The 56,726-nt window shown below is 65.2% G+C and carries 49 protein-coding genes (1 of these 49 running past the window's edge); 36 read left to right on the forward strand and 13 right to left on the reverse strand.

What is annotated here, in order from left to right; all coding sequences use genetic code 11:
* Positions 1-63: 63 nt before the first annotated feature.
* The 10 genes from iolE to recD all read left to right on the forward strand — a co-directional run bounded on the left by iolE (position 64) and on the right by recD (position 18,287).
* Entirely contained in the window at positions 64-978 is a 915-nt protein-coding gene (gene iolE / locus ACP7B7_RS09690; RefSeq protein ID WP_426076533.1) for a myo-inosose-2 dehydratase, read from the forward strand.
* Complete coding sequence (gene iolB, locus ACP7B7_RS09695; RefSeq protein WP_426076534.1) at positions 975-1,772, forward strand: 5-deoxy-glucuronate isomerase; 798 nt, start codon at positions 975-977, stop codon at positions 1,770-1,772. Before iolE ends, iolB begins: the two co-directional genes overlap by 4 nt.
* 13 nt (positions 1,773-1,785) lie before the next feature.
* The gene (locus tag ACP7B7_RS09700) at positions 1,786-3,285 is read left to right on the forward strand and encodes a CoA-acylating methylmalonate-semialdehyde dehydrogenase (protein WP_426076535.1); all 1,500 of its coding nucleotides are present in this window, start codon (positions 1,786-1,788) and stop codon (positions 3,283-3,285) included.
* A 60-nt stretch (positions 3,286-3,345) separates the two neighbouring features.
* Positions 3,346-3,999, forward strand: coding sequence for an ANTAR domain-containing response regulator (locus ACP7B7_RS09705; RefSeq protein WP_426076536.1), 654 nt, complete (start codon positions 3,346-3,348; stop codon positions 3,997-3,999).
* 103 nt (positions 4,000-4,102) lie between these two features.
* A complete protein-coding gene (locus tag ACP7B7_RS09710) occupies positions 4,103-5,272 on the forward strand; it encodes a CmpA/NrtA family ABC transporter substrate-binding protein (RefSeq protein WP_426076537.1) in 1,170 nt (389 codons plus the stop codon).
* Between the two features lie 27 nt (positions 5,273-5,299).
* Positions 5,300-6,073, forward strand: coding sequence for a uroporphyrinogen-III C-methyltransferase (gene cobA, locus ACP7B7_RS09715; protein WP_426076538.1), 774 nt, complete (start codon positions 5,300-5,302; stop codon positions 6,071-6,073).
* Positions 6,074-6,182: 109 nt separating this feature from the next.
* The gene (locus tag ACP7B7_RS09720; protein ID WP_426076539.1) at positions 6,183-9,182 is read left to right on the forward strand and encodes a CHASE domain-containing protein; all 3,000 of its coding nucleotides are present in this window, start codon (positions 6,183-6,185) and stop codon (positions 9,180-9,182) included.
* Between the two features lie 48 nt (positions 9,183-9,230).
* Entirely contained in the window at positions 9,231-12,647 is a 3,417-nt protein-coding gene (gene recC / locus ACP7B7_RS09725; RefSeq protein WP_426076540.1) for an exodeoxyribonuclease V subunit gamma, read from the forward strand.
* Complete coding sequence (recB, locus tag ACP7B7_RS09730; protein WP_426076541.1) at positions 12,644-16,300, forward strand: exodeoxyribonuclease V subunit beta; 3,657 nt, start codon at positions 12,644-12,646, stop codon at positions 16,298-16,300. Before recC ends, recB begins: the two co-directional genes overlap by 4 nt.
* Positions 16,293-18,287 (forward strand): exodeoxyribonuclease V subunit alpha, encoded by a 1,995-nt coding sequence (gene recD / locus ACP7B7_RS09735; protein ID WP_426076542.1) that lies wholly within the window; start codon positions 16,293-16,295, stop codon positions 18,285-18,287. The genes recB and recD overlap by 8 nt, the downstream gene beginning before the upstream one ends.
* Position 18,288: 1 nt before the next feature.
* Here the strand turns inward: recD and ACP7B7_RS09740 are convergent, their stop codons facing one another.
* Together ACP7B7_RS09740 and ACP7B7_RS09745 are read right to left on the reverse strand one after the other, a co-directional pair.
* The gene (locus tag ACP7B7_RS09740) at positions 18,289-19,176 is read right to left on the reverse strand and encodes an oxygenase MpaB family protein (protein ID WP_426076543.1); all 888 of its coding nucleotides are present in this window, start codon (positions 19,174-19,176) and stop codon (positions 18,289-18,291) included.
* 137 nt (positions 19,177-19,313) lie between these two features.
* A complete protein-coding gene (locus tag ACP7B7_RS09745; RefSeq protein ID WP_426076544.1) occupies positions 19,314-20,234 on the reverse strand; it encodes a LysR family transcriptional regulator in 921 nt (306 codons plus the stop codon).
* 109 nt (positions 20,235-20,343) lie between these two features.
* Here ACP7B7_RS09745 and ACP7B7_RS09750 point away from each other — a divergent pair, with 109 nt between their 5' ends.
* Positions 20,344-21,267, forward strand: coding sequence for a DMT family transporter (locus ACP7B7_RS09750; RefSeq protein ID WP_426076545.1), 924 nt, complete (start codon positions 20,344-20,346; stop codon positions 21,265-21,267).
* On the opposite strand, the gene ACP7B7_RS09755 is transcribed toward ACP7B7_RS09750, so the two are convergent.
* The gene (locus ACP7B7_RS09755; RefSeq protein ID WP_426076546.1) at positions 21,268-22,194 is read right to left on the reverse strand and encodes a serine hydrolase; all 927 of its coding nucleotides are present in this window, start codon (positions 22,192-22,194) and stop codon (positions 21,268-21,270) included.
* Between the two features lie 403 nt (positions 22,195-22,597).
* Between ACP7B7_RS09755 and ACP7B7_RS09760 the strand changes: the two genes are divergently transcribed.
* A complete protein-coding gene (locus tag ACP7B7_RS09760; protein WP_426076547.1) occupies positions 22,598-23,857 on the forward strand; it encodes a sensor histidine kinase in 1,260 nt (419 codons plus the stop codon).
* A complete protein-coding gene (locus ACP7B7_RS09765) occupies positions 23,854-24,603 on the forward strand; it encodes a LytR/AlgR family response regulator transcription factor (protein ID WP_426076548.1) in 750 nt (249 codons plus the stop codon). The genes ACP7B7_RS09760 and ACP7B7_RS09765 overlap by 4 nt, the downstream gene beginning before the upstream one ends.
* Before the next feature lie 12 nt (positions 24,604-24,615).
* Here the strand turns inward: ACP7B7_RS09765 and ACP7B7_RS09770 are convergent, their stop codons facing one another.
* Positions 24,616-25,524 (reverse strand): LysR family transcriptional regulator, encoded by a 909-nt coding sequence (locus tag ACP7B7_RS09770; protein ID WP_426076549.1) that lies wholly within the window; start codon positions 25,522-25,524, stop codon positions 24,616-24,618.
* Positions 25,525-25,662: 138 nt separating this feature from the next.
* On the opposite strand from ACP7B7_RS09770, the gene ACP7B7_RS09775 reads away from it, so the two are divergent.
* A complete protein-coding gene (locus ACP7B7_RS09775; RefSeq protein ID WP_426076550.1) occupies positions 25,663-26,238 on the forward strand; it encodes an NADPH-dependent F420 reductase in 576 nt (191 codons plus the stop codon).
* A gap of 53 nt (positions 26,239-26,291) precedes the next feature.
* On the opposite strand, the gene ACP7B7_RS09780 is transcribed toward ACP7B7_RS09775, so the two are convergent.
* Complete coding sequence (locus ACP7B7_RS09780; protein WP_308920344.1) at positions 26,292-26,510, reverse strand: TOBE domain-containing protein; 219 nt, start codon at positions 26,508-26,510, stop codon at positions 26,292-26,294.
* A 155-nt stretch (positions 26,511-26,665) separates the two neighbouring features.
* Positions 26,666-27,643: a sulfate ABC transporter substrate-binding protein gene (locus ACP7B7_RS09785; protein WP_426076665.1), complete on the reverse strand. Its 978-nt coding sequence runs from the start codon at positions 27,641-27,643 to the stop codon at positions 26,666-26,668.
* A 382-nt stretch (positions 27,644-28,025) separates the two neighbouring features.
* Here ACP7B7_RS09785 and ACP7B7_RS09790 point away from each other — a divergent pair, with 382 nt between their 5' ends.
* The gene (locus tag ACP7B7_RS09790) at positions 28,026-28,568 is read left to right on the forward strand and encodes a GNAT family N-acetyltransferase (RefSeq protein ID WP_308920345.1); all 543 of its coding nucleotides are present in this window, start codon (positions 28,026-28,028) and stop codon (positions 28,566-28,568) included.
* A gap of 108 nt (positions 28,569-28,676) precedes the next feature.
* On the opposite strand, the gene ACP7B7_RS09795 is transcribed toward ACP7B7_RS09790, so the two are convergent.
* Entirely contained in the window at positions 28,677-29,486 is an 810-nt protein-coding gene (locus tag ACP7B7_RS09795) for a class II glutamine amidotransferase (protein WP_308920346.1), read from the reverse strand.
* 243 nt (positions 29,487-29,729) lie between these two features.
* Between ACP7B7_RS09795 and ACP7B7_RS09800 the strand changes: the two genes are divergently transcribed.
* The 9 genes from ACP7B7_RS09800 (at position 29,730) to ACP7B7_RS09840 (ending at position 39,202) form a co-directional block, all read left to right on the forward strand.
* Positions 29,730-30,575 (forward strand): EAL domain-containing protein, encoded by an 846-nt coding sequence (locus tag ACP7B7_RS09800; RefSeq protein WP_426076551.1) that lies wholly within the window; start codon positions 29,730-29,732, stop codon positions 30,573-30,575.
* Positions 30,576-30,852: 277 nt separating this feature from the next.
* Entirely contained in the window at positions 30,853-32,034 is a 1,182-nt protein-coding gene (locus ACP7B7_RS09805) for an ABC transporter substrate-binding protein (RefSeq protein ID WP_426076552.1), read from the forward strand.
* A 14-nt stretch (positions 32,035-32,048) separates the two neighbouring features.
* Positions 32,049-33,434: an aromatic ring-hydroxylating dioxygenase subunit alpha gene (locus ACP7B7_RS09810; RefSeq protein ID WP_426076553.1), complete on the forward strand. Its 1,386-nt coding sequence runs from the start codon at positions 32,049-32,051 to the stop codon at positions 33,432-33,434.
* Complete coding sequence (locus tag ACP7B7_RS09815) at positions 33,424-33,957, forward strand: aromatic-ring-hydroxylating dioxygenase subunit beta (protein ID WP_426076554.1); 534 nt, start codon at positions 33,424-33,426, stop codon at positions 33,955-33,957. Before ACP7B7_RS09810 ends, ACP7B7_RS09815 begins: the two co-directional genes overlap by 11 nt.
* Complete coding sequence (locus tag ACP7B7_RS09820; RefSeq protein WP_426076555.1) at positions 33,957-34,583, forward strand: cysteine hydrolase family protein; 627 nt, start codon at positions 33,957-33,959, stop codon at positions 34,581-34,583. Before ACP7B7_RS09815 ends, ACP7B7_RS09820 begins: the two co-directional genes overlap by 1 nt.
* 5 nt (positions 34,584-34,588) lie before the next feature.
* Positions 34,589-35,419, forward strand: a complete 831-nt coding sequence (locus tag ACP7B7_RS09825) for an SDR family oxidoreductase (protein WP_426076556.1) — start codon at positions 34,589-34,591, stop codon at positions 35,417-35,419.
* Positions 35,416-36,396 carry a PDR/VanB family oxidoreductase gene (locus tag ACP7B7_RS09830; RefSeq protein ID WP_426076557.1) on the forward strand — a complete coding sequence of 327 codons (981 nt, stop codon included), beginning with the start codon at positions 35,416-35,418 and terminating at the stop codon, positions 36,394-36,396. The genes ACP7B7_RS09825 and ACP7B7_RS09830 overlap by 4 nt, the downstream gene beginning before the upstream one ends.
* A 196-nt stretch (positions 36,397-36,592) precedes the next feature.
* On the forward strand, positions 36,593-37,699 hold the full coding sequence (locus ACP7B7_RS09835) for a porin (RefSeq protein WP_426076558.1): 1,107 nt from the start codon (positions 36,593-36,595) through the stop codon (positions 37,697-37,699).
* Between the two features lie 87 nt (positions 37,700-37,786).
* Positions 37,787-39,202, forward strand: a complete 1,416-nt coding sequence (locus tag ACP7B7_RS09840) for a purine-cytosine permease family protein (RefSeq protein ID WP_426076559.1) — start codon at positions 37,787-37,789, stop codon at positions 39,200-39,202.
* Positions 39,203-39,364: 162 nt separating this feature from the next.
* Here ACP7B7_RS09840 and ACP7B7_RS09845 read toward each other — a convergent pair whose 3' ends face one another.
* Positions 39,365-40,396 (reverse strand): AraC family transcriptional regulator, encoded by a 1,032-nt coding sequence (locus ACP7B7_RS09845; RefSeq protein ID WP_426076560.1) that lies wholly within the window; start codon positions 40,394-40,396, stop codon positions 39,365-39,367.
* A 525-nt stretch (positions 40,397-40,921) separates the two neighbouring features.
* Between ACP7B7_RS09845 and ACP7B7_RS09850 the strand changes: the two genes are divergently transcribed.
* The 11 genes from ACP7B7_RS09850 to ACP7B7_RS09900 all read left to right on the forward strand — a co-directional run bounded on the left by ACP7B7_RS09850 (position 40,922) and on the right by ACP7B7_RS09900 (position 51,578).
* Positions 40,922-42,124 (forward strand): ABC transporter substrate-binding protein, encoded by a 1,203-nt coding sequence (locus tag ACP7B7_RS09850; RefSeq protein ID WP_426076561.1) that lies wholly within the window; start codon positions 40,922-40,924, stop codon positions 42,122-42,124.
* The gene (locus ACP7B7_RS09855; RefSeq protein ID WP_308920357.1) at positions 42,124-43,047 is read left to right on the forward strand and encodes a branched-chain amino acid ABC transporter permease; all 924 of its coding nucleotides are present in this window, start codon (positions 42,124-42,126) and stop codon (positions 43,045-43,047) included. The genes ACP7B7_RS09850 and ACP7B7_RS09855 overlap by 1 nt, the downstream gene beginning before the upstream one ends.
* On the forward strand, positions 43,044-44,024 hold the full coding sequence (locus ACP7B7_RS09860) for a branched-chain amino acid ABC transporter permease (RefSeq protein ID WP_426076562.1): 981 nt from the start codon (positions 43,044-43,046) through the stop codon (positions 44,022-44,024). The genes ACP7B7_RS09855 and ACP7B7_RS09860 overlap by 4 nt, the downstream gene beginning before the upstream one ends.
* Positions 44,021-44,806 (forward strand): ABC transporter ATP-binding protein, encoded by a 786-nt coding sequence (locus ACP7B7_RS09865; RefSeq protein ID WP_426076563.1) that lies wholly within the window; start codon positions 44,021-44,023, stop codon positions 44,804-44,806. The genes ACP7B7_RS09860 and ACP7B7_RS09865 overlap by 4 nt, the downstream gene beginning before the upstream one ends.
* A complete protein-coding gene (locus ACP7B7_RS09870) occupies positions 44,803-45,522 on the forward strand; it encodes an ABC transporter ATP-binding protein (protein WP_426076564.1) in 720 nt (239 codons plus the stop codon). Before ACP7B7_RS09865 ends, ACP7B7_RS09870 begins: the two co-directional genes overlap by 4 nt.
* A gap of 147 nt (positions 45,523-45,669) precedes the next feature.
* Positions 45,670-46,932 (forward strand): anthranilate 1,2-dioxygenase large subunit AndAc, encoded by a 1,263-nt coding sequence (gene andAc, locus ACP7B7_RS09875; RefSeq protein WP_426076565.1) that lies wholly within the window; start codon positions 45,670-45,672, stop codon positions 46,930-46,932.
* An 11-nt stretch (positions 46,933-46,943) separates the two neighbouring features.
* Positions 46,944-47,417 (forward strand): anthranilate 1,2-dioxygenase small subunit AndAd, encoded by a 474-nt coding sequence (gene andAd / locus ACP7B7_RS09880; protein ID WP_308920362.1) that lies wholly within the window; start codon positions 46,944-46,946, stop codon positions 47,415-47,417.
* Between the two features lie 15 nt (positions 47,418-47,432).
* Positions 47,433-48,545, forward strand: coding sequence for an anthranilate 1,2-dioxygenase ferredoxin subunit AndAb (andAb, locus tag ACP7B7_RS09885; RefSeq protein ID WP_308920363.1), 1,113 nt, complete (start codon positions 47,433-47,435; stop codon positions 48,543-48,545).
* A gap of 40 nt (positions 48,546-48,585) precedes the next feature.
* Positions 48,586-49,821, forward strand: coding sequence for a dienelactone hydrolase family protein (locus ACP7B7_RS09890; protein WP_426076566.1), 1,236 nt, complete (start codon positions 48,586-48,588; stop codon positions 49,819-49,821).
* Positions 49,822-49,921: 100 nt separating this feature from the next.
* Positions 49,922-50,665, forward strand: coding sequence for a DUF882 domain-containing protein (locus ACP7B7_RS09895; protein ID WP_426076567.1), 744 nt, complete (start codon positions 49,922-49,924; stop codon positions 50,663-50,665).
* A 31-nt stretch (positions 50,666-50,696) separates the two neighbouring features.
* Positions 50,697-51,578 (forward strand): LysR family transcriptional regulator, encoded by an 882-nt coding sequence (locus ACP7B7_RS09900; RefSeq protein ID WP_426076568.1) that lies wholly within the window; start codon positions 50,697-50,699, stop codon positions 51,576-51,578.
* Here the strand turns inward: ACP7B7_RS09900 and ACP7B7_RS09905 are convergent.
* The gene (locus tag ACP7B7_RS09905; RefSeq protein ID WP_426076569.1) at positions 51,554-52,021 is read right to left on the reverse strand and encodes a PACE efflux transporter; all 468 of its coding nucleotides are present in this window, start codon (positions 52,019-52,021) and stop codon (positions 51,554-51,556) included. The genes ACP7B7_RS09900 and ACP7B7_RS09905 overlap by 25 nt on opposite strands.
* Before the next feature lie 165 nt (positions 52,022-52,186).
* Between ACP7B7_RS09905 and ACP7B7_RS09910 the strand changes: the two genes are divergently transcribed.
* Positions 52,187-52,669 carry a hypothetical protein gene (locus tag ACP7B7_RS09910; RefSeq protein WP_426076570.1) on the forward strand — a complete coding sequence of 161 codons (483 nt, stop codon included), beginning with the start codon at positions 52,187-52,189 and terminating at the stop codon, positions 52,667-52,669.
* Between the two features lie 39 nt (positions 52,670-52,708).
* Here ACP7B7_RS09910 and ACP7B7_RS09915 read toward each other — a convergent pair whose 3' ends face one another.
* From ACP7B7_RS09915 to flgK, 4 genes are all read right to left on the reverse strand, one after another.
* Positions 52,709-53,818 carry a glycosyltransferase family 2 protein gene (locus tag ACP7B7_RS09915; protein WP_308920368.1) on the reverse strand — a complete coding sequence of 370 codons (1,110 nt, stop codon included), beginning with the start codon at positions 53,816-53,818 and terminating at the stop codon, positions 52,709-52,711.
* A gap of 62 nt (positions 53,819-53,880) precedes the next feature.
* Positions 53,881-54,921, reverse strand: coding sequence for a hypothetical protein (locus ACP7B7_RS09920; protein ID WP_426076571.1), 1,041 nt, complete (start codon positions 54,919-54,921; stop codon positions 53,881-53,883).
* A 4-nt stretch (positions 54,922-54,925) separates the two neighbouring features.
* Positions 54,926-55,837, reverse strand: a complete 912-nt coding sequence (gene flgL, locus ACP7B7_RS09925; protein WP_426076572.1) for a flagellar hook-associated protein FlgL — start codon at positions 55,835-55,837, stop codon at positions 54,926-54,928.
* A gap of 12 nt (positions 55,838-55,849) precedes the next feature.
* Positions 55,850-56,726, reverse strand: partial view of a flagellar hook-associated protein FlgK gene (flgK, locus tag ACP7B7_RS09930; protein WP_426076573.1) — the 3' portion only. Its footprint extends 488 nt past the window's final position; the window shows 877 of its 1,365 coding nt (coding positions 489-1,365); its start codon lies off the right edge, out of view; it ends in the stop codon at positions 55,850-55,852.

Here is a 56,726-nt window from a genome sequence, read left to right on the forward strand (position 1 = left end):
GACCCAGCCCGGCGTGCAAGCGGCACGCGCCCGTTATGAACTTGATCGCCAAGGACAAGCAAAATGAACACATGGAACGTAAAAATCGGCATCAACCCGATCTCCTGGATGAACGACGACCTGCCGTCGCTGGGCGGCGAGACGCCGTTGGAAACCGCCTTGAAAGAGGGCGCCGAGATCGGCTATGCCGGCTTTGAGCTGGGCAACAAGTTTCCGAAAGAATCGTCGGCCTTGCGCGCCGTGCTCGGCAAATACGACCTGGCCTGCGTGTCGGGCTGGTATTCGGGCCGCCTGGCCAGCCGCTCGGCGGAAGAGGAAATCGCCGCCGTCGGTCCGCATTTGCGGCTGCTGGCCGACAGCGGCGCCACCGTGATGGTGTATGGCGAAGTGGCCGACGCGATCCAGGGTGAAGCACGGCCGCTCTATAAACGTCCGCGCTTCCAGTCGCAGCAAGCATGGCAGGATTACGCCGACAAATTGACGGTGTTTGCGAAACACCTGCTGGACCACGGCGTGCGCCTGGCCTACCACCACCATATGGGCGCCTATGTGGAGTCGCCGGCCGATGTCGACCAGCTGATGGCGCTCACGGGTGAGGAAGTGGGCTTGCTGTTCGATACCGGCCATATCACCTTTGGCGGCGGCGACGCCTTGACGGTTTTAACGAAGCACATAGCCCGCATCTGCCATGTGCACTGCAAGGATGTGCGGCCGAACGTGATCAAGCTGGCGAGGAATGGCCACTGGAGTTTCCTGCAGGCCGTGATCAATGGCGCTTTCAGCGTGCCCGGCGACGGCAGCATCGATTTTCCGGGCATTCTCACCGCCTTGTACCGCCATGGCTATCAGGGCTGGCTGGTGGTGGAGGCGGAGCAGGACCCGGCCGTGGCGCCCAGCTACCAGTACGCCAAGATGGGCCACGATTACCTGGCAAAGTTAGTGCACGAAATCCCCTTGTTGGGCCGGGAGGCCGCATGAACAGCTTGCTGGTCAAGGCCAATAAAGCCGCTGGAAAAATCGTCGAGGTGACGCCCGCATCGGCCGGTTGGACCCATGTCGGCTTTGCCGCGCACCGGCTGGCGGCGGGCGAACAGATCAGCCTGGAAACCGATGGCCGCGAGCTGTGCATCGTGGTCTTGACCGGCACGGTAACGGTCAAGGCGGGCGAGCAGCGCTGGGAAAACATCGGCGAACGGCAGAGCGTGTTCGAAGACCGCGCGCCGGCGGCCGTGTATGTGCCGCGCCGCATGCGGGTCAATATCATCGCCACCGGCAACGCGGAAATCGGCTTGTGCAGCGCGCCGGGCACGTCCGACCGTCCGGCCCGCCTGATTGATCCGCATACCATGACGCGCTCGGTGCGCGGCAGGGGCGCCAACACCCGCTATGTGTGCGACATCCTGCCGCAGACGGAAGAAGCCGATGGCTTGCTGGTGGTCGAGGTGGTGACACCATCGGGGCACTCGTCGAGCTATCCGCCGCACAAGCACGATAACGACAATATCCCCACAGAGAGTTCGCTGGAGGAAACCTATTACCACCGGCTGAATCCCGAGCAGGGCTTTGCCTACCAGCGCGTGTACACGGACGACCGCAGCATCGACCAGGCGCTGGCGGTGGAAAACCACGATGTGGTGATGGTGCCGCGCGGCTACCACCCGGTCACCGTGCCGTATGGCTACGATGGCTACTACCTGAATGTGATGGCCGGCCCGAAACGGGTCTGGCATTTTAAAAACGATCCGGCCCATGAATGGCTGATGACGAAATAACCAAGGAAAAACAATGACAACCCCGACAATTGGCCACTTTATCGGTGGCAGCGCGATGGCGTCGCGTTCCGAGCGCAGCAGCGACGTCTTCAATCCCGCCACCGGAGCAATCACCGCCAGGGTTGCGCTGGCAAACTCCAGCGAGCTGAACGCCGCCGTGGCGGCCGCCCACACCGCCTTTCCCGCTTGGTCGCAGACCTCGCCGCTGCGCCGCGCCCGGGTCATGTTCAAGTTCAAGGAATTGCTGGAAACCCATTCCGATGAACTGGCGGCCTTGATCACGGCCGAGCACGGCAAGGTGTTTACGGATGCCAAGGGCGAAGTGACGCGCGGTATCGAAGTGGTGGAATTTGCCTGCGGCATCCCGCAGATGATGAAGGGTGAATACAGTGAACAGGTCGCCGGCGGCATCGACGCCTGGTCGATCCGCCAGGCGCTCGGTGTGTGCGTGGGGATTACCCCGTTTAACTTCCCGGTGATGGTGCCGATGTGGATGTTCCCGATGGCGATTGCCTGCGGCAACACGTTTGTGCTGAAACCGTCGGAGCGCGATCCGTCGGCCAGTCTGCTGCTGGCAAAACTGCTCACGGAAGCGGGCCTGCCGGACGGCGTGTTCAATGTGGTGCAAGGCGACAAGGAAGCCGTCGATGGCCTGCTGCACCACCCGGACGTGCGCGCCGTCAGCTTTGTCGGTTCGACCCCGATCGCCGAATACATCTACGCCACCGGCTGTGCGCAGGGCAAGCGGGTGCAGGCGCTGGGCGGCGCGAAAAACCATATGGTGGTGATGCCCGACGCCGATCTTCCACAAACCGTGGACGCCTTGATGGGCGCGGCATTCGGTTCGGCCGGCGAGCGCTGCATGGCCATTTCGGTGGTGGTGGTGGTCGGCAATGTGGGCGACCAGCTGGTGGAAGCCTTGCTGCCGCGCATCGCCGAACTCAAAATCACGCAGGGCATGGACCTGGCGGCTGAAATGGGCCCGGTGGTCACGCAAGTGCACAAGGATAAGATCAGCGGCTATATCGCCACCGGTGTGCAAGAAGGCGCCAAGCTGGTCGCCGACGGCCGCGGGTTTGTCTTGCCCGGCCATGAAAACGGCTTTTTCCTGGGTGGCAGCCTGTTCGACCATGTGACGCCGGACATGACCATCTACAAGGAAGAGATCTTCGGCCCGGTCTTGTGCATCGTGCGCGTGCCCGATTTCGCCACCGCGCTGGACCTGGTCAACGCCCATGAATACGGCAACGGCACGGCCATCTACACGCGCGACGGCAATACGGCGCGCGAATACACGCACCGGGTGCAGGTCGGGATGGTGGGCGTCAATGTGCCGATTCCCGTGCCGATGGCCTTCCACAGTTTTGGCGGCTGGAAACGCAGCCTGTTTGGCGACCACCATGCGCACGGCCCGGAATCGGTGCGCTTCTATACCAAGCAGAAAGCCGTTACCCAGCGCTGGCCGGCATCGACCGCAGCGGGCGCCGAATTTGCCATGCCGACTCTGAAGTAAGCAGCTGGTTTGATTCTTGCTTACTGCTTTGGCTACTTGTCAGCCAAAGCAGAATAGCCCATGACGTCCAGCCGTACCCCTAGTCTTTCCGAGCGTCCTTTGCGCATCGTGGTCGTCAATACGATAGTCGACCACGCCGCGCACACGGATAGCGCGCTGGCCGCCCAGGCGCAGCGCGGCAATGCCCTGCGTATCGGCCTGCTGGAAGCGGGCTATGACATCATCGCCTCGCTGCCTGCCGACCTCTACCTCCCCGAGCGCATTGCGCAACTCCAGCCCGACCTGATCATTATCGACGCCGAATCGGACGCGCGCGACGTACTCGAGCATATCGTCATCGCCACCCGTGACGAGCGCCGCCCCATCGTGCTGTTCACCGAAGACGGCGCCACCGCCAGCATCGACGCGGCCATGGCGGCCGGGGTGTCGGCCTATATCGTGGCCGGCCTGCAGGCAGAACGCATCGCGCCGGTGCTGAACGTGGCGCTGTCGCGTTTTCGCCAGGAAGAAAAGCTGCGCGCCGAACTCGATGACACGCGCCACAAGCTGGCGGAGCGCAAAGTGATCGAGCGGGCCAAGGGCCTGTTGATGACGCATCACGGCCTGACGGAAGAGCAGGCCTACCAGCGCCTGCGCACCATGGCCATGAACAAGAAGCTGAAGCTGGCCGAGATTGCCCAGCGCATCCTGGATGTGGAGGACTTGCTGGGATGACAGGTCGATGCCGGCCGGCCAGCTCATTGTGGTGCGACGCACCAATACAGTGCATTATTTTTGAATGCCGCGCGACACGGCAGACTTTTCAGCAAGGAATGGTATGACTGAGCAAGCGGGTGGTCACATGCGATGGACGCAGCCTGAAAAACACGTGGTCAGGATAGGCTATCTGCCACTGACGGACTGCGCCTCGCTGATCATGGCGGCGGAACTGGGTTTTGACGAACAATACGGCATCAAGATCGAGCTGAGCCGCGAGACCTCGTGGGCCGGCGTGCGCGACAAGCTGGGCAATGGCGAGCTTGATGCCGCCCATGTGCTGTACGGCCTGGTGTTCGGCGTGCAGATGGGGATCGGCGGCCAGCAGCATGACATGGCCGTGCTGATGAATCTGAACCATAACGGGCAATCGGTGGCCTTGTCGGCGGACCTGGCGCGGGCCGGCGCGGTCGATGGCGCGTCGCTGGCGCGCCAGCTGGGCAGCGCCGGACGTCCTTATGTCTTTGCGCATACTTTCCCGACCGGCAACCATGCGATGCTGCTGCAATACTGGCTGGCCGCGCACGGCATCGATCCGGTGCGCGATGCGCGCGTGATGACGGTGCCGCCGTCGCAGATGGTGGCGGCCCTGCGCGCCGGCCAGCTGGACGGCTTTTGTGCCGGCGAGCCATGGGGCGGCAAGGCGATTGCCGACGGCGTCGGCGTGACGGCCACCACCAGCGGCGCCATCTGGCCCGATCACCCGGGCAAGGTACTGGGCACCAGTGCCGCGTTTGCGCGGCAGCATCCGAACACCTGCCGCGCGCTGATCGCCGCCGTGCTCGAAGCGGGGCGCTGGATCGATGCGAGTGACAGCAACCGGCTGCGGATGGCCGCCATCCTGGCCGGCCCCGCCTACCTGAATACGCCGCAGGAACTGCTGGCGCCGCGCATCCTCGGCCACTATTGCGATGGCCTGGGCAAGTGCTGGAACGAGCAACATGGCTTGCGCTTCCATGGCGACGGCGCCGTCAATTTTCCGTATCTGTCCGACGGCATGTGGTTCATGACCCAGCACCGGCGCTGGGGCCTGCTGCGCGACGAACCCGATTACCTGGCGGTCGCCGGCCACGTCACGCGCCTGGACTTGTACCGCCAGGCGGCGGAAATGACGGGCACGCCGGTACCAATCGGCCTGATGCGCAGCTCGACCCTGTGCGATGGCGTGCTGTGGGACGGCAGCAATCCCGAACAGTACGCGGCCTCGTTCGCGATCCGCCACTTTTTTTGAAGTTTGACTGAAAGCAGGAGATTTATCATGGCACAAGGCTACGTTACCCTGGTGGGCGCCGGTCCCGGCGACCCGGATCTGCTGACCATCAAGGCGGTCAAGGCCATCGCGTCGGCCGACGTGGTGCTGATCGACGACCTGGTCAACCCGGCCATCCTGGCCCATGCGGCGCCCGGCGTGCGGGTGGTGGAAGTGGGCAAGCGCGGCGGCTGCGCCTCGACGCCGCAGGCATTCATCGAAAGGCTGATGCTGGCGGAAGCACGTGCCGGCCTGCATGTGGTGCGCCTGAAAGGCGGCGACCCCTATCTGTTCGGGCGCGGCGGCGAAGAGCGCGCCTACCTGCGCGGCCATGGCGTGCGGGTCGAGGTGGTGCCCGGCATCAGCAGCGGCCTGGCCGCGCCGTCGGCCATCGGCGTGCCGCTGACGCACCGCGGCTGGAGCCAGGGCGCGATTTTTGTCACCGGCCACGGCAAGGATGCGGCCTCCGAACCGAACTGGGCGGCGCTGGCGCAAAGCGGGCTGACCCTGGTGATCTACATGGGCGTGGCGCGCGTGGCGGCGATCCAGGCGGGCCTGCTGGCCGGCGGCATGGCGCCCGGCACGCCGGTGGCCGTGGTGCAATCGGCCAGCCTGGACGCGCAGCGCCAGTTGCTGAGCACCTTGCAGGATTTGCCGCCAGCCCTGCAGGCCAGCGGCCTGGGCAGCCCCAGCATCATCGTGGTGGGCGAAGTGGTGCGCTGCGCCGACGCCTGGGACGCGCATGGTGGCGCCCATGCGCTGCCTGTGGCGGCGGCGCGATAAGCCGGCATTTTTTTCGCCGTGTGCGCATCGTCGGCAAGCTTTGATAGTATCCTCATGACGAGCGGGGCGTTATGCCCGCAGGCCGAGGAACCGGAACAAGCGATCGACAATGCATACTCTGAACAAGGGCTGGACGGTATCACAGGTCAGGATATGGGCCGGCGGCTTGCTGCTGGCGGTCGTTATCGGCGGCGCCCTGTATGCGGGGGCGCGGCGCACCATCAACGATGATGCGCGCCAGCGTTTCGACAACCTTGCCTACAGCGCCCAGCAGAGTCTTGCGGCGCGCGTGAAAAGTTATTCCGACCTGCTGCGCGGCATGGAGTCGCTGTTCCGCACCAACGAGAAGCTGACGCGCAAGCAGTTCCACGATTATGTGTCCGGGCTCGATATCGCGCGCCAGTTTCCCGCCGTCGAATCGCTCAACTATGCGGTGGCCGTCAGTGCCGCCCAGCGCGATGCCTTTGTCGCCGCCGTGCGCGCCGACGACAGCCTGGTGGCGGGCGGTTATCCCGCCTTCAATATCCGCCCGCCGGGCCAGCGCGCCGACTACACCGTGCTGACCTTCCTCGAGCCCGATTCGCTGGTGGCCGAGCGCCAGGGCGTCGATATCGGCGCCAATCCGGCCATTGCGCAGGCGCTGGCGCAGGCGCGCGACAGCGGCGAGATCAGCGCTTCGGGCCAGGTGATCCTGATCAAGGGGCCGCCGGCGCGCATCGGCCTGGGCATGCGCCTGCCGGTGTACCGCAACGGCATGCCGCGCGCCACCGTGGCCGAGCGCCGCGCCGCCTACAAGGGCTCGGTCGGGATCGGCTTCGGCGTGGCGCAACTGGTGCGCAGCGCGCTGGAAGGCAATGCCCTGCAGCCGCTGCACCTGACCCTGTACAGCGCGCCCGGGCCGTTTGCGACCACCGGCGAACTGCAGCTCACGCCCCACGACCGGTTGCTGTTCAACGATAACGGCGAACTGGCGGCAAGCCCTCCCCAACCTGGCCAGGACGCCGCGTATTTTGACCAGTTGCTGCCGATCGAATACCACGGCGGCTTGTGGAAAGCCCATTTCCGCGTGCGCAAGAGCGAGCTCTACAGCAGCTTCGACCGCTATCTGCCGGCGCTGGCGCTGGCCGTGGGCGTGGCCGGCACCTTGCTGGCCTATGGCTACATGCTGACCCTGTATCTGTCGCGGCGCAATGCCATGGCCCAGCGCGCCATGCTGGAATCAGTCCTCGACAGTGTCGATGCGTATGTCGTCGTGAAGGACGAAAACCTGCGCTTTCGTTATGTCAATGCGCGCATGCTGGAGATCCTCGAGCGGCCCATCGAGCAGGTCCTCGGGCGCCAGGCGGGCGAGCTGATCGGAGAGGAACTGGCGGCGACTTTCCATGCCCGCGAGCAGCAGATCTGCGCCACCGGCGTCAAGTTCGTCGGCGAGGAACGCTTTGTCGACCTGCACGGCAAGGTGCATCACCTGTGGAGCGTCAAAGTGCCGATGGGCCCGCCGGGCGCCGTGACCGGCCTGATCGGCCTGTCCACCGACGTGACCGAACTGCACCAGCTCAAGGAGCGCGCGGACGCGGCCAGCCAGGCCAAGAGCGACTTCCTGTCGAACATGAGCCATGAAATCCGCACGCCGATGAACAGCATTATCGGCATGGCCCACCTGGCCCTGAAATCGGTGGCCGATGCGCGCCAGCGCGACTACCTGCAGAAAATCTACCATTCAGGCCAGCACCTGCTGGGCCTGATCAACGATATCCTCGACTTTTCCAAGATCGAGGCGGGCAAGCTGGAACTGGAGGTCAAGCAGTTCCGGCTCGATACCCTGCTGGCGAATATCTCCAGCCAGCTCGGCGAGGCGGCCGCCGCCAAGCCACTGCATCTGCATTTCGACATTGCGCGCGACTTGCCGCAGCGCTGGTGCGGCGACGCCCTGCGGCTCGAACAGGTCTTGCTGAACCTGACCAACAACGCCATCAAGTTTTCCGACAGCGGCCATGTGTACGTGCGCGTGCGCATGGACGCGGAGGGCGGCCGCCAGGCCATGCTGCGCTTCGAGGTGCAGGACAGCGGCATCGGCATGAGCCCGGAAGAAGTGGCGCAGCTGTTCCGCTCCTTCCACCAGGCCGACGCGTCGACCACGCGCAAATATGGCGGCAGCGGCCTGGGGCTGGTGATCAGCAAGCAGCTGGCCGAGCTGATGGGCGGCGAGGTGGGCGTGCACAGCCAGCCGGGGCTGGGCAGCACCTTCTGGTTTACGGCCCGCCTGGACAAGTACGCGGGCGCGCCGGAAGACAGCGGCGGCGCGGGCGAGCCGCCGCTGCTGGACGTGATACGGGGCGCCTCCATCCTGCTGGTGGAAGACAATCTGTTCAGCCAGCAGGTGGGCTGCGAACTGCTGGAAGACGCGGGCGCCATCGTGCGCGTGGCCAATAACGGCCGCGAGGCGCTGGAACTGCTGGCCCGGCAAAGCTATGACTGCGTGCTGATGGACGTGCAGATGCCCGAGATGGATGGCTTCGAGGCGACCCGCCGCATCCGCGCCGATCCGCTGCTGGCGGGCCTCCTGGTGATCGCCATGACGGCCAATGCCGGCAGCGAAGACCGGGTGCGCTGCCTGGAGGCGGGCATGGATGAATTCCTCACCAAGCCGATCGCGCCCATGCTGCTGTTCCAGCTGCTGGCCAAATGGCTGCGCCGGCGTGGCGGCATCGTCGTGCAGGCGCCATCTGCCGTGACGCCGGCCGGTGGCGCGCGCGACGCCGCGGTGCTCGACGTGGCGGCGCTGTCGCTGACCTTCAGCAACGATCCCGTCAAGATGCGCAAGTACGCCCAGCTGTTCCTCGACACGGCGCGCGACGGCCTGGCCGAAATGGAGCAGGCGCTGGCGCTGGAAGACCTGAAGCGCCTGGCCGACCTGGGCCACCGCACCAAGTCGTCGGCGCTGGCTGTCGGCGCGAATGCATTCGCGGCCCTGTGCCTGGCGCTGGAAGGCTTGCGCCATGGCGGCGACCTGCCGCAGGCGCGCGCGCTGATGGCGGCCATGGGGCCGGCGCTGGCGCAGGTGGCCGAACAAATTTCCCTCGATTTTGCCAACAGCGACACCACCTGACGCAGGCAGCGGCGATAATAGGCGCTGGCCCACCCTGAACCTCATCGCATGCACACTCCCATCACGCCTGGCCTGTTGATTTTGCACGGCAACCAGCTGGAACACCTGCGCGCCGCCGTCTTCCAGTGGCTGCGCAATCATCCGCTGGCGCCGCTGGAAACCGATATCTTCCTGGTGCAGTCGAACGGCGTGGCCGAATGGCTGAAAATCGCGCTGGCCGAGGAAATGGGAGTCTGCGCCGCCACCCGCATCGCCCTGCCGGCGCGCCTGCTGTGGGAAAGCTACCGCGGCATGCTGGGCCGCGAGCGCGTGCCGCGCGTGTCGCCGTTCGATAAATCTCCGCTCACCTGGCGTCTGATGCGGCTGCTGCCGTCCCTGCTGGCCGACCCTGTTTTTGCGCCGCTGCGCTACTTCCTGGCCGATGGCGATTGCGAACGGCGGCTGCAGCTGGCCGAACGCCTGGCCGATCTGTTCGACCAGTACCAGGTGTACCGCGCCGACTGGCTGGCCGACTGGGCGGCCGGGCGCAATGTGCTGAAAACGGCGCGCGGCGAAGCGATCGAACTCAAGGAAGAGCAGTTGTGGCAGCCGCAGCTGTGGCGCGCCGTCAACGCCGACGTCGAGGCGTTCGAGCGCGACACGGGCCGCGCCGATATCCACGACGCCTTTCTGGCGGCGATCGCCGCCGGCGAACTGCCTGCCGGCAAGCTGCCGCGCCGCGTGGTGCTGTTCGGCGTGTCGGCCTTGCCGTATCAAACCCTGCAGGCGCTGGCGGCGCTGGCGCGCCACACGCAGGTGGTGCTGGCCGTGCCCAACCCCTGCCAGTACTACTGGGGTGACATTATCGAAGGGCGCGACCTGCTGCGCGCCAGCTACAAGCGCCAGCAGCAGCGCAACGGCCAGGATCTGGCGCAGCTGCCGCTGGAAGAACTGCATGCGCACAGCCATCCGCTGCTGGCCAGCTGGGGCCGGCAGGGGCGCGACTTTATCCGCATGCTCGACGAATTCGACGAACAGGCGCACGCCGAAGGGCGCGACCACAGCCTGCGCATCGACCTGTTCGGCGACGAACAGGGCGTCACGTTATTACAGCAGGTGCAGGTCGCCATCCGCGAACTGCGTCCCCTGGCCGAACATGAGCAAGTGCCGCCCGAGGAGGATGACCGCTCGATCGAATTCCACGTCACGCACAGCGTGCAGCGCGAAGTCGAGGTGCTGCACGACCAGCTGCTGGCCATGTTTGCGCACAGCGGCCAGACCGGCCTGCGCCCGCGCGACGTGGTGGTGATGGTGCCCGATATCGATGTGTTCACGGCGGCGATCCACGCCGTCTTCGGCCAGCACCGCCGCACGGACGCACGCTTTATTCCGTTCGAGATCGGCGACGTCAAGGACCGCAGCGTCAATCCGCTGCTGGTCGCCCTGGAATGGCTGCTGCAACTGCCGCTGCAGCGTTGCCGCCAGAGCGAGGTGCGCGACCTGCTCGACGTGCCGGCGCTGGCCGCGCGCTTCGGCCTGCAGGGCGACGATCTCGACACCCTGGGCGCGTGGATCGAAGGGGCCGGCGTGCGCTGGGGCCTGGACCGCGAACACCGCGCCGGCCTGGGCCTGGGCGCGGCCGGCGAGCAGAATGCCTGGATCTTCGGCGTGCGGCGCATGCTGCTCGGCTACGCCAGTGGCAGCGGCGCCAGTTTCGACGGCATCGAGCCGTATGCGGAAGTCGGCGGCCTGGACGCCGCGCTGGCGGGCTCGCTGGCGCAGCTGGTCGAAGCGCTGCTGCACTGGCGCGCCGTGCTGGCGCAATCGCGCACGCCGGCGCAATGGGGCGTGCAGGCGAGGGCGCTGCTGGCGAGCTTTTTCGAGGCCGGCGACGAGGGCGACCGCCTGACCCTGGCGCAGCTGGAAGGCGCGCTGCAGGGCTGGCTGGAAACCTGCGAGCATGCGGGCTTTGTCGAGACGGTGCCGCTGGACGTCTTGCGCGTGGCCTGGCTGGGCGCGCTCGACGAGCCGACCCTGAACCACCAGTTCGTTTCCGGTGGCGTCACCTTCTGCACCCTGATGCCGATGCGCGCCGTGCCGTTTCGCGTGGTATGCCTGCTGGGCATGAACGACGGCGACTTCCCGCGCCGCGCGCCGAAAGCCGATTTCGATTTGTTGGCGCTGCCCGGCATGGCGCGCCCGGGCGACCGCTCGCGCCGCGACGACGACCGCTACCTGATGCTCGAAGCCCTGCTGGCCGCGCGCGATAAATTGTATGTCAGCTGGGTCGGGCGCAATGTGCGCGACAATTCCGAGCAGCCGCCTTCGGTGCTGGTATCGCAGCTGCGCGACTACCTGGCCGCCGGCTGGTCGCTCGACCGTGACTTGACGACGCTGACCACCGCGCACGCGCTGCAGCCGTTCAGCCGGCGCTATTTTGAAGACGGCGGCTTGCTGACCTATGCCGGCGAATGGCGGATCGCCCATGCCGATGCGGGCCAGTCGCCCGAGCTGCTGGCGCTGGGGCCGTATGAACTCGACCCTGGCACCCGGCTGAGCCTGGGCGAGCTGGCCAGCTTCGTGCGCCAGCCCGTCAAGTATTTTTTCCGCCGCCGCCTCAGCGTGCACTTTGCCGACGCGGCCATGCTGGGCGAGGACGAAGAACCGTTCGGCCTGAATGCCCTGGAGCGTTATCTGCTGGAAGACACCATGCTCGATGATGGCGGCGCGCAGGAAGCGCTGGCGGACGTGCGCGCCGGTTTGCAGGCGCGCGCCGACAAGCTGGCGCGCGAAGGCGTGCTGCCGATCGGCCTGATCGGCCGGCAAGTGCAGGAGCAGCTGGTCGAGGCGCTGGTGCCGGTGCGCAGCGCCTGGCTGTCCTTGCGCGCCTCGTTTCCCGAGGCGGCCGCCAAGCGCGCCATCGCGCTGCCGTTCGGCGAGCTGCTGGTCGAGGACTGGCTCGACAAATTGCGCGGCAACGGCGGTGAAACGGCCTGGCTGGAGCAGATCTCGTCCAAGGTGATGGATAAGTCCGGCCTGGCGCGTGGCGACAAGCTGATGCTGATGTGGCTGCGCCAGCTGGCCGCCGCCGCGATCGGTTTCCCCGTCACCGGCTACCTGGTGGCGCGCGACGCCATCGTCAGCATGGCGCCGCTCGACCCGGCCGCCTCGCGCGCGGCGCTGGCCACCTTGCTGGCGCTGTGGCGCGAGGGCATGAACCACCCGCTGCCGACGGCCTGCAAGACGGGCCTGGCGCTGGTGCAGGAGGGCGATCCGCGCGCCGTGTATGACGGCGGCTTCGAGATTGGCGGCGAGCGCGAGGAACTGTGCCTGGCCCGCCTCTGGCCCGAGTTTTCCGCGCTGGCGGCCGAAGAGGCGTGGCAGGACTGCACGCGCGAGCTGTACGGCCCGCTGGCCGACTGGCTGCGCGAGCATGTCACCCTGGACCCGATAGGCGCGCCGGACGGCGCGGGAGAAGAACCATGACCAGCCATCTGCTCAACCCGCTGGCGTTTCCGCTGCACGGCTCGCGCCTGATCGAGGCGTCCGCCGGCACCGGCAAGACCTGGACCATCGCCGCGCTGTATGTGCGCCTGGTATTGGGCCACGGCGATGAAGACACGGCTTTTTCGCGCCCGCTGCTGCCGGCCGATATCCTGGTGATGACGTTTACCCGCGCCGCCACGCGCGAGCTGTCGAACCGGGTGCGCGAGCGCCTGATCGAGGCGGCCGCTTATTTCCGCAATGAGTCCGATGGCAGCGATCCTTTTCTCGACGCGCTGCTCGATTCCTACCCGGACGACAGCGCGCGGCAAAAGGCGGCGCACCGGCTGATGCTGGCCGCCGAGACCATGGACGAGGCGGCGATCTTCACCATCGACGCCTGGTGCCAGCGCATGCTGCGCGAACACGCGTTCGACAGCGGCAGCCTGTTCGACGAAGAACTGGTCAGCGACGAGCAGGCGCTGTTCGAGGATGCGGCCCACGATTACTGGCGCCAGCAGGTCTACCCCCTGCGCGAGCAGGCGCTGGCCGTGCTGCTCGACTGCTGGCCCGATGTGGCGGCGCTGAAAAAAGCCGTGCGCGAACTGGCGCGCCGGCCCGGCATGATGGGCCTCGGCGGCGAGGAAGCCTTGTCGTCGCTGATAGCCCGCGAACAGCAGGCCTTGGGGGCGCAGCTGGCCGGCCTGAAGCAGGGCTGGCTCGCGCGCGCCAACGCCATGGAAGCGTGGATTGCCGGCCACCGCGCCGCCAATCCCAAATGCTTCAACGGCGTCAAGATGAAGCCCGATAACCTGGCGAAATGGTTCGACGGCCTGCGCCGCTGGGCGCAAGATCCCTTGCTGCTGATGCCGGCGATTACCGCCAAGGCCTGGGAGCGTTTGACGCCCGCCGGCATCGAGGACGCGTTTGCCAAGAGCTTCACGGCCAGCGTGCCCGAATGTTTCGAGCATACCGAACAACTGGGGCGTGACCTGGCGGCCATCACGCCGCTGGCGCACACCCTGCACCTGCACGCGGCGGCAAGGATCGCGCGCCGCATGGACAAGCTCAAGCGCCAGTCGCGCCAGTTCGGCTTTGCCGACATGCTGCAGCGCCTGCACGACGCGCTGGCCGGCGAGAACGGCGCCGCGCTGCGCCAGCGCATCGTGGAACAATATCCGCTGGCGATGGTCGACGAATTCCAGGATACGGCGCCCGCCCAGTACCAGATTTTCAACCTGCTGTACCGGATTGCCGACAACGACCCGGCCCAGGGACTGTTCCTGATCGGCGACCCGAAACAGTCGATCTACGGCTTTCGCGGCGCCGATATTCAAAGCTACCTGGCGGCGCGCCGCGCTACCGAGGGGCGCCACTACCAGCTGGGCACCAACTACCGCTCGACGGCGCCGCTGGTGGCCGCCGTCAACCAGCTGTTTTTACATGCCGAGCGGCCCGAAGTGCCGTTGGGCGCCTTCCGCTACCGCACGCCGGACGCCAATCCGCTGCCGTTCGAGGCGGTCGCTGCCAAGGGGCGCGACGAACAACTGGTGAATACGGACGGCGCGCTGCCGGCCCTGCTGGCCGCCTGCGCCAGCGACGAGTCGCTGCGCGGCGATACTTACCGCGCGTATTTTGCCGACCACTGCGCCGAGCATATAGTCGCCATGCTGAACGACGCGCAAGCGGGTTTTGACGGCCCCGATGGCTTTGCGCGCCTGCAGCCGGCCGATATCGCGGTGCTGGTGCGCGACCGCAAGGAGGCCGGCGCGATCCGCCGCGCATTGGCGCGCCGGCGCGTGGCCAGCGTGTATTTGTCCGACAAGGATTCCGTGATCGACAGCGAAGAAGCGGCCGATGTCCTGCGCTGGCTGGCGGCGCTGGCCAATCCGCTCGATGGCGGCCTGGCGCGCGCCGCGTTTGCCACCCGCACCATCGCCTTGCCGCTGGGCGAGCTGGCGCGCCTGTCGAGCGACGAGCTGGAATGGGAGCGCCGCATCGAGCAACTGAAGGCGCTGCACCTGATCTGGCAGCGCCAGGGCGTGCTGGCCATGCTGCGCCGCTTTATCCACGAGCTGCAACTGCCGGCCATGCTGCTGCAGCAGACGGGCGGCGAGCGCCGGCTGACCAATCTGCTGCACCTGGCCGAACTGCTGCAATCGGCCAGCCGCCAGCTCGATGGCGAGCAGGCGCTGATACGCTGGCTGGCCGAGCAGATCGAGGGCGGCGGCGAGAGCGGCGACGAGCGCGTGCTGCGGCTGGAAAGCGACGCCGAGCTGGTGAAAGTGATCACCGTGCACAAGTCGAAGGGTCTCGAATATCCGCTGGTCTACCTGCCGTTCGCCGTCACGGCGCGCAAGGCCGAAAAGCGCAACCGCAGTTTTGTCGACTATGCGGACGAGAACGGCGAGCGCCACCTGGACCTGTCGCTGTCGGACGAGGCGATGGCTTTTGTCGAGGAAGCGCGCATCGAGGAAGACTTGCGCCTGCTGTACGTGGCGCTGACGCGCGCGCGCCATTTTCTGTGGCTGGGCGTGGCCGCGCTGGCGGCGCGCAAGGCGGGCGAGAATACCCTGCACGAATCGGCGCTCGGCTATCTGCTGACGGGCGGCGACAAGCTGCCGGGCGAGCAGCTGCAGCAGCGCTGGCACGAGGTGTGCGGCGGCTGCGACGCGATCGCGATTTCCAGCCTGGCGCAGCCCGGGCCCGCCACCTTGTTGAACCGCATCGAGCACCGCCCCGAATTGCGCGAAGCGCCGCAATTCACGGGCCGCTTCGAGCGCGACTGGTCGGTCGGCAGCTTTACCTCGCTGACGCGCCAGATCGGCGCCATCGCCAGCCATGTGCCGCAGCGGGCGCTGGAAGAAACCTTGCTTGAAGACGGTACAGGCGTGGCGCCGGTCCCCAGCCTGCCGGCGCCGCACACGGCCGACGCGCCGTGGCACCGTTTTCCGCGCGGCTCGATGCCCGGCAATTTCCTGCACGAGCAGCTCGAATGGATGGGGGGCGAAGGCTTCGATTGCGTGCATGACGCCACTTTCGATGCGCGCCTGGCTGCGCGCTGCGAGCGGGCCGGCTGGGGCAATCGTCAGGAGGACGCCATCGCCTGGCTGCGCGAGGTGGCCATCACGCCGCTGCCGCTGCTGGACGCCTCCCTGGCGCAACTGGACAGCACCTTGCCGGAGATGGAGTTCTGGTTCCCCAGCGAGCACCTGGCCACCGAGGCGCTCGACCAGCTGTGCACGCGCTTGCTGTTGGATGGCGCGCCGCGCCCGGTGCTGCCGCGCCGCCAGCTGCACGGCATGCTGAAGGGCTTTGCCGACCTGGTGATTGAGCGGGAAGGGCGCTACTGGGTGCTCGACTACAAATCGAATGCCCTGGGCAATAACGACGCGAGCTACCACACTGAGGCGCTGGCGGCCGGCATGGCCCAGCACCGCTACGATATCCAGGGCGCCATCTATATGCTGGCGCTGCACCGGCTGCTGAAAAGCCGGCTGGGTGAACACTACGATCCGGCGCAGCAGCTGGGCGGGGCGATTTTCCTGTTCTTGCGCGGCATCGCCAACCCGGACACGCACGGCTGCTACTGGCTGGCGCCGCAGCTGGAACTGCTGGACGGCCTGGATCAATTACTGGAAGAGACGCATGCATAGCACCACCCTGGAACCCTTGCTGGCCTTTTTCGATGGCGTGGCCGATACCGGCCAGGTGCGCCGCCTGGGCGCGGCCTTTGCGCGCTTTGTCGGCAGCCTGGCACAGGACCAGGCGCCTGCGCCCGATGCGCCGGCGCTGGCGGTCGCCTGCGTGGTGCTGTCCGAGCTGGAAGGGCGCGGCCACAGCTGCGTGATGCTAGCTGAGCTGGCGCATGCGCCGTCGCAGCTGATGGGCTGGACGGACGAGCAATGGCAGGCCGTGCTGGCCGTCTCCGGGCCGCTGCCCGCCACCCTGGAAGACTGGTGCGTGCTGCTGGCCAGGGCGCCGCAGGTGTGGTCGGCCGGCGTGGCTGACATGGTGGACGCTCGGCAACCGCTGGTGCTCGACGGCGAACGCCTGTATCTGCGCCGCTACTGGCGCGATGAAACGGCCGTCGGCATGGCCATCGCCACGCGCGCCGCCACCGTCGTGGCGCCCCCATTGCCGCAGGTGCGCCAGTGGCTCGATGTGCTGTTCGACCGGCCACCGGAGGGCGGCGGGCCGGACTGGCAAAAAGTCGCCTGCGCCATCGCCCTGCGCGGCAAGGTGGCCATCATCACGGGCGGGCCGGGTACCGGCAAGACGTATACGGTGGCCAGTCTGCTGACCTTGCTGTTTGCCGTCTCGCCGCAGCCCGAGCAGCTGCGCATCGCGCTGGCCGCGCCCACCGGCAAGGCGGCCGCGCGCCTGAAGCAGTCGATCGACCAGGCGTTGGCGGGGCTGGCAAAGAAGGTCGGCGCGGCGGCTGGCAATGCGCTGCCCTTGCTGGCCCTGGCGCAGCGCATGGGCGCCGCGCGCACCCTGCACAGCCTGCTGGGGGCGCGGCCCGGCACGCGCGCGTTTGCCCACCATGCGGGCAACCAGCTTGACGTGGACGTATTGATCGTCGACGAAGCGTCGATGGTGCACCTGGAGATGATGGCGTCGGTGCTGGACGCGCTGCCGCCCACCGCCATCCTGATACTGCTGGGTGACAAGGACCAGCTGGCGTCGGTCGAGGCGGGCGCCGTGCTGGGCGATCTGTGCCACGATGCGCAGGCGGGCGGTTACGACGCGGCCACCATCGCCTATGCGCAGGCAGCCAGCGGCGTGGCAATTCCCGCCGGCTTTGCGGGCGATGCCGGCGCGCTGGCGCAGCAGACGGTGATGCTGCGCCACAGCCACCGCTTCGGCGGCCCGATCGGAGAATTGGCGCTGGCCGTCAACGATGGCCGGCCGGACCTGGCGAAAGCCTGTTTTGCCAACGACGCCGAAGGCAGGGTGGCGTGGAAGGTGCCGGCCCAGCCGGAAGAGGTGCTGCGCCTGGCCCTGGGGGGCCGCGAGGGCGCGCCGGGCGGCTACCGGCCCTACCTGGAACTGGTGAATGCGGGCAGTGAAGGTCACTTTGATCATGACGACTGGGTGCGCGGCGTACTGCGCAGCTTCGAGGCGTTCCGCATCCTGTGCGCCGTGCGCGACGGCGAGTGGGGCGTGGCGGGCCTGAATACGGCGATCGAACTGCGCCTCGAAAGGGAGGGCCTGCTACGGCGCGCCGAATGGTATGTGGGCCGGCCCGTGATGGTCACGCGCAATGACTACGGCACCGGCGTGTTCAATGGCGATATCGGCCTGACCTTGCGCGATCCGTCGCGGCCTGCTTCCTTGCGCGTGTATTTCCTCGAAGGCGACAAGGTGCGCAGCGTGCTGGCCACCCGCTTGCGCCAGGTGGAAACGGCGTTCGCCATGACGGTGCACAAATCGCAGGGGTCGGAATTTCGGCACACGGTGCTGGTGCTGCCGCAGGAGGGCGGCGCCATGCTGGCGCGCGAACTGGTCTACACCGGCATCACGCGCGCGCGCGACTTTTTTACCCTGGTATCGCCGACGCAGGCGGTGCTGTTCGACGCAATTTTGCGCCGCACGCAGCGCGCCAGCGGCTTGCGTGGCCTGATCGCGCAGTCGCCTTAGCTCAGGGCGGCGGCGCGTCCTGCGCCGCCAGCCGCCGGGCCGCCTGCGCCGCCAGCCGCCGGGCCGCCTGCGCCGGCGGCGACTGTTTCATCGGCAGCAGCATGGCCGCCCGCGCCAGCAGGCGCACCAGCGTCGCCTCGCCCCGGCGCAGGCCCCGTCCGCGCAGTTGCGGCAGCGAGCGCACCGGTTCGGGCGTCATCTGCACGGCGGCGCGCATCAGCAGCCGCTGCAGCCAGCGCATCGGCGCCGGCAGGATGGCCGCGCCGGACATGATGCGCAGGAACTCGGCCAGGATCTCCGATCCTTCCAGCCGTGGCGCGGTGGCGGCCAGCAGCGTTTCCCATTCGGCCCGCGAACCCGGCGCGCCGCTGGCGCCATACAGCCGGGCGGAAGGCAGGGCTTCGAAAAAGGCGGCATCCTGCTCGCCCGCGCTGAAGGGGCGCACGTAGCGGTGATAGGCCTCGGCAAAGCCGAAGGTGGCCGTCGCATGCACCCAGTCGAGCAGCCGGGGATCGTTGGCGCGATAGGCCAGTCCATCGGGCGTGCTGCCCTCCACGTGGCCGTGCATGCGCACCACGCGTGCGATCAGTTTTTCCGTTGCCGAGCGCGGGCCATACACGGTCATCATGGCGGCAAAGCCGGTGCGCCTGAGGCGCTTGCCGGGGTCGCGCTGGAAGTCGCTGTGGTCCCAGACGCCTGAACGTACCGACGGTTCGGCCAGTTCGAGCAGCACCGCCGCCGCGCCGCCGATGAACAGCGAGACAGGATTGGCAAATACGCGCCAGGAGACGCCATCGGGTGGCGCCAGCGCCGGTTCTCCCGCCGGCTGGCTGAAGTCGAATGCCATGCCCGCCGGCGGGCGCATCAGTTCTCGCAGCGATGTGAGCATCAGCGCGCTCCCGTGGCGGTGTGGTGGTGCAGTATTGCTTGAGGCGGGATACCAGGCATACAAGCTCCGGAGTCGGCAGGCTTTCAGTGTACCTCGGGTCGCTCGCGCACGAGACAGGACCGCGTGCGCGGCTGCCTTCAGCGCCTTGGCTCGCGCCTTGGCGCCAAGGCGGGAGCCAAGGCGGGAGCCATCTGCCTGGCCAGTTCCAGGAAGGCCTCGGTGGCCGGCGTATTCTGGCGCCGGTCGCGCACGGCCAGGCCCACCTTGCGCATCACCGGTGGGTCGAGCGGCAGGGCGACCAGTTCCGGATACTGGCTGGCCAGGCGCTGCGGCAGCGCCATTTCGGCCACGATGGACACGCCCGTGCCGCGGCTGACCATGTCGAAAATGGTGATCATCTGGCTGATATGGTAGGGCACGTCGGGTTTCAGCCGGGCGTTGGCGAACAGCGGCTCGATCAGCGCCGCGCAACCGGCCTCGGACATGATGAATGGGTCGGCACACAGCTGCGCCAGCGTGACGGACGCTGCACCGGCCAGCGCATGATTGCGCGGCAGCAGCGCCATCATCTGGTCTTCCACCAGCGGCACCGTATCGAAGCGCTCGTCGGGCAGCACCAGGAAACCCACGTCGACCCTGCGCTCGCGTATCCACTGCACCACCTCATGGTCGGCGCCCTCGTCGATGCGCAGCTCGATGCCGGGATAGCGCTCCTTGAACTGCGCGGTAATGGCCGGCAGCAAATTGAGGGACGAGGTGGCGCCGAACGAGCCGATGCGCAAGGAGCCCTGGCGCTGGCCCAGCACATCGGCCGCTTCCTGGCGCATGGCTTCGGACAGGCCCAGGATTTCGCGCGCGCGCAGCAGCAGCTGGCGGCCCACCTCGGTCAGCTCGGCCGACGCCTGGTGGCGCACGATCAGGTCCACCCCCATCTCCTTTTCCAGCGCTTTTAACGCATGCGAGACGGCCGACTGGCTGATGCCCAATTGCATGGCGGCGGCGGAAAAGCCGCGCAGCTCGGCCACCAGGGTAAAAATTTCCAGTTGCGTGAAGGTCATCGGAGGTTCTTGGCGGATTATGAGTAAATGCTCATTATTTCATGAGCCAGTATTAGTATTAATATATACGTACACCACCCGCCGCACAAGCGGCATCACAGGACTTTCCATGCGCACCATCGCCATTCCATCCATCGCCACCCAGTCGCCACTGGTCTATATCAAACTGATCTTCGTCGCCCTGTTCTGGGGCGGTACCTTTATCGCGGGGAGGGTGCTGGCCCAGCAGATGCCGCCGATGACGGCCGCCAGCGGGCGCTTCGGCGTGGCCGTGCTGCTGCTGGTGCTGCTGGCCTGGAAATTCGAAGGCGGCCTGCCGCGCCTGGACCGCAAGCAATTGGCGACCACCGCCGCGCTGGGCCTGACCGGCATCTTCCTGTACAACCTGTGCTTTCTGGCGGCCCTGTCGCGCATGCCGGCCGGCCGCACGGCGCTGTTTGTAGCGCTGAACCCCATCGTCACGGCGCTGGCTTCGGCCCTGCTGTTCCGCGAGCGCCTGGGGTCCTTCAAGTGGCTGGGCATCATGCTGGCGTTTTGCGGCACGGCCATCGTCATCACGCGCGGCGACCTGGTCGGCCTGCTGCACGGCAACGGCGGTGGCATCGGCGCCGGCGAGATATTCATGTTCTGCGGCATTTCCAGCTGGGCCGCCTATACCCTGATCGGACGCGTTGCCTTGAAGGGCCTGAGTCCGGTGGCCGCCACCACCTATGCCGCCATGTGGGGCCTGGGGTTTTTGCTGGTCGGCGCGGCGTTTGAATTCCCCACCGTGCCATGGCGCAGCTTCGGCTGGCAGGTGTGGGCCGCCATCGGCTACCTGGGCGTGTTCGGCACGGTGATCGGTTTTGTCTGGTATTACGAGGGCGTGAAAGCGATCGGCCCGTCGCGCACGGCCGTGTTCAACAATCTCGTGCCGGTGTTCGGCATCGTGCTGGCGGCCGGCTTGCTGGGCGAGCCGGTGCTGGCCTCGATGCTGGTGGGCGGGGCGGTGACGATTGCCGGCGTGGTCATGACCAACCGGCAAACAAAATAATTATTTGGCGCGGCGGCGCTTCGATGGCTTGGCCGGCGCTTTCTTGTGGCGGCTGGCCGACGCACGTACCGCTTTGCCGGCCGAAGCACGTATCACCGGGCTGGCCGAGGCGCGCACCACCTTCGGCTCTTCGATGCCGTTTTCGGCCGCCAGCATGCGGCGGATATTGACGGCGTCCATGGCGCGCACGGAATTGGCGCGCGCGTTGAGCAAAATCATGGTGGCGAACTTGCCGGCCGACTTGATGCGCATGATCAGGCAGCGCCCCGCTTCATTCGTAAAGCCGGTCTTCGACAGGCCGATATCCCAGCCCTTGGCGCCCACCAGGCGGTTGGTGTTGTGGTATTCCACGTCGCGGCCCTTGATCTGGATAATGTCCTTGGAGTCGGTCGTGATGCGGCTGATTTCCGGATAGCGCGAGGCGGCCACGGCCATCTTGACCAGGTCGGCGGCGGTCGACTGGTTGTTCGGCGACAGGCCGGTCGGCTCTTCGATCACGGTCTGGCGCATGCCCAGCGCCTTGATCTTGGCGTTGACGGCCACCGCAAACGCGGTCGGGCCGCCCGGATAGGTGCGTGCCAGCGAGGCGGCGGCGCGGTTGTCGGACGACATCAGCGCCAGTTGCAGCACATCGTGGCGGCTCAAGGTGGCGCCCACCGGCACGCGCGAGGTGCTGTGTTTCAAGGTGTCGACGTCGACCTGGTCGATCAGGATCTCTTCCTTCATATTGGCCTTGGAGTCGAGCACGACCATGGCCGTCATCAGCTTGGTCAGCGACGCGATGGGCACGACCACGTTGGCATTTTTTTCAAGCAGGATTTTACCCGTGCCGTCTTCGACCACCAGGATGGACTGGGAACCGAAGGGCACGGCGATGGCCGCTGTGGATAGCGTCATCAGCACGGCGGCGAACATTTTTTTGAGCATTGGATTTTGTCTGGGAAAGCAGTTTTGGGGCGCCACGGGAGGACGCTGCGCGCAATATAGCGACCATGTCCGCAGGCGTGACATGTATCTCTGAAGCAATATTTGCCAAGCATAGACGATACCATCAAAAACCTGGCAATGTCTATGGCACACCGGTTCGTCAACCCCATTTTGGACCAATCAGGCAAAATAAATCACGGACTATTGCCAGAGTGAAAATTCTCGCCCGCTTATTGATTTCATCTCGGAAACTTCGTACTATTTCAGCAATCTTGGCGCACTCTTATGGCGTTTTCGTCGTTGATGCCTGCCGCTTCGTGTTTCGTCGCCCGCCGCTGTGCCTGCAAAGGTCGCCGCCGTAGACTGCGTTCATGTTTGAATCACGGATCATGGAGAACGCAGCATGTTGAAAAAATTCAGGGACTGGTATCGCAGCATCGATGACGAATCGCTGCTGGTGCTGAAACACCCCGAGATGGCGGCGCAGGTGAAGGGCCGCGCGCGCCGCTGCATCGCCCGCAATCTGTCGACCCTGACGCCGATCGAGCGCGAGCAATTGCATGATTTCCTGCTCAAGTACCGTGGCGCCGGCTTTTATATCGCCGCCTTCAAGCTGATGCTGCTGTTCAGCGCCATCGGCGTGGTATTGCACCTGCTGTTCCCGGTCAAGTTCGAATTGCTCAAGGCCGTGGTCTTCAGCAATGGCATGGGGTTTGCGCTGGTGTGGGGCTTGATCGGTGTCTGGTTCAATTACCGCAGTTCGGTGCGCCACAAGCTCAAGAAACTCCTGCTGATCGTCTCGACCTGCGCCGCTGGCGTGGTGACGGGCGTGATGCTGGCCGGCCTGAGCGACACCGGCTCCATGGGCATGGCCTTCGAGCGCCTGCTGCGCGTGGGCGGCATCGCCTTGCTGGTGGCGGTGGTGTTTTACATGGTGCCGCTGGCCATCGTCACCAGCTGGCGCAACCGCCAGTACGAAGCGCTGACCCTGCAGCTGCAGCAGGATGCCGAGCGCGACCGCCTGGCGCGCGAACTGAGCGAATCGCAGCTGCGCCTGCTGCGGGCCCAGATCGAGCCGCATTTCCTGTTCAATACCCTGGGCGCGGTGCAGCAGCTGGCCGAGCAGGGTGCGCCGGGGGCGGCCAGGGCGGCGGCGCTGACGGCCGACCTGATCGCCTTTTTGCGCGCCAGCCTGGCCGAGATGCGCAGCGAGCAAGTCGCGCTGCAAAGCGAGTTCGACATGGTGGCCGCGTATTTGCGCGTGATGCAGGCGCGCATGGGGAGCAGGCTGCGCTATGCGCTGGACCTGCCGGCCGAATTTGCGCAAATGACCATACCCAGCATGATCCTGCTGACGCTGGCCGAAAACGCCATCAAGCACGGCATCGAACCGTCCTTGCGCGGTGGCGAGATCACCATGTCGGCGCAACAAGTGGACGGCATGCTGCGCCTGCGCGTGCGGGATACGGGCATGGGCTTGCCTCAAGGCGATACCGAGCATGCGCAGGAAGGCGGCCTGGGCCTGGAAAACGTGCGCAGCCGGCTGCGCCTGTCCGACCCGTCCGCCAGCCTGAACCTGCGTGACGGCGAAGAGGGCGGCGTGATCGCCGACATAGTACTCCCCATCAAAATGGCAGCCAGCCTGAAAGAAAACGCCGCATGAATACCACCATCCTGATTGCCGAAGACGAGCCGCTGATGCGCGAGCGCCTGCAAACCATGCTGGCCGTGGCCTGGTCCGAAGCGCGCATCGTGCTGGTGGCCGAAAACGGCAACGACGCCTGGGATGGTTTCCTGGAACACGAGCCCGAGGTGGTGTTTCTCGACATCCGCATGCCGGGCCTGTCCGGCCTGGAAGTGGCCCAGCGCATCGGCAAGCGCGCCCACGTGGTGTTCGTCACCGCCTACGACCAGTATGCGGTCGACGCGTTTGACGCCGGCGCCGTCGACTACCTGCTCAAACCGGTGCAAACCGAGCGCCTGCAGCGGGCCCTGTCCCGCCTGCGCGAAAAACTGGGCGCCCAGCCGGCCGACATGGCCGATTTGCTGCAATCGCTGCGCGCCGCGCTGCCGGCGCCACCACGCGAAAAAATGAAATGGATCAGGGCCAGCGTGGGCAAGCAGATCCGCCTGATCGATATCGACGAGGTGCTGTTCTTCCAGGCCGACACCAAATACACGCGCGTGGTACTGGCCGGCTCCGAAGCACTGGTGCGTACGCCGCTGAAGGACTTGCTGGGCGGCCTGGACCCCGACCAGTTCTGGCAGATCCACCGCGGCACCATGGTCAACGTCAAAGCCATCGAAGCGGCCGAACGCATCGATGCCGAACGGATGCAGGTGCTGGTCAAGGGCAGCACGGAAAAGCTGCCGGTGAGCAGGACGTTTACGTATTTGTTTCGCGATTGAGCAGCCGCCGCGTCATGCAGGCGGCGCCGCCAATCCTTGCCGCAAACAATCGACAAACCACCGCCCCGCCGGCCCCGGCGGCGCCGCAGCCCGATGCACGGCGGAGATGGCCAGCGGAAATCCCGTGCGCGGCATGTCTTCGGTGTCGAGGATGACGAGGGTGCCGGCGCGCACGTCGGCTTGCACCATATGCAGCGGCATGCTGCCCCAGCCGACGCCGTCACGCAGGAAAGCGTGTTTGGTCGACAGGTCCGCCAAACGCCATGTGGTGGGTGAGGACACGCCATAATCCTTGCCGGCCATCAGCGACGAGCGGTCGGTCAGGACCAGTTGCACGTGCTTTGCCAGTGCATGGCGGGGAAGGCGGCCGCCTGCCTGGGCCAGCGGGTGATCCGGAGCGGCCACCGCCACCAGCGGGACCTCGGTCAGCCGTTCGCCCGCCAGCGAAGGAAAGGCCAGCGGCAGCGCCGCCAGGATGCCGATGCTGCAGCGGCCGTCCAGCACCGGCTGGTAGCCGGCGCCCAGGCCTTCGACGAACAGACGCAGCGGCGTCAGCGGAAAGCGCTGCGCGAAGGCCTTGGCGGCGCGCGTGATGTCGGCGGTCGGGAAGAACACGTCCACCACCACCGACAGTTCCGCTTCCGTGCCGCCCGCCATCAGCCTGGCGCGTGCCTTGAGCGTATCGACGCCGGCCACGATAGTGCGGGCGTCGGCCAGCAGCAGGACGCCTTGCTCGGTGAGGACGGGGAAGCGTGCCGAGCGGTCAAACAGGGTGACGCCGATCTGCTGCTCCAGGCTGCCGACCCAGCCGCTGACCGCCGACTGCACGCGGTTGAGCTTTCTGGCGGCGGCAGAAAAGCTGCCCTCGTCGGCGGCCGTGATAAAGGTCCTCAGTTGATCGAGTGATACGCCGTCCAGCATGCCGTGCTCCTGTATCTCAAAACCAGATGGATTGCATCCCAATATACCGGCTTCTCAGATATGCGTCCAGCGCGCATGATGGCCTTGTCGCCTGCGATCGGGCAGGCGTCTTCCCTCCATCTTGCAAAGGACAACACCATGACGTATTCGATTATCGGTTCCGGCAATGTCGGCACCGCCCTGGCCCGCCAGTTCGCCCGTAGCGGCATTGCCGTCGGCCTGGCCAATACGCGCGGCGCGGCGTCAATCGCCGCACTGTGTGACCATGTCAGCGCCTTGAGCCTGCACGACGCGCTCCAGGCCGACGTGATTATCCTGGCGATTCCGTTTCGCGCCCATCCGGCGGTGGCGGCGATGGCGAATGGCTGGCAGGGCAAGATCGTGATCGATGCCATGAATACCTACGGCGTGCCGATCGAGGATCTCCGGGGGCAGGCGTCCAGCGACGTGGTGGCGGGCGCTTTCGCGGGCGCGGCACTGGTCAAGACATTCAACCAGCTGCCGGCCCGGCTGCTGGCGCAGGCGCCGGCCGAGCACGGCGGGCGCCGCGTGATGTTTGTGTCGAGTAACGATGATGCGGCAGCGGCAGAGGTCGCCAGCTTGGTGGAGCGGCTGGGCTTTGCGGCGATAGGGCTGGGGACAATCCGGGAGGGCGGCGCCTTGCTGGGCATGGGCGGCGCGCTGATCCTGCAGAACCTGGTCAAGCATGTGTGAATGCCCGGGGCGGCCTGGCCGGGACCGTAACCGGATCCCGGCGCAGGGGCGGCTTACTGGATCTTGGCAATCGACACTTCCGTCGACTTGACCAGCGCGATCACTTCGCTGCCGACCTTCAGGTCCAGGTCCTTGATCGAGCGCGTGGTGATCACCGAGGTGACGATGCCGTGCGGGGTCTCGACATCGACTTCGGAGACGACGGAGCCGAGGATGATTTCCTTGATCTTGCCGCGAAACTGGTTACGTACATTGATTTCCGAGATAGCCATGGTCTGTCCTTTTGCTGGTGGGTACGCCGGTTGGCGCGACAGGGACAGATTAAGGCCTGGCCGGCCGTTTGCAAACGAATCGATCCGCATACCCATATGCAAAAAATCGCCTGAACATTGCTGTCAGGCGATTTTTTCAAATAAAGTGGCGCAGCTTAGTTTTGGTAGATCTTGTCGAACTCGCCGCCGTCGTCAAAGTGTTTCTTCTGCGCTTGTTTCCAGCCGCCGAACACGTCGTCCACCGTGAACAGGTTGATCGGCTTGAAGCTGGCCGCGTATTTCTTGGCGACGGTGGCCGAGCGTGGGCGCAGGAAGTGCTTGGCGGCCCATTCCTGGCCTGGTTCCGAGTACAGGTATTGCAGGTAGGCGGTGGCTTCCTTGCGGATGCCGCGGCGGTCGACCACCTTGTCGACCACGGCCACCGGCGACTCGGCCAGGATCGAGACGCTCGGGTAGACCACTTCGAAGTTGTCGCCGAATTCCTTGCGCACCAGTTGCACTTCGTTTTCAAACGTCACCAGCACGTCGCCGATTTCACGCTGGGTGAAGGTGGTGGTGGCGCCACGGCCGCCGCCGTCCAGCACCGGCACGTTCTTGAACAAACGGGTCACCAGGTCGCGCGCCTGCGCTTCGGTGCCGCCTTTTTTCACGGCATAACCCCAGGCCGCCAAATAGGTGTAGCGGCCGTTGCCCGAGGTTTTCGGATTCGGCACGATCACCTTGATGCCGGGCTTGGCCAGGTCGTCCCAGTCCTTGATCTGTTTCGGATTGCCCTTGCGCACCAGGTACACCATGGTCGAATAAAACGGCGCGGCATTGTTCGGGAATTTCTTGGCCCAGTCGGCCACCACCAGGCCACGGTCGGCCAGCAGGTCGATGTCATTGGCCTGGTTCATGGTGACGACCGATGCTTCCAGGCCATCGGCGACGGAACGCGCCTGCTTGCTCGAGCCGCCGTGTGATTGCTTGATGGTGATGGTTTCACCGGTCTTCTTTTGCCATTCGGCGATAAACGCCGGGTTGACGTCCTTGAACAATTCGCGCATCACGTCGTACGACACGTTCAGCAACACCACCGGTTCGGCGGCGCTGGCGGCCATCGGCAAGCCCATGCCCAGCGCGCTGACAGCCATGGCGCTGGCCAGGAACCAGCGGCGCGTACGCGCGGTGAGGGGCGATGCGGTGAACGGCAATGCGGCGTTTTGTTTGGACATGTTTTTCTCGTGTTGTGGTTGCAGATGGACATAGTCTAAAATTCTGGCCGAAAAGGAAACGAACTTTTTGTAATATGCTTAGATAGAATCGCATTTCCCACCAAAAAACAGATATGGATTTTTGAAAACATTCGTGGGCAATGCCGTCGCCAGCGCTTAGCCTGAAACGGACCGCCATCGGCAGAACCGGCTGGCGGCACGGCGCGAAAAAACCGGATCGCGCCGCTTGGTGTATAGTCGGAATCGCGCGCTGCAGGGTGAAACCGCCTGTATCGGCAACCGTAATAATTTGTGAGTATCCATGAGTCTTGAAATTCGTATTGCAACATCGGCCGACGCTGTCGACGCGTGCACGGTATTGCGACGTTCCATCGTCGAATGCTGCGCGCTCGACCACCGGCATGATCCGGCCATCCTGGAAGCCTGGCTGGGCAATAAAACACCGCAGATGGTGGCGTGCTGGTTCGCCTCGCCCACCAATTTTGCGCTGGTCGCCGTCGAGGCGGACAAGGTCGTCGGCGTGGCGCTGCTGACGCGCGCCGGCAAGCTGGCCCTGTGCTACCTGCTGCCCGAAGCGCAGCATCGCGGCGCCGGCACGGCATTGGTGGAGCAACTGGAAGCGCAGGCGAAGCAATGGGGCATCAAGGCGCTGCAATTGCACAGCACCGCCAGCGGTCAGGCATTCTTTGTCAAGCAAGGGTATGCCGAAGCGGGCAATGTGCGTTCGCCGTATGGCGTGGAAACGATATTCTGCTGGAAGGCGCTCGATCCTTCCTGCCTGGTCACGGGCGATCCCAAGGGCGATGCCAAGCGCAAGCGTTTTTGCAACTGCAATTCGGCCTGAGTTTCCACTTGGCGTGACCAGCTTGCTGAAGTCAAGCTATCTGAAAGGCGCAAGGCAAAAAAGCTTGGCCCGATGCGCCTTTGCTTGCGACTAGTGTCTTAATTCTCTTCAATAACTGATCTGGATATACACGCCGCGTTGCGGCGGTGTGTCGTGCAGCAGTGCGCCGCCGGCAAACACTTTCAGTTCGCCGGGGGCAAATGCCGTCCACGGTTCGTTTTCCGTCAGTGGATGGGTGGCGATGACGGCGATGCGGTCGTCGAGGTGGTTGTGCTGGCGAAAGTCGATGCTGCGTTCGCAGTCGATCAGGTGCGCCACGGAAAAGGGGTATTCGCGTATCACATAGTGCAGATGCGTCGAGCAGTGGGCAAACAGGATGTCGCCATCGGACAGGATGAAATTGAAGCTGCCGTTGGCGGCGATCTCGCCGGCGATCTCGGTGATCGCCGCGCGCAGCACGCCGCGTGCCGGTTCGCCGTCGGGAAAGCGTGCGCGCAGCGCGCCCAGCAGGTGACAGAAAGCCTGTTCGCTGTCGGTGTCGCCGGTGGTCGAGTAGTGTGCGCTGGCCGGCGTGTGCCAGGGTTTCAGTTCGCCATTGTGCGCGAACGACCAGGTCTTGCCCCACAATTCGCGGGCAAACGGATGCGTGTTTTCCGGCGCGATGCGGCCGTGCGTGGCCTTGCGGATATGCGCGACGATGTTTTTTGCCTTGACGGGTTTCTCGTGCAACTGCTGCGCCAATGGCGAATCGATGGCGGCCAGGTGGTCGGTCAGCAGGGTGCAGCCTTCGCTGGAGTGGAAAGCGATGCCCCAGCCGTCGCGGTGCTCACCCGTGCGGCCGCCCCGTTCCGTAAAACCGGCGAACGAAAAACCCAGGGCGGCGGGCTTGCTGCTGTTCATGGCGAGTAACTGGCACATACTTGATTCCTCCTGCTGCTATCGGTACAGGATCACAGTAAGGGCAGCGGGGCCGGGCGAAAAGGATTTTTTCCGCATATGCATATGCATATGCCGTTGCACCGTGGCCACGCTTATTTGTTATCCGTATATCAAATGGTGAAAGCATTCGTTCATGTTTGCGCGGCGCTGGCTTAATCTGCACGCTTAGTCACCGGGCCTCCCCAAGGGGAAGACGGTGTAGCCCGATATCAAGGAGTCAGCATGCCATTTCCCGTCCTCAAGAATTACCTGGCCCGTTTGTCGCACCAGACGCAAGCCGGCACCAGTGTCTGGCTGGACGAGGAGGGCAGGGCGCTGGGCCGCTTTTTCAATTGCACCATGACCAGCGCCTTCCAGCCGCTGCGCGAGTTGGAAAGCGGCAAGGTGCTGGCCTTCGAAGGCCTGGCGCGCAGCGTCTCGAAGGCCGATGAAGGGCTGTCGCTGTGGCGTTTGCTCGACCACGCGGCCAGCGACGATGAATCGGTGGAGCTGGACCGCCTGTGCCGCATGCTGCATGCGATTAACTTTTTCCGCCAGCCCGAGGCCGAACAGGCCGACCTGTACCTGAATGTGCACGATCGCCTGCTCAGTGCGGTGAGCAGCAACCACGGCCACGCCTTCCAGCGCATTCTCGACGCGCTGGGCCTGCCGATCGAGCGCATCGTGCTGCAACTGCCCACCGTCACCGCCAACCAGAGCTGGCTGTTGAACTATGTGGCCGACAATTATCGCCGCAACGGCTTTCGCCTGGCGATCAATGTCAACAGCGTCAACGAAGCCATCGGCCTGCTGGAACGCCTGCATCCGCACAGCTTCAAGCTGGACGCGGGCAACCTCAGCGATGAAACCGCGGCCGCCAATTTTGTCACCCTGTGCCATGCGGCAAAGATCCGCGTGATCTTCAAGCGCCTGGACACGCCCGCCGCGCTGCAGGCCCTGCAGCGCATCGCCGCTGCCACCGGCCTGCCGATCGTGGCCCAGGGCTATCTGCTCGACAAGCCCCTGAGCTCGCTGGCCGTGACCCACGCGGCCCACCCGTCCGCCTTGCGCTCGCCTGTCGCCGCCTGAGCAATACCATCCCGCCGGCGCCCATCCCCGGGCGCCAGCCCCCGCACTTCTCCCCGCACTGATCGCATCCGCCGTTTCGTTCCTTTATACCGGTATCCGTTTTTTGCGTGACGCGCCGTTGCCGCGCCGATTGCCTGCGCCGCTGCCGAAATCGGATAGCGGCCGCCGCAGCACGCCTTTACAGTCGTTTCCAGCATCAACGCTTCCCCCCAACCGGCCCGCGCAGCGCCATCATGCGCCGGCCATGCCGCAACCGTGGCCAGCAGAGGAAATCCACATGAAACACAGTTTGTTGAAAGCCGCCTTGTTCTCCACCATGTTTGCCGGCCTGTCCGGCGGCGCGGCGCATGCCGCCGAGCAGATCAAGGTGGGATTCCTGACCACCCTGTCCGGCCCGGGCGGCGCGCTGGGCGCCGATATCCGTGACGGCTTCGAACTGGCCGTCAGGCACGCCGGCGGCAAGCTGGGTGGCCTGCCGGTCGCGCTGAATATACGCGACGACCAGATGAGCCCGGACGTGGGCCGCCAGGAAACCGAGCGCCTGCTGAAGCGCGACAAGGTCGACGTGATGACGGGCACGGTGTTTTCCAATGTGCTGCTGCCGGTGCTGCCCGGCATTCTGGCCAGCGATACCGTGTACCTGTCGGCCAATACCGGACCGGCCGACTACGCGGGCGCCAAGTGCAACAAGAACTTTTACGTGGTGTCGTGGCAGAACGAGGACCTGCCGGCCGCGATGGGCAAGTACGTGTCCGAGAAAGGCCATAAAAGCGTGTTCCTGATCGGCGCCAATTACCCGGGCGGACGCGAGTCGCTGACCGGCTTCAAGCGCTATTACAAGGGCAAGCTGGCCGACGAGGTCTACGTCAAGATGGGCCAGCTGGACTTTTCCGCCGAGCTGGCGCAGGCGCGCGCCTCGGGCGCCGACGCGGTGTTTTTCTTCCTGCCCGGCGGCATGGGCGGCGCGTTCTTGAAACAGATGGCGGGGACCGGTTTGAACAAGACCATGGCCGTCTACACGCCGGGATTCTCGGGCGACCAGGACACCATCAAGGCGGTCGGCCCGTCGATGACGGGCCTGCTGAATGCCTCGCAATGGTCGAGCGACCTGGACAACCCGGCCAACCAGCGCTTCGTGGCCGACTTCGAAAAGCAGTATGGCCGCATTCCCACCATGTACGCGGCGCAGGGCTATGACGCCGGCATGCTGCTCGACGGCGCCGTGCGCGACGTCAAGGGCAAGATCGAGGACAAGGAGGCGTTCCGCAAAGCGCTGCGCGCGGCCAATTTCAAGTCGGTGCGCGGCGCCTTCAAGTTCAACACCAACCAGTATCCGATCCAGAGCTTCTACATGCGCCAGGTGGCGGTCGATGCGCGCGGCCGCCTGAGCAACAAGATCGTCGGCACCATCATGCAGGACTACAGCGACCCGTTTGCGGCCAGCTGCAAGATGAATTGAGCAAGGAAAACACGATGAGCTATACCAACTATACCAACGACCATATCGCCGCCCTGGTGCGCGAAGACAGCGTGCACAAGTCCGTCTACACCGACCCGGCCCTGTACCAGTTGGAGATGGCGCGCATTTACGGCCAGGCCTGGATCTATGTCGGCCACGACAGCCAGGTGCCGAACCCGGGCGACTATCACGCCACCCGCATCGGCGACCAGGACGTGGTGCTGGTGCGCGCCAGCGACAGGAAAGTCCATGTGCTGTACAACCGCTGCCCGCACAAGGGCGCCAAGCTGGTACCCGACGGCGCCGGCAGTGCAGGAAAATTCTTCCGCTGCCCGTATCACGCCTGGACCTTCAAGCTCGATGGCAGCCATCTGTCGGCACCGATGAAGGGCGGCTACGAGGGTACCGCGTTCGACGCGAAACATCCGGACTTCGCCATGCGCCGCCTGGCCCGCGTGGAAAGCTACCGCGGCTTCGTCTTCGCCAGCCAGGCCGCCAGCGGCCCCGGGCTGCAGGAGTTTCTCGGCGGCGTGCTGTCGTCGATCGACAATCTGTGCGACCGCTCGCCGGTGGGCGAGGTGGAAGTGGCGGGCGGCGTTTTTCGCGTCATGCAGAATTCGAACTGGAAGGTATTCTACGAAAACCTGCACGACACCATGCACGCGCCCGTCACGCATGAATCGTCGTTCGTGGCGGCGCGCGAACAGGCCGCCGACATGGGCGAGATGCCGCTGGAACTGCATATCATGGACGGCAATGGCGAACCGTACGCGTTCTGGGAAAAGCTGGCGCTGCACGCCTATGAGCACGGCCACGGCTATATGGAGGGCATCTTCAATCCCGGCGCGGCCAGTACCGACGCCGTCACGCGGGCCCATTTCGAGGTGCTGGAACAGGCTTACGGCGCCGAGCGCGCCAGCGCCATCCTGGGCCAGAACCGCCACAACACCATCATCTACGGCAGCGGTTCGCCGCATACCGTGTTCCAGCAGTTCCGCGTGATACGCCCGGTGGCGGTCGACCGCACCATGATCGAGATCCAGACGTTCCGGCTGAAAGGCACGCCGGAAGCGATTTTCCGGCGCAGCGTGATGTATGCCAACGTGATCAACTCGCCCTCGTCGAACGTGATGGCGGACGACGTGGAAGTCTACGACCGCTGCCAGAAGGGTAATCTGAGCAACGGCGGGGAATGGATCAGCCTGCACCGCTACGCCGGCCAGGACCTGCCCATCGAAGGCGGCATGCAGTCGACCAACGGCACCAGCGAACTGCCGATGCGCAACCAGTTCAAGGCGTGGAAGGAATATATGCTCGCGCCCGCCTTTGCCCATTCCGTGATACCGATCGCCGTCGCCGGCGAGCATGCCTGCGCCGGGGAGGACTGCCATGTTGCTTGATACTGATTTCGATGTCTCGACCGGCGACCTGCTGCCGCTGGCGCTGACCCTGGAAACGCAGCACCGCCTGCAGCAGTTCCTGTTCCACGAAGCGCGCCTGCTGGACCAGCGCCGGCTCGACGACTGGATGGACCTGTGGACCGACGAGGGCATGTACTGGATACCGCAGCAGCATGGCCAGGCCAGCCCGCACGACCATATCTCGCTGGTATGGGAGGGCAAGATGCTGCGCGAAGTGCGCACGCGGCGCCTGAACAATCCGCGCAACTGGTCGCAGCAGCCGCCGACGCGCACCGCGCGCCTGGTCGGCAATATCAGCGCCATCGGCCAGGACCGCGACGGCCACTGGGTGGTGCAGGCGGTGCAGCAGCTGAGCGAGTGGCGCAATGGTGAGTTGCGCCAGCTGGCCGCGGCGCTGACCTACAAGCTGCGCCCGCATGACGACAGCTGGCAGCTGCACTTCAAGCGGGTCGACCTGGTCAACTGCGACGCCGTGTTTTCCAACCTGCAGGTATTTATCTGATGGCGGCGCCGCGCTGCGAACTGGCGCTGCTGGCGCTGCACTACCAGAACGACGTGCTGCACGAGGACGGCAAGATCAAGGTCGGCCTGCTGGCGGGCAGCGAACGTCGCGCCGGCGTGATCGCGGCGGCGCAAGCGATGCTGGCTGGCGCGCGCCAGCACGGTGTGCCGGTCATTCATGTGCGCGTCGCCTACCGGCCCGACCATGCCGACCTGCTGCTCAACGCACCGATTTTTCGCAATGTCGCCGCCAGCGGCGCCGTGATCGAGGGCAGCTGGGGCGCCGACTTCCATGCCGGGCTGGAGCCGCTGGCCGGCGAGTTCGTTGTCAAGCACACCCGCATCAATGCCTTTTACGGCTCGCCGCTGGAGGTGGTGCTGGCCGCGCTGGGTACGCGGCGCCTGGTGGTGGCCGGCGTGGCCACCCACTCGGTGGTCGACAGCACGGTGCGGTACGCGGTCGACGCCGGCTACGAAGTACTGGTCAATGCCGACGCCTGCGCGGCCGGCGCACCGCAGGCGCACGAGGCGGCGCTGGCCAGCATGGCTCTCATCGCCGAGATCGCCGACGGCGCCGGCACGCTGCGCCATTTTCACATGGCGTCATCATCACAACACGGCAGGTAAATCACATGGATACAAACAAGTTGTCAGCGACTTTATTGAGCGGCAAGGTGGCCATCGTCAGCGGCAGCACGCAGGGCATCGGCGCCGATATCGCGCGCGTGCTGGCCGCCTGCGGTGCGTCGGTGGTGCTGCTGGGCCACGGGGTGGCGGCAGGCCAGGCGCTGGCCGCCGAACTGCTGGACGCCGGCGCCGCCGGCGCGCTGTACTGCGCCACCGACGTCGAATCCGACGACGATATCGAACACTGTATCGCGCAGACGCTGGCGCGCTTCGGCCGGCTCGACATCCTCGTCAACAATGCCTGCATCTATAGCGACCAGGGACTCGATTCGACCCGCGCGCAATGGCACCAGACGCTGGGCGTGAACCTGATCTCGGCCGCCATCTTTGCGCAAAAGGCGGTGCCGCACATGGGCGCCGGCGCCGTCATCGTCAACCTGGGCAGCACCGGCGGCAAGTTCGGCGCCGCCGGCCGCGCGCTGTATCCGGCCTCGAAAGCGGCCTTGCTGCAGCTGACCAAAAACCTGGCCGTGACCCTGGCGCCGAACGGCATCCGCGTGGTGGCGGTGTCGCCGGCGTGGACCTGGTCGCCGGCGATCGCGGCCCTGAGCGGCGGCGCGCGCGGCGCGGCCGACGCGGTGGCCGCGCCGTTTCATCCGCTGGGAAGAGTGGGCGACGGCGCCGAAGTGGGGCAGGCGGTGGCCTTCCTGGCGTCGTCGGCGGCGTCGTGGATCACCGGTGTCGACATTCCCGTCGACGGCGGCTTTTCGGTGCTGGGACCGGACCGCGGCATCGCCCCGCGCGCCTGGTTTGCGCAGGCGGGAGAAGCGGCATGAGCATCATCAGCCTGCAGGTGGCGCAGATCACGCCCCTGACCGCCCATGTCGTGCTGATCCGGCTGCGGCCGGCGGACGGCGCGCCGCTGCCCGGCTACCAGGCCGGCGCCCACGTCAAAGTGGAAGTCGAGATCGATGGCGCGCCTGCCTGGCGCCATTATTCGCTGATCAATCTTGAGGCGCGCGCGCACGCCTGCGCCCAGCCGGCTGAATATGTGATCGCGGTGCGGCGCGAGGAGCGCACGCTGGGCGGGCGCGGTGGTTCGCTGTACCTGCACTCCGCCTTGCAAGTGGGCCAGCTGCTGCGCGTGGGCGCGCCCTTGAATGTGTTTGCGCTCGACCCGGAACACGACGACGTGCTGCTGATCGCCGGCGGCATCGGCGTCACGCCGCTGGCGTCGATGGCGGCCGCGCTCAGTGCCGCCGGCAAACGCTACGCGCTGCACTACAGCGGCCGCAGCGTGGCGCAGTTGGCGCTGGTGACAGAACTGCGGGCGCTGGCCGGCGCGGCGCTTACCCTGTATGGCGATGACGGCGCCCGCCTCGACCTGAGCGCGCTGCTGGCCGGCTGCAAACCGTCGCAGCCTATCTATGTCTGCGGCCCGAAGGGCATGGTTGACGCCGTGCGTACGCAGGCGGCGCAGCTGGGCTGGCCGGCGGACGCGGTGCGCTACGAACTGTTCGCCGAGGCGGCCCCCGAGCAGGGCGACCAGCCGTTCGAGGTCGAGCTGCTGCAGTCCGGCTGCCGGCTGCAGGTGGGCGCCGGCCAGACCATCCTCGATGCGATGCTCGACGCCGGCCTGGACCCGCTCTACGACTGCAAGCGCGGCGACTGCGGGGTCTGCACGGTGGACCTGGTCGACGGCGAGGCCGAGCACCGCGACAACTGCCAGAGCAAGGCCGAACGCGCCGCCGGCAAGGTGATCCAGATCTGCATTTCGCGCAGCAAGGGCGGTCCGCTGGTGCTCGACGCCTGATTCCCGCTTGCCTGCCAGGCTGCTCCAAGGACCCGCGCGGGTCCTTTTTTTCGGCCATCTTTTCCGGTCGCAGGATACGGATAAGCGCCATGTTGTTTTTGCATTTTCCGGATAGTGGCGGGACAGGCGTGTTGCGTACCATCGTTATCGGTTTGATCCTGATTGATACTTAACAATAACCTTGGAAAGCCTGACCATGAACGATTTGATGACCCCGCGCACACGCGCCGCATCGACACCAGTTGTTGTGTTATTGGGACTGGCGCTGGCCGCGCCGCTGATGGCGCAGGCGCAAAGCAGCGTGACGATAGGCGGCGTGATCGACGCCGGCGTGACGCTCAATTCCAACCAGACGGGCAACCGGAACACGCTGGTCGACACCGGCATCCAGTCGCCCAATCTGCTGCGCTTCCGGGGCACCGAGGATCTGGGCGGCGGCAACAAGGCGATCTTCGTGCTGGAGAGCCAGTTCCAGCTCGATACCGGCGCACAGGTCGGCAATTTCTTCGGCCGCCAGGCCTATGTCGGGATCTCGGGCGAGTGGGGCACGCTCACCGCCGGTAATCAGTACGAGTTCATGTTCGAGTCGCTGTCGCTGCAGCGTTTCGGCCCGGTGATCAAATATGTCAGCCTGTACGACTTGCACCAGGGCCCGTTCCAGGCGCTGGGCACGGCCAATAACGGCATGGACTTCAACCGCGTGGCCGGCGCCTTCCGCGTCAACAACTCGCTCAAGTACACCAGCAAGAACTTCAACGGCTTCAGCTTCGGCGCCCTGATCGGCTTTGGCGAGCAGGCCGAGGCGTTTGGCCGCAACGGCACCACCAGTTTCGGCGCCAACTACGCCAATGGCGGCCTGACGCTGAACGCGGCGTATACCTATGCCAAGTCGGCCACCATCGACAACGGCAACGAAGGCATCCGCAACTGGGGCCTGGGCGGGCGCTATGTGCTGGGCGCGCCGACCGTCGACGTGCTGTACACGAATACCACCAACACCTTTACCAAAGGCCAGGTCGACGTCTACGAGGCCGGCCTGACGGTGCCGCTGTCGGCGCCGGTCAACCTGCGCGTGTACTACCACCTGATGAAGGGCAACGCGCAACTGACCGACAACAAGTCGCACCAGGCCGGCATGCTGCTCGACTATGCGTTCTCGAAGCGTACCGATGTCTACCTGAACGCGGTGTACCAGAAGGCCAGCGGCGGCGCGTCCGCCCGCGCCTGGATCACCGCTTCGGGCGCCGCGTCCGGCGGCGACACGCAAACCGCGCTGCGGGTCGGCGTGCGCCACGCGTTTTAATCCGCCTGCCCGGCAGGCCGCACGGCGCCCCTGTCTTTGGCAGCGGGCGCCTTTTCTTTTTTCTTCTTCTCATTGACAGGAGCGAGCATGCATCAACCCCATCAACTGGCCGCGCGCAGCGACGACCACGCCCTCGAACCGGTGCCCGGCGGCGCGCGCCAGAACTGGCTGCAGCTGTCGTGGAGCACGGCCGGCATCGTCACCACGCTGGTGCAGCTGTTCCTCGGCGCGCTGACCACCTTTGTGGCCGGCTTTCGCATCGCCATCGTGGCCGGCGTGGCCGTCACCATCATTGGATCTTTACTCGGCTGGGGCATGGGCCACGTGGCCTACCGCACCGGCCTGGCCAGCACGGTGCTGTCGCGCCGCCACGGCCTGGGCCAGCGCGGCTCGGTGCTGCTGGCGCTGGTGTTCGGCTTCATGATCATCGGTTTCATCGCGCTGGAAAACGCCATGCTGTACAAGGGCTTCCTGTTCTATACGGAGCTGGCCGACACGCTGCCGCTGCGCCTGCTGGTGTATGGCGGCCTGACCCTGGCCTGGATACTGCTGACGGCCTTCGGCTACACGCTGGTGTCGCGCGTGGCGTCCATCACGCTGATCGCCTTTCTGGCGGTGCTGGTCTACATGCTGTTCGACGTCATCGCCAGTTCCGGCCAGTCGTGGGCCTCGGTGCTGCAATATGGCGCCCAGGTGCCGCCGCAGATGCTGCAGGCGATGGGCGCCGACAGCGACAGCGGCAAGTTCATTTTTTGCGTGAATGTGCTGATCGGTTCGGCCGGCGCGCTGGCGCTGATGGATGCCGACCTGGGCCGCTATGCGCGCTCCTCGCGCGATATCGCGCTGGCGGCGCTGGCCGGCAACCTGTTCATGGACGTGGTGATGGTGGCTGTCGGCGGCATCATCATGTATGCCGGCATGGACCAGCTGATCGCCCATTATGTGCGGGTCGATGGCCTGGCGCCCGAGGCGGCGCGCGCGCTGGCGCTGCAAAGCCCGGACAGCGTGGCGGCCGCCTTCATCATCTTCGGCGGCGCGCTCGGCACGCTGCTGATGGTGCTGGCGCAATCGAAGGCGCAGGTGCTCAATACCTACAGCGCCTCGCTGTCGCTGACCGGCATGTTCGACGCGCTGTTCGGCTGGCGCCCGGGGCGCTTGCTGTTCGTGGTGCTGGCCAACCTGCTGGCCTGTCTGATGCTGTCGGGCGCGATCCTGGAATGGGTGAACGGCTTCATTACCGTGCTGGGCGTGCTGACCACCTGCTTCTGCGGCATCATCCTGGCCGATTACTTTATCGTCGCGCCGCGCAGGACCGCCGCCGCCATCCCCGACGTGAATTGGGCCGGCGTGGCCACGCTGGTGCTGGCCTTCGTGCTGGCCCACTTCGTCCTCCAGCGCTGGCTGCCGCTGGAGTTTTTCACGGCGCTGGTGGTGTGCCTGGTGGTGTATCCGCTGCTGTCGCTGAAAGGGGCGCGCAGGGCGGGCGCCGCCGTCGCCCGCTAAGTAATCGTCAGGAAATTATTGTGAAGTTATGACGAACAGAACCGGATGCTATGCAAGGCGTCAACTGCGACGCAGTGCGAGCACTGCTAGCAGTTGGCAACGCCGCAGAGCGCCGGTTATGGAAGTCAGAAATCACAAGAATTTATTGGGGGTTACTTAGCTTCAGTGCATCAATTCGCCGGTATGCTTGGGCAGCACGCCGAAGCGCTGGCGGTAGTAGGCTGAAAAACGGCCCAGGTGGCAGAAACCGAATTCGAACGCGGTTTCGGTCACGCTGGCGTCGGGCCGTTCCTTGAGCACGGCGTGCGCCGCGTCGAGGCGCATATTGCGCAGCAGGTCCATCGGCGGCACGCCGTGATGGCGGTGGCACAGCATGTTCAGCGTGCGCACGCTGACGCCGGCCGCCATCGCCAGGTCCAGCAGCGACACGGGCGCGCACAGCTTGGCGCGCATATAGCGCTCCAGGGCATCCATGCGCTGGCCGGCGCTGGCCGTCGCCAGGCCCTGGCCCGATTCGAACGCCGCGCTGGCGTGCGGGCCCGCCGCCAGCGGCGGCGCGGACTGCCCCTGCTGGGCCAGCAGGAACAGGCCGATATTGCGTTCGAAATGGTCGATCCAGGCCGCATGCGTGGGCAGGTCCGCCGGCTGCGCCAGGATTTGCAGCAGGGACTGCATCAGCAGGCCCCATTGCATCTCCATCATGTTCGATTGCAGCAGGCCCGAATGCAGGCCCGGGTGCAGGCCGGCGTTCGCTCCACGCTGCGCGCCGGCCGGGGCCAGGTCGTGCAGCAGGGCGTGCGGCACCTTCAATATCAACTGCTCGGAACCTTCTTCCCACCACAGGCGCAGATTCTTTTTCGGCGCGACCACCGCCACCGTGCCTTCCGGCACGCGCACCCTGCGGCCGTCACAGTCGAATTCGGCGCAGCCCTTGAGCGACATGTGCACCAGTGCGAAATCATCGAAGGGGCTGGGTGTGACTTCGACCTGGGCCCCATAGCGCAGCACGAACAGCTGCAAGCGGCTGATGCGCGCCTGGAACAGGGCCGTGTCGGGCGCGCCGCGCTGCCAGCGCAAATCATGGTCGGACAGCGCGCGGGCCACATGGCCATGCGAGTCGACCCGCTCGTTGCTGTGGAAAACGCAGCGTTGATATACCTGCGCCAGATCGAGTGAACCTTTGAGCATCTGCATCGGGTCTCCAATGGAAAAGGGGGATACGGGTGAGAGGCGGAAAAGCCAGGACACGTGGTCCGACGATGAGTTGTTACTGCAAGTTGCGTGCCACTTGCCGGCGATTGGTGACCGCTGGTGGCCGCGCCGCGCCATTTGCCGGATTCGGACTATCCAGCGTGGCGCAGGCGAAAAATGTGCCGAATACGGATAGCGCCGGCCCAGGCAGCGTGGTATGGACGGCTGCGGCGGCGCGGCCGGCCCGGCCGCCGGCCTGCGTTGCGATGGTGCGCCGGCCTGCCGCGCCCGGGCCCGATGCGCACCGTGCTGGCGCGCGCTGTCAATCCCCCGCTCGCACTAGCTCGGATGGGCTATGCATCGGCCTGGCCCGCATGGCAAGAAATGGATAGCTGCGCTTGCCAAGATTGCCAGATGCGGATAGTCGGCCGCCGAAGGCCTCCGTAGACTTTCCTCGTACCCCGCTCCAGGGGCCGCCATGCAGTTCGCATTCAACCAACGTTACAACCATCGACCTATAGGAATAACATGACGCAAGCACCTTTCTTCAAGCATCGTTTCGTGGCCGCCGCGGTGCTGGCCGTGATGTGTGCGCCGTCGCTGGCGGCGCCCATCAAGGTGGGCCTCGCGCTCGATGTCTCAGGCCCCTTCAGCGGCCCCGGCCAGGATGCGCGCAACGGTTTCGCGCTGGCCATCAAGCAGCTGGGTGGCAAACTGGGCGGCCAGCCGGCCGAATTCCTGCAGGTCGACATGGCCGGCAATCCCGACCAGGCGCGCCAGCTGGCCGAGCGTTTTATCCAGAAAGACAAGATCGACTTCTTTACCGGCCCGATCGCCTCCAACGCGGCGCTCGCGGCCGGCCCGGTACTGTTCGCGGCCAAGGTGCCGTATCTGTCGAACAACGCCGGCCCCAGCCAGTACGCGGGCGCCAAATGCAGTCCGTATTTTTTCGGTACCGCCTACCAGAACGACCAGTTCCATGAAGCGGCCGGCAAGTTTGCCAGCGACCGCGGCTTCAAGAAAATCATGCTGATGGCGCCCAACTATCCGGCCGGCCGCGATGGCCTGACCGGCTTCAAGCGGGCCTATGGCGCGCCGGTGGCCGACGAGCTGTACGTGAAAGTGGGGCAGCTCGATTTCTCCACCGAACTGGCGCAGCTGCGCGCCGACAAGCCTGACGCCCTGTATTACTTCCTGCCGGGCGCAATGGGCATCAATTTCGTCAAGCAGTTCGTGGCCGCCGGCCTGCAAAAAGATATCAAGCTGGTCAGCACCGGCTTTTCCGCCGACGAAGACGTGATCGGCGCGGTCGGCGCGCCGATGCTGGGCCTGTACAACACGGCGCACTGGGCGCACGACCTGGACAACGCCGCCAACCGTACCTTTGTCGCCGCCTACCGCAAGGAGTTTGGCGGGCGCGCGCCATCGATCTACGCGGCCCAGGCGTATGACGTGATCCTGTCGATCGACGCCGCCGTCAAGGCGGTCAAAGGCAATATGGCCGACCGGCCGGCCATCGTGGCGGCGCTGGAGAAAGCCGATTTCGCATCGGTCCGCGGCCCGTTCAAGTATGCCAACAACCACTATCCGATCGAAAATTTCTACCTGCGCGTGGTCAGCAAGGATGACAAGGGCGTCATTAGCAACAAACTGTCCGGCACCGTGCTGACCGCGTATGGCGACGCCTATGCGGCGCAGTGCCCGATGCCGAGCATCGCGCGAGGCAAGTGATGAGCCTGGTCTTTATTACGGAGCAATTATTGAACGGCATCGGCTACGGCCTGATGCTGTTCCTGCTGGCGGCCGGGCTGACGCTGGTGTTCGGCATCATGGACGTGATGAACCTGGCCCATGGCTCGCTGTTCATGGGCGGCGCCTACGTGGCGGCGCGCGCCCAGGCGCACACCGGCTCGTTCGCGCTGGCCTGCCTGCTGGCCGTGCTGGCGATGGCGCTCGTCGCCGTGCTGGTCGAGCAGCTACTGGTGCGCCGGCTGTACAAGGCCGATCACCTGGTGCAGGTGCTGGCCACCTTCGGCATGATCCTGGTGGCCGATGACGTCGTCAAGATGATCTGGGGTGCGTCGCCGATGATGATCGCGCTGCCGGAAAGCCTGTCGGGTCCGGTGCAACTGCTGCCCGGCCTGATGTACCCCTCGTTCCGCCTCTTGATCATCGGCGCCGGGCTGCTGATCGCGCTGGGCCTGTATTTGCTGGTCAGCCATACGCGGGTCGGCATGCTGGTGCGCGCCGGCACCTCGAACCGCTGGATGGCGCAGCTGATGGGCGTGCGCGTGGCGCGGGTCTTTACCAATGTGTTCGTGCTGGGCGCGATGCTGGCGGCGCTGGCCGGTGCGCTGATGGGGCCGCTGGTCGCGGTGCAGATCGGCATGGGCGAGGAAATCCTGATTCCCGCGCTGGTGGTGATCGTGATCGGCGGCATCGGTTCGGTGCGCGGCGCCTTTCTGGCCAGCCTGATGGTGGGCGTGGTCGATATTTCGGCGCGCGCCTTTTTGCCGTCCCTGCTGAAACTGGCGATGCCCGGGCCGCTGGCGGCCGACCTGGGGGCGACGTTCTCCGCCCTGTCCATGTATCTGCTGATGGCGCTGGTGCTGCTGTTCAAGCCCAGCGGCCTGTTTTCGGAGCGCAGCGCATGAAGCCGGCGACTTTATCCGGGGCGCCTGCCCGCATCATGATCATTGCCGTGCTGGCGGCGCTGCTGCTGGCTTTCCCGCTGCTGGCCGCCGCCACCGGCCTCGATTATTACATCGGCGTGCTGCGCCGCATCGTCATCTTCGCCTTGCTGGCCACCAGTTTGAACCTGGTGCTTGGCTACGGCGGCCTGGTGGCGCTCGGCCATGCGGGCTTTGTCGGCGTGGGCGCCTATACGGTGGTGATCCTGGCCGAACGCGGCGTCACTTCGGCGGCGCTGGCGTGGCCGCTGGCGCTGGCGGCCGGCGCGCTGGCGGCCTTGCTGGTGGGCGCCATTTCGCTGCGCACGCGCGGCGTGTATTTCATCATGATCACGCTGGCCTTCGCGCAGATGCTGTATTTCGTGTTCGCTTCGCTGCGCAACTACGGCGGCGATGACGGCTACACGCTGGCGGCGCGGCCGGAACCGTGGCCCGGCGCGCAGCCGCTCGACGATAGCGGCCTGTACTGGCTGGTGCTGCTGCTGTGCGGCGTGCTGTTCTGGCTGTTCTGCCGCATCACCGCCTCGCGCTTCGGCCATGCCTTGAGCGGCATCCGCGACAACGAGGGCCGCATGCATGCGCTCGGCTATCCCGTCTACCGCATCCGCCTGCTGGCGTTCACGCTGGCCGGCGCGCTGGCTGGGCTCGGTGGCGCCATGCTGGCCGCCAATAACAATTTCGTGAGCCCGTCGATGATGCACTGGACCCAGTCGGCCACCTTGATGGTGATGCTGATCGTCGGCGGCGTCGGCCGCATCTGGGGCGGCGTGCTGGGCGCGCTGGTCTGGCTGGCGCTGGAAGAGTGGCTCAAGCAGCAGACCGAATACTGGCATTTGCCACTGGGCCTGCTGTTGATCTTGATCGCGCTGTATCTGCCGCGCGGACTGGCGGCCTTGCGCTGGCCGGCGCCACGCCGTACCACCGGGAAGGAAACACCATGAGTTTGTTTGCATTGCACGGGCTGGTCAAGCGCTTCGGCGGCTTGCTGGTCACCGACCACGTCGACCTCGAGGTCGAACGGGGCGAAATCCACGCGCTGATCGGCCCGAACGGCGCCGGCAAGACCACCCTGGTCAACCTGATTTCCGGCACCCTGGCGCCGGACCAGGGCAGGGTGGTGCTCGATGGCGTCGAGCTGACCGGCCTGCCGGCGCACCGCCGCGTGGCGGCCGGGCTGTCGCGCTGCTTCCAGATCACCAGCATCTTTCCGAAAGCGACTGTGCGCGACAACCTGAAGCTGGCCATGCAGGCGCATGCCGGCCACAGTTTTCACTTGCTGGCGGCGCGCGCGGGCGAGTCGGCGCTGGACCGCGCGGCCGAGGCGATGGCCGTGCGCTGCGGCCTCGAAGCGGTGCTGGAGCAGGTGGCCGGCACCTTGCCGCACGGCGTGCAGCGCACCCTGGACGTGGCGCTGGCGCTGGCGGCGCAACCCAAGCTGCTGCTGCTCGACGAGCCGATGGCCGGCATGGGGCCGCACGAGTCGGCGCGCATGCTCGCGCTGATCCAGTCCTTGCGCGGCGACATGGCGATCCTGCTGATCGAACATGACATGGACGCCGTGTTCGCGCTGGCCGACCGTATATCGGTGCTGGTGTACGGCAAGGTGCTCATTTCTGGCGACGCCGACACCATCAGGAACGACCCGCAGGTGCAGGCCGTGTACCTGGGCGACGAGGCGGCGTCGGCCGCCACCTTTGCCGCGCTGGCGCAGGAGGTGGCATGAGCGGCCCGGATGTCTTGTTGAGTGCGCGCGGCATCGAGGCCGGCTATGGCGCCAGCCAGGTGCTGTTCGGGGTCGACCTGGACATCTATCCGGGCCAGGTGGTGGCGCTGCTGGGCCGCAACGGCATGGGCAAGAGCACCACCATCAAGACCCTCACCGGCACCCTGGCCACGCAGGCGGGCGAGGTGCGCTTCGGCGGCGAACGCATCAGCGGCACGCCGGTCGACCAGATCGCCCGGCGCGGCATCGCCATCGTGCCGGAAGGGCGGCATGTGTTCCCCAACCTGACGGTGCGCGAACACCTGGTGGCGTTCGCCGACAACCGCAATGGCCAGCGCGACAGCTGGACCCTGGAGCGGCTGTATGCGCTGTTCCCGCGCCTCAAGGAGCGTGAACGCAACCTGGGCAACCAGCTGTCGGGCGGCGAGCAGCAGATGCTGGCGATCGGGCGCGCGCTGTCGACCAATCCGCGCCTGCTGATCCTCGACGAGGCCACCGAAGGACTGGCGCCGGTCATCCGCGAGGAGATCTGGCGCTGCCTGGCGGCCCTGAAGGCGGCCGGCCAGACCACGCTGGTGGTCGACAAATACGTCCACCGGCTGCTGCGGCTGGCGGACCGCCACGTGATCCTCGAACGTGGCAAGGTGGCCTGGCAGGGCACCTCGGCCCAGCTGGAAGCCGACCGCAGCCTGTGGAGCGCCTACCTGGGCGTGTAGGACCCAAGGCCCGGGCCGCCGCTGCCGAAAACGGATATCGCAGGTGCCGATACTTGCATTATCCGGATAGAGCGGCGCGGCCCGCCTCGCTAGACTGGCATCAACAGTTACCGCTGCAGTCGCAGTCCCAGTCACAGGAGAGGCCCCATGTCAAACACCGAGCAACACGCAGCGCCCAGCGTCCACCCGCTGGTGCAATTTCCCCGCACCGACGGCTCGCGCATCCCCTATAAAGTCTTCAGCTCGCAGGAAGTCCACGAGCTGGAACAGGAACGCATTTTCCGTGGCCCCGTGTGGAACTTCCTCGCACTGGAAGCGGAAATCCTGAAGCCCGGCGATTTCAAATCCACCTTTGTCGGCGACACGCCGGTGGTGGTCACGCGCACCGACGACGGCAGCCTGGCGGCCTGGGTCAACAAGTGCTCGCACCGCGGCGCCACCGTCTGCCGCGAACCGCGCGGCAACGCCAGCTCGCACAGCTGCGCCTACCACCAGTGGAGCTTCGACCAGCGCGGCAACCTGCTGGGCGTGCCATTCCGCCGCGGCCAGAACGGCATGGCCGGCATGCCCAAGGATTTCGATCCGAAATGCCACGGCCTGCGCCAGCTGCGCGTCGACAGCTACAAGGGCCTGGTGTTCGCCAGCTTCAGCGAACTGGCCGAGCCGCTGGTCGATTACCTGGGCGCCGAAATGACGCCGTGGCTGGACCGCATCTTCCACAAGCCCATCGTCTACCTGGGCTGCACGCGCCAGTATTCGAAATCGAACTGGAAGCTGTACCTGGAAAACGTCAAGGACCCGTACCACGCCAGCCTGCTGCACCTGTTCCACACCACCTTCAATATTTTCCGCGTCGGCATGAAGGCGCGCTCGATCGCCGACAAGCGCCATGGCCTGCACAGCATCATCACCGCCACCAAGAACCAGGAAGAGACGTCCGACGCCTACAAGCAGCAGGCGATCCGCTCGTTCGACGAAGGCTTTGCGCTGGAAGACCCGTCGGTGCTGGGCCAGATCCAGGAGTTCGAGGAAAACACCACCAACCACATCCAGCCGATCTTCCCGCAACTGGTGGTGCAGCAGATCCACAACACCCTGGTGGCGCGCCAGCTGCTGACCAAGGGGCCGGACAACTTCGAGCTGATCTTCCACTTCTTCGGCTACGAGGACGACACGCCGGAACTGCGCGCGCTGCGCATCAAGCAGGCCAACCTGGTGGGTCCGGCCGGCTATATCTCGATGGAGGACACCGAGGCGACCGAGATGGTCCAGCGCGGCATCCGGCGCGACCCGGACTCGTGCTCGGTGATCGAAATGTCGAAGGACAAGCCGGACCAGGAAGACACCCTGATCACGGAAAGCCTGATCCGCAAGTTCTGGCAGGGCTACCAAAAGCTGATGGGATTCTAAGGAAAATGAACATGGAACAGATGATTTTGTGGTTCGAACTGAACCAGCTGCAGCAAAACTATATCAGCGCGCTCGACAACGACCGCCTGGAAGCGTGGCCGAATTTCTTCACCGAAGACTGCCTGTACGAGATCATCCCGCGCGAGAACGAGGACGCGGGCCTGCCGATCGGCGTGATGTATTGCGACAGCCAGCGCATGCTGCGCGACCGCGTGCTGTCGCTGCGCCACGCGAATATCTACGAGGTGCACAGCTACCGCCACCTGACCTCGGGCCTGCGGATCACCGCCATCGACGCCGACACGGCCGAGACGGAATCGAGCTATGTGGTGATCCAGACGCTGCAGGACGGCGAGTCGTTTGTCTACCAGGCGGGCCGCTACCTGGACCGCGTGGTGAGAACCAGGGACGGCTGGCGCTATGCCAGCAAACGCGTGATTTTCGATACCTCGCGCGTGGCCACCTTGCTGGCGACGCCGATCTGAGGCCGGGAGACTGACATGAGCAACTGGCACGATGTCGGCGCGGCCGATGATATCTCCGACGACACGCCGCTGGCGGCCCAGGCCGGCGGCCAGCCGCTGGCCCTGTTCCGCCTCGGCGACGAAGTGTTTGCCCTGCGCGACAAATGCAGCCATGGCAACGCGCGCCTGTCCGACGGCTATATGGAAGACGGCTGCGTCGAATGCCCGCTGCACCAGGGCCTGATCGACATCCGCAGCGGCGCGCCGCGCTCGGCGCCGATCACCGAGGCGGTGCGCAGTTTTCCGGTGCGGGTGGTGGCGGGGCGGGTCGAGGTAAAGGTGGAGGAGGCCGGCCAGGCGGCGGTGGTGGACTCCGTCGGCGGCTGCCATGGCGCCTGCGCCGCGCAAGCCATGCCGGCCAGCCGCCTTGTTTCGGCCCGCGTCGCCAGCATCGACAAGGTCGGCGCCGACGTGGTGGTGCTGCGCCTGCAGCAGGACGAACATGCTCCGCTCGACTACCTGGCCGGCCAGTATCTGGACGTGCTGCTGGCCGACGGCGTGCGGCGCAGCTATTCGATGGCGAGCGTGGGCGGCGGCGACCAGCTGGAACTGCATATCCGCCACCTGCCCGGCGGGCGTTTCACCGACCAGGTATTCGGCACGCTGCAAGCGGGCGAGCGCCTGCGGCTGGAAGGCCCGGCCGGCGATTTTTACCTGCGTGCCGGCAGCGCGCCGGCGCTGCTGCTGGCCAGCGGCACCGGTTTTGCGCCGATCAAGGCCCTGATGGAGGCGGCCATCGCGGCCGGCGGCGCGCGGCCGATGCGGCTGTACTGGGGCGGGCGCAAGCCGGCCGACCTGTACCACGACGCGCTGTGCCGTGGCTGGGCCGCGACCTTGCCGTGGTTCGACTATGTGCCGGTGATCTCCGAGCCGGCGCCCGGCGACGGCTGGAACGGCCGCACCGGCTTTGTTCACGAAGCGGTGCTGCAGGACCACGCCGATCTGTCGGCGCATGAAGTGTATGCCTGCGGCGCGCCGCTGATGGTGGCGGCGGCGCAGCGCGATTTCATGGCGCTGCGCGCGCTGCCGGCCGAACGCTTCTTTGCTGACGCCTTTTTGTCGCAGGCCGATTTGCGCCAGCGCGCTTGAGGGCAACCACGTCTCATTGACAATCTCTATGGAGCACAGCATGGCACACTATATCGATATCCCGGCCAAGGACGGCACGGGCAGTTTCAAGGGCTACCTGGCGCTGCCGGCCGGCGGCAGCGGACCCGGCCTGGTGGTAGGGCAGGAAATTTTTGGCGTCAACCAGAACATGCGCGAAGTGGCCGACATGTATGCCGAGGAAGGCTATGTGGCGCTGGTGCCGGACCTGTTCTGGCGCATGCAGCCCGGCGTCGACCTGGGCTACACCGAGGATGACTTCCAGCGGGCGTTCGGCTTTTACGGCCAGCTTGATGTCGACCTGGCGGTGGACGATATCGCGGCGTCCATCGAGGCGCTGCGCGCGCTGCCGCAAGTGTCCGGCCCCGGCATCGGCTATGTCGGCTACTGCGTCGGCGGCAAGCTGGCCTACCTGGCCGCGGCGCGCACCGATGTCGCCTGTTCGGTCGGCTACTACGGCATGGGCATCGAGGCCATGCTGGACGAAGCGGCCCATATCCGTGGCAAGCTGGTGCTGCATTTCGCCGGGAATGACGCCTATTGCGACGCCGCCGCGCGCGCGCAGATCATGCCGGTGCTGGCGGCGCTGCCGCAGGCCGAGCAGTATGTCTATCCGGGCGCCGACCATGCGTTCGCGCGCGTCGGCGGCATGCATTTCGACAAATCGTCGGCCCTGATGGCGCACGGGCGCACCATCGCCGCGCTGAAATCGGTGATCGGTCCCCACTTCAACCTGTCGGACCTGTGGGAGCAGCATGTGTACCACGAGTTCGTCACGCGCGACGTGCCGGCGACCATGGCGACCATGGTGGCCGAGCCGTATGTGAACCATATCCCGACCCTGACCGGCGGCGTCGGCTCGCAGCAGCTGGCGCGCTTTTACCGCAACCATTTCGTGCATGCCAACCCGGATGACATGCGCATGATCCCGATCTCGCGCACGGTCGGCGCGCTGCAGGTGGTCGACGAGTTCATCATGTGCTTTACCCACACGCGCGAGATCGACTGGATGCTGCCGAACGTGGCGCCGACCGGAAAATACGTGGAAATTCCGATGATCGGCATTATCAACTTCCGTGGCGACAAGCTCTACCATGAGCATATCTACTGGGACCAGGCCAGCGTGCTGGTGCAGATCGGCCTGCTGGACCCGGCGCTGCTGCCGGTGGCCGGCATCGAATCGGCGCGCAAGCTGCTGGACGAAACGATACCGTCGAACCGGATGATGGCGCGCTGGGCCGGCAGCGAAGGAAAATAGTCGTCCGTTCCCGCGATTTGAGGCCAGCACGATAGTGTCCAGGGTTTTTCTTCGCGACACAATGCGCTATAGTATTCCCCATCGTTATTTGGGGTGGACTATGGCAACGCGCAGAAACTTTCTACAACACGGCATGGGCCTGGCCGCCATCGGCCTGGTGGCCACGCCGCTGATCGGCTGCGCTTCGCGCACGGAAAAACCGGCCATGGCTTCGGCCGGCGCCAAGCCACGCATGCCGAAGACCAGCGTGCCGCCGCAGCAGCTGGCCAGCATCGACCGTGCCATCACCACGCCGCGCGGCGCGCCGATCACGGAAATGGCGCCGCCGCCCGATATTTTCGATGCGCAGATCCTCGACCTGGAATTTTGGCTCAAGCCACGCACGCTGGAAGTGGTGCGTCCGGCCAGCAACGAGAAGGCCAAGCTGCTGTACTGGAAAGATGGCGAAGTCATCGATTCGGCCTACCAGGAGCTGTGCCATCTGCTGCGCGACGTCAACGGCAAGAAGACGGCGCCCATCGATCCGAAACTGTTCGAAACGCTGTGGGGCACGCAGGCCTTTATCGCCCGCTACGGCATCGAGCAGCCGCTGGAGATCCTGTCCGGCTACCGCACGCCCGAATCGAACAGCCGCCTGCGCGAAGCGGGCGTGCCCGCCGCGCGCCAGTCGCTGCATATTTCAGGCAAGGCGGCCGATATCCGCGTGGCGAATCTGAACTCCGAAGTGCTCGGTTCGCTGGTGCGCAGCTTCAAGCAGGGCGGCGTGGGCTTCTATTACCGCGCCGGCCCGCGCGGCGGCTGGATCCATGCCGATACGGGCCTGCAGCGCACCTGGAAAGGCTGATGGCTGGCGCGGCGCGACCGGCGCATGCGCGATGAAACTGTCCAGCCACAATATCGAACTGTTCCTGGCCGTGGTCGATGGCGGCTCGTTTTCCAGTGCCGCGCGCGCCCTGCGGCGCTCGCCGTCGGCCGTCAGCATGGCGGTCGCCCATCTCGAAGCCGAACTCGGCATTACCCTGTTCGACCGCGGCGCACGCATGGCCGTGCCGACCCCGGCCGCGGTGGCGTTGCTGCCGCATGCACGCCTGGTGGCCGAGCAGCTCAAGCAAATCCACCTGCATGTGCAGCAACTGTCGCAGGGCCTGGAAAGCCGCATCTCGCTGGGCATCGCGGCCGAACTCGACCATGCTCCCTTTTTGCGCGCGGTGCAGGCCCTGTCGCAGCGCCACCCGCTGCTCGATATCGAAGTGCTGACCGCGCCGCAGGACGATGTGCTGGACCTGCTGCACCGGGGCCGCATCAGCGCCTGCATGGCCTTCGGTGGCGGGCGCATCAATCACGAAGAACAATTCCAGCTGGTGGGCAGCGACGCGCTGCTGGCGATAATTTCCACGCAGCATCCGCCTGCCGAGGCGGGGCGCGCCGTGTATATCGAGGAACTGGTCAACCTGCGCCAGATCATCGTCGCCAGCCGCGAGCTGGAACTGGCCGACGCGCGTCCGGTGGTCGGTTTGTCGCACTGGCGCACCGACAGCCTGCCGATGGCGCTGGCGATGGTGGAAGCCGGCCTGGGCTGGGGTAACTTCGCGCAAGCGGCGATCGCGCCCTCGCTGGCGGCGGGCCGCGTGCGCCGCCTGGCGTTCAAGAATACCGGCAACGGCCTGGCGCTGCCGATCCACCTGGTGTGGATGAAGGACCGGCCGCTTGGTGTTGCGGCACGGACCTTTCTTCAGTTGCTGGCCGAAGCGCCCTGAATCGGACTGCTGTCTTCCTTGGGCTGCTGCGCCGACAGCGGCACGCCGAACAGGCCGTCGAACACATAATTGAAGACAAAGCTGTAGCAGGGAATGATCAGCATCAGCGCGAAGTCGAGCACGAAGGCGTCCCACAGGCTGATATCGAGCCACCAGGCGATCAGCGGAATCAGGTACACCACCAGGGTGATCTGGAAGCCGATCGCATGCACCACGCGGCGCCATACGGTGCGCGTGCGCGACACCTGCCGGATCTCCCAGTATTCGAAGGCGGTGTTGTACAGCAGATTCCAGATCACGGCGATGCTGGTGATCATCAGGGCCAGCGGCCCGGTGCTGGTGGGCGACTCGCCCGACAATAAGGTGAGCCACAGGGTGGAAATGGTCATGCCGATGATTTCAAAGGCGGTGACGTAGACGATTTTGCGTTGGATGCCTTGCATGTGCTGCCCGTAATAATGAACTGGCCAGCATGATAGGTCAGGCGTGCTGATATTTAAAGTTGATAGCTGTCAGTTTTACTGATGCTTGTCCAGGCTGGCGTGAACAGCGGATAATGATGGCTGGCGGACAAACGGTTTCGCCGCATCACCGCAAAGAAGGCAACCATGCAAGGCGCATCAGATAACGCAGCAAACAACGCAGCAGAGAACGCAGCAGACCACCAAACCGGCGGCACGGCCGCCGATGAGATCCTGGCGCGTCCCCGTTTCCGGCCCCGTCCGTGGGAGCACCTGGAAACGCCGTACGACGTGGAAGTGTGGATCGAGGAGCACAACCGCAGCATGCAGGACAATATCGGCGCGCAGGAAACCGGGGTCGGCATCCGCTTCACCCTGGCCGAAGGGGGCGACATCTACATGCAGACCAGTGCCGACGGCGCCGTCGTGCTCGACGTGACGCCCGATGCGGCCTGGGTGGCGCCCCTGATCAGCGCGGCCACCGGCTGTGAAACACCGGCTTCGTCATTGTGGATCTTGCCCGACGATAAATTGATTCAATTGATCGTGGGCCTGTCGAGCCTGGTGGCCAGCACCTTGCTGGTGGTGGGGCATGATTTTGGCCTGCGCCGGCGTGGCATGGGCCGATGAATGACGCTGTCGCCATTAGCGGCGGGTTTGTCGCCTATGTCAGGCCACATTTCCACCGCGCAGGAGGTCGCGCCACAAACGTAGCCTCCGGCTGATGGTTTGCCTGATATCAAAAATCAGGCTGCCGCCTAGTATCTGCTGCAACTGCTTGGCCTGTTTCTGCCGAAAGCGGGTTCTTTCCAGGGTTGCAGCGCTATCGCGGGTGCTGAGCAGGGCGCCCGCCTTGGGCATCGCCTCCAGCACTTCTTTCCAAGGATGAAACAAGGCATCAAGCAGAGTCGCCTTGATCTCCCTGCGCAAGCGTATTCCTTGTAGCAGCGGCAATTGATACGTATCTTTGGCGATACCGATATGAATATGGCACAGGGCGATATCGAAAAAAAGCTTGCTGTTGCTGTTCAGGCCCGATGTTGCAAAGTGCTGGCGCGCTGGTAATAATGCTGTGGATAATTCACGAAACGATTTCAAACTGGGCGTTTTGCTGATGCTGCCATCGCGTTGCCGATAATTAATCAGGCAGTGCGGAAGGTAATACAAGTTACTGCAGCTATCCAGCAATTGCGGTATGGCCGTCACATCCTCATACACCCGGCCCTCTGGGAAAACAGGTAATGTTTGTTGCGAATAAATTTCCCGACGGAAAATTTTCGACCACACGAACATATGACATTCATTGAAATAGGTGCTGAGTATTTTTTCCTTATCGGTAGTCAATACATGTGGTGCAAAACTGCTGGTCACGCGTTTGTTTTTTGATTCTTTATTGGGGTACCAGAATTGCAGGTCACAAGCAATGACATCAGGATGCTTTTCTTTGATTACATTTTCAAGTTCATTCAACGATTGAGGCAGCAACAGGTCGTCGCTGTCGACAAAGACAATATATTCTCCACGCGCCAAGGCCAGGCCGTGGTTTCTCGCCGCGGCGACTCCCTGGTTGGTCTGCTCTGCAATATTAATGTGCAAATCGGGATGGGTATTCCGCAGGCCGTGCAGTATGGCCAGGGTCTGGTCGCTTGAGCCGTCATCGATAATAATCAATTCATGCGAGCCATTCATCTGCGAAGTAATCGCAGTAATGGTCGCCTCTATATATTTTTGAACGTTGTAGGCAGGTACTATGATACTGAGTAAATAAGTGTGACTCATGAGATTGCAGTTATAATTTTTTATTATTTAAAATCAAATCAAGAGCTGCGATCATTGATTGATTAACGCAGGCCCAGCAGCGAAATCACGCGTTCGCGGCTGATGCCGACGAGCGCGGAACTGATCGCCAGCAGCGACTCATAGCCCGGCTTGTTGGCCTTGTCGGTAAAGCTTTGCGCCACCGTATCCATGCCGACATCGACCGGCTGGGCCTGGGCGCTTTCGACGCGGGCCGTGGCCTGCGCCAGCGCCAGGCTGACCGAGGCGCGCGACTGCTGGATATGCGCCAGCGCCTGCACCACCTCGTGCAGCGTGGCGCGCAGCGCTTCGGTGTCGCCCGTGTCCCATTGCTCCGGCACGATGACGGCCGGTTCCGGGTCGGTCCTGACGCGGTTCATCTGGCCAGTGGGAAAACGGATGCCACTGCCGCGCACGGCCAGGCTGTCGCGCACATTGGCCCACGACGCTTCCGGGGTGCTGAACACCACCTGGCCATCGTCGCCCTGGCGCACGCGGATATTCGACGGCATCAGGGCGCGGTCGAAGCGGGCGATGATCTCTTCGTCCGACAGGCCCGGTTCGATATTCACCGAGCGCAGCGCCTGGTTGGCGCCGCCGACGGAAAACGCCAGCACTTCCTGCGAACCTTCCTGCAGGCTGGCCATGGTCAGGCCACGGATGGTAAAGCTTTGCTGCGCCGTTTGCGGGCTGCTGTAGCCAAGCTGGGCGTCGAGCGAGCCGCCCGAGGCGCTGCTGCGGTCGCGCCAGGTGCTGCTGAACTGGCGCACGCGCGCTTCGACCTGGCCATCGCGGCCTGCACGCGCGGCCAGCTTGGCCGCCAGCTCGCTTTTCAGCGCCTGCAGCTGGCTGCTGCTGCGTTCGAGGTAATCGAGGGTTTGCTGTGCATTCGAAATCTCGCCCTGCAACTGATGATCCCAATTGCTCAGCCCGCGCTTGAGCGTGGAGGTCGCCGCCCTGGGCGCGGCGGCGTCGGCGCGCGTGCTGGCGCCGTCAACGCTGCCCGAGGCGCCATCGACGCCGCGCGCCGTGCCGCTGCCTTTGCCGGCAATGCCTGAAGAAGTGGGTAGCTGAGCGATTTGCATGGGATCAGAGGAGGTCGAACAGGGAGAGTGAGCCCACTTTGCTGTAGGCTTTGTAGGTGGCTTCCAGCGCGGTCTGGTAGCCGGTCAGGTCGATCGCCGCCGCGCCGATGTCGGCCTTTTTCAAATCGAGCAGGGCGGTGTTGTTCGACAGCGAAACATTGTCCAGGTTGTTATCGAGCGTGGACAGGATGTTTTGCGCGCCGCCGAAGATGGCGATCTTGCCGGACAGCAGTTCCATGCCCTCATCGGTGCCGTCGAGCGCGGTGGTGACGACCGCGCGCACGGCCGGATCGGCGGGATTGAGGCCCGGCGCGCTCAGGGTCTCGATGGTCTGGTCGATCTTGTTAAGCCAGCTTTCCAGCTTGCTGACGTCGACATTGGCCGCCTGCGTGATACCGTTGCCGACCACCACGGTCTGGGTTTCCGTATTGCCGGTGTAGGTATAGCGCGAGCCGGCCGGTGCGCTGGCGTCATAGGTGATCGCCGGCGTGTCGGTGGCGGTGCCGGAAAACATGTAGCGGCCTTCCTGGTCCTTCAGGTTGGACGTGTAGACCACGCTGTCGCGCATGGCGCGCAGCGATTCGGTCATCGCCTTCAGGTCGGACGGCGCATTGCTGCCATCGGCGGCCCACACCAGCAGGTCGCGCGCCTGGCCCATGTCGGTCACCATGCTCGACAGGTAATTTTCGTTTTTCAGCAGACGCGTCTGGACCGAGGAGATATTGTCCTTGTACTGCGTGATCATGGCCTGTTCGCGCGTCAGGCGCGAAATACGCACATTGCCGATCGGATCGTCCGACGGCAACTGGATGCGCAGGCCCGACGACATCTGCTGCGTCAGGTAATTGATGCGTTCCTGGTTCTGCTGGATCGATACATTGATCATTGTTTGATACTGGCTGCTCGCTACACGCATGATCTCTGCTCCTTAACCCATCATTGCCAAAGTGGCGTCAAACAAGGTGTTGGCGACTGAAATGACTTTCATGTTCGCCTGGTACATATTCTGGAATTCCACCAGGTTCATCGCTTCTTCGTCCTTGTTCACGGCGCTGGTGGCGTTCCAGTCGTTGACCGCCTGCGTGCGCACCGTGTCGGCCGTTTTCAGCAAGGCCTGGTTCTGCTGGCTGGCAATGCCCAGCTTGCCCACCAGCTGGGTATCGGCGTCGCTGATCAGCACTTCGCCCACCCAGCTGACAGTGATCGGCTTGTTCTTGATGTCGATCAGGCTTTGCAGGTTCTTGCTGTCGCCGGCGGCGCCGCCGGCGCTGGCCAGCGCCAGGTCGGCCGCCGTAAAATTCTTCTTGATCGACATTACGCCGTCGGTGTACTCGAACAGGTTGGGACCGGCGGTGCCGGCCATGGTCTGGCCCTGGTTCAGCTGATTGTTGATATTGTCGGTCAGCGTCTTGCCCAGGTCGCGCAGCGACTGCTGCAGCGGCTGCAGGGTATTTTGCTCGAATTCGCCCAGGCCGCCGATCTGGCCGCCGATGGCGATACTGTCGAGCTTGAAGGTCGAGTTGGCGAACTTCAGCGTGATGCTTTGTTCGCCAACCGCGTTCTCGCTGCTGGTCAGCGTGCTCGACATGTTGCCGATCACCAGCGGCTGGCCGCTCTTCAATGAAATATTCATCGAACCGTCCGGCTGGCTGTTGACTTCGATCGCCATCTGCGCAGCCAGGCCGTCGATCAGCTGGTCGCGGGCATCGATCAGCGCCGAGACGTTGGTGCCGGCCGCATTCGAGGTCGAAATGCGCTGGTTCAGCGCGGCGATGTTCTGCAGCGCGGTATTGGCTTGAGGCATC

Source organism: Janthinobacterium sp. PSPC3-1 (assembly GCF_049896105.1).
Classification (GTDB): Bacteria; Pseudomonadota; Gammaproteobacteria; order Burkholderiales; family Burkholderiaceae_D; genus Janthinobacterium.

What these genes read in the sequence shown, in the direction of transcription:
- iolE (WP_426076533.1), top strand. Translation starts at nt 64, where the DNA reads ATGAACACATGGAACGTAAAAATCGGCATCAACCCGATCTCCTGGATG.
- iolB (WP_426076534.1), top strand. Translation starts at nt 975, where the DNA reads ATGAACAGCTTGCTGGTCAAGGCCAATAAAGCCGCTGGAAAAATCGTC.
- ACP7B7_RS09700 (WP_426076535.1), top strand. Translation starts at nt 1,786, where the DNA reads ATGACAACCCCGACAATTGGCCACTTTATCGGTGGCAGCGCGATGGCG.
- ACP7B7_RS09705 (WP_426076536.1), top strand. Translation starts at nt 3,346, where the DNA reads ATGACGTCCAGCCGTACCCCTAGTCTTTCCGAGCGTCCTTTGCGCATC.
- ACP7B7_RS09710 (WP_426076537.1), top strand. Translation starts at nt 4,103, where the DNA reads ATGACTGAGCAAGCGGGTGGTCACATGCGATGGACGCAGCCTGAAAAA.
- cobA (WP_426076538.1), top strand. Translation starts at nt 5,300, where the DNA reads ATGGCACAAGGCTACGTTACCCTGGTGGGCGCCGGTCCCGGCGACCCG.
- ACP7B7_RS09720 (WP_426076539.1), top strand. Translation starts at nt 6,183, where the DNA reads ATGCATACTCTGAACAAGGGCTGGACGGTATCACAGGTCAGGATATGG.
- recC (WP_426076540.1), top strand. Translation starts at nt 9,231, where the DNA reads ATGCACACTCCCATCACGCCTGGCCTGTTGATTTTGCACGGCAACCAG.
- recB (WP_426076541.1), top strand. Translation starts at nt 12,644, where the DNA reads ATGACCAGCCATCTGCTCAACCCGCTGGCGTTTCCGCTGCACGGCTCG.
- recD (WP_426076542.1), top strand. Translation starts at nt 16,293, where the DNA reads ATGCATAGCACCACCCTGGAACCCTTGCTGGCCTTTTTCGATGGCGTG.
- ACP7B7_RS09740 (WP_426076543.1), bottom strand. Translation starts at nt 19,176, where the DNA reads ATGCTCACATCGCTGCGAGAACTGATGCGCCCGCCGGCGGGCATGGCA.
- ACP7B7_RS09745 (WP_426076544.1), bottom strand. Translation starts at nt 20,234, where the DNA reads ATGACCTTCACGCAACTGGAAATTTTTACCCTGGTGGCCGAGCTGCGC.
- ACP7B7_RS09750 (WP_426076545.1), top strand. Translation starts at nt 20,344, where the DNA reads ATGCGCACCATCGCCATTCCATCCATCGCCACCCAGTCGCCACTGGTC.
- ACP7B7_RS09755 (WP_426076546.1), bottom strand. Translation starts at nt 22,194, where the DNA reads ATGCTCAAAAAAATGTTCGCCGCCGTGCTGATGACGCTATCCACAGCG.
- ACP7B7_RS09760 (WP_426076547.1), top strand. Translation starts at nt 22,598, where the DNA reads ATGTTGAAAAAATTCAGGGACTGGTATCGCAGCATCGATGACGAATCG.
- ACP7B7_RS09765 (WP_426076548.1), top strand. Translation starts at nt 23,854, where the DNA reads ATGAATACCACCATCCTGATTGCCGAAGACGAGCCGCTGATGCGCGAG.
- ACP7B7_RS09770 (WP_426076549.1), bottom strand. Translation starts at nt 25,524, where the DNA reads ATGCTGGACGGCGTATCACTCGATCAACTGAGGACCTTTATCACGGCC.
- ACP7B7_RS09775 (WP_426076550.1), top strand. Translation starts at nt 25,663, where the DNA reads ATGACGTATTCGATTATCGGTTCCGGCAATGTCGGCACCGCCCTGGCC.
- ACP7B7_RS09780 (WP_308920344.1), bottom strand. Translation starts at nt 26,510, where the DNA reads ATGGCTATCTCGGAAATCAATGTACGTAACCAGTTTCGCGGCAAGATC.
- ACP7B7_RS09785 (WP_426076665.1), bottom strand. Translation starts at nt 27,643, where the DNA reads ATGGCTGTCAGCGCGCTGGGCATGGGCTTGCCGATGGCCGCCAGCGCC.
- ACP7B7_RS09790 (WP_308920345.1), top strand. Translation starts at nt 28,026, where the DNA reads ATGAGTCTTGAAATTCGTATTGCAACATCGGCCGACGCTGTCGACGCG.
- ACP7B7_RS09795 (WP_308920346.1), bottom strand. Translation starts at nt 29,486, where the DNA reads ATGTGCCAGTTACTCGCCATGAACAGCAGCAAGCCCGCCGCCCTGGGT.
- ACP7B7_RS09800 (WP_426076551.1), top strand. Translation starts at nt 29,730, where the DNA reads ATGCCATTTCCCGTCCTCAAGAATTACCTGGCCCGTTTGTCGCACCAG.
- ACP7B7_RS09805 (WP_426076552.1), top strand. Translation starts at nt 30,853, where the DNA reads ATGAAACACAGTTTGTTGAAAGCCGCCTTGTTCTCCACCATGTTTGCC.
- ACP7B7_RS09810 (WP_426076553.1), top strand. Translation starts at nt 32,049, where the DNA reads ATGAGCTATACCAACTATACCAACGACCATATCGCCGCCCTGGTGCGC.
- ACP7B7_RS09815 (WP_426076554.1), top strand. Translation starts at nt 33,424, where the DNA reads ATGTTGCTTGATACTGATTTCGATGTCTCGACCGGCGACCTGCTGCCG.
- ACP7B7_RS09820 (WP_426076555.1), top strand. Translation starts at nt 33,957, where the DNA reads ATGGCGGCGCCGCGCTGCGAACTGGCGCTGCTGGCGCTGCACTACCAG.
- ACP7B7_RS09825 (WP_426076556.1), top strand. Translation starts at nt 34,589, where the DNA reads ATGGATACAAACAAGTTGTCAGCGACTTTATTGAGCGGCAAGGTGGCC.
- ACP7B7_RS09830 (WP_426076557.1), top strand. Translation starts at nt 35,416, where the DNA reads ATGAGCATCATCAGCCTGCAGGTGGCGCAGATCACGCCCCTGACCGCC.
- ACP7B7_RS09835 (WP_426076558.1), top strand. Translation starts at nt 36,593, where the DNA reads ATGAACGATTTGATGACCCCGCGCACACGCGCCGCATCGACACCAGTT.
- ACP7B7_RS09840 (WP_426076559.1), top strand. Translation starts at nt 37,787, where the DNA reads ATGCATCAACCCCATCAACTGGCCGCGCGCAGCGACGACCACGCCCTC.
- ACP7B7_RS09845 (WP_426076560.1), bottom strand. Translation starts at nt 40,396, where the DNA reads ATGCAGATGCTCAAAGGTTCACTCGATCTGGCGCAGGTATATCAACGC.
- ACP7B7_RS09850 (WP_426076561.1), top strand. Translation starts at nt 40,922, where the DNA reads ATGACGCAAGCACCTTTCTTCAAGCATCGTTTCGTGGCCGCCGCGGTG.
- ACP7B7_RS09855 (WP_308920357.1), top strand. Translation starts at nt 42,124, where the DNA reads ATGAGCCTGGTCTTTATTACGGAGCAATTATTGAACGGCATCGGCTAC.
- ACP7B7_RS09860 (WP_426076562.1), top strand. Translation starts at nt 43,044, where the DNA reads ATGAAGCCGGCGACTTTATCCGGGGCGCCTGCCCGCATCATGATCATT.
- ACP7B7_RS09865 (WP_426076563.1), top strand. Translation starts at nt 44,021, where the DNA reads ATGAGTTTGTTTGCATTGCACGGGCTGGTCAAGCGCTTCGGCGGCTTG.
- ACP7B7_RS09870 (WP_426076564.1), top strand. Translation starts at nt 44,803, where the DNA reads ATGAGCGGCCCGGATGTCTTGTTGAGTGCGCGCGGCATCGAGGCCGGC.
- andAc (WP_426076565.1), top strand. Translation starts at nt 45,670, where the DNA reads ATGTCAAACACCGAGCAACACGCAGCGCCCAGCGTCCACCCGCTGGTG.
- andAd (WP_308920362.1), top strand. Translation starts at nt 46,944, where the DNA reads ATGGAACAGATGATTTTGTGGTTCGAACTGAACCAGCTGCAGCAAAAC.
- andAb (WP_308920363.1), top strand. Translation starts at nt 47,433, where the DNA reads ATGAGCAACTGGCACGATGTCGGCGCGGCCGATGATATCTCCGACGAC.
- ACP7B7_RS09890 (WP_426076566.1), top strand. Translation starts at nt 48,586, where the DNA reads ATGGCACACTATATCGATATCCCGGCCAAGGACGGCACGGGCAGTTTC.
- ACP7B7_RS09895 (WP_426076567.1), top strand. Translation starts at nt 49,922, where the DNA reads ATGGCAACGCGCAGAAACTTTCTACAACACGGCATGGGCCTGGCCGCC.
- ACP7B7_RS09900 (WP_426076568.1), top strand. Translation starts at nt 50,697, where the DNA reads ATGAAACTGTCCAGCCACAATATCGAACTGTTCCTGGCCGTGGTCGAT.
- ACP7B7_RS09905 (WP_426076569.1), bottom strand. Translation starts at nt 52,021, where the DNA reads ATGCAAGGCATCCAACGCAAAATCGTCTACGTCACCGCCTTTGAAATC.
- ACP7B7_RS09910 (WP_426076570.1), top strand. Translation starts at nt 52,187, where the DNA reads ATGCAAGGCGCATCAGATAACGCAGCAAACAACGCAGCAGAGAACGCA.
- ACP7B7_RS09915 (WP_308920368.1), bottom strand. Translation starts at nt 53,818, where the DNA reads ATGAGTCACACTTATTTACTCAGTATCATAGTACCTGCCTACAACGTT.
- ACP7B7_RS09920 (WP_426076571.1), bottom strand. Translation starts at nt 54,921, where the DNA reads ATGCAAATCGCTCAGCTACCCACTTCTTCAGGCATTGCCGGCAAAGGC.
- flgL (WP_426076572.1), bottom strand. Translation starts at nt 55,837, where the DNA reads ATGCGTGTAGCGAGCAGCCAGTATCAAACAATGATCAATGTATCGATC.